This is a genomic window from Flavobacterium xanthum (assembly GCF_900142695.1).
Lineage (GTDB): Bacteria > Bacteroidota > Bacteroidia > Flavobacteriales > Flavobacteriaceae > Flavobacterium > Flavobacterium xanthum.
On sequence record NZ_FRBU01000002.1, the window covers coordinates 57672 to 115342 of the forward strand.

Here is a 57671-nt window from a genome sequence, read left to right on the forward strand (position 1 = left end):
AATGCTAATAATGTTACGCTAAGTTGGGAAAATTGGAATATTCCAATCAGTGTTAAATAATAGTGGATAATAAATATTAAAAGCATCACCAGTATGTGTTGCTTTTTTTATGAACGCAATTCTAGGACTTGCATGAGTTTCAATATTTTCTATTTTACATAATATAAATTATAGTGCATTTATAAGCAATTGGAAAGCAGGAGGAATTCATATCTTTGTTAAGTCCATCTAGAAATCTAGAAAACCTCCTTAGTAAATGTAAAATAATCAAACTTAATATAGATTTATAAATTCTTCAAATCAGATAGAATTAAGTGTGTTGTAGGTTCACCATAAAGCAAAAGTCTGTCAATAAACTGTTGCAAGTGCAATTGATCTACTAGTATCACTTTCATGAAAATATTATGAGTTCCTGTAATTCGGAAAACCTCGCCTATTTCAGGAAATTGTTCTAATTGTTCACAAAATATTTTTAGCTTCCCGCTGAACAATTTAAACATGATGAAAACTTCTAAACCAAATCCAAGTTTTCTATTATCAAGTTGAACATTATATCCTTTAATAACTTCAGTATCTTCTAATTTTTGAACGCGTTCTCTTACTGATGATGGTGAAAGTCCAACTTGTTTTCCTATTTCTACAAACGAAGTTCTAGAGTTCACCTTTAAACTTTCTATTATTTTTAAATCAACGGTATCAACCATAAATAAAGTTTTAATTTCGGCTAAAATACATTTAAAATATGAGAAAATGATGCTAATTCCATTGATTAAATTTTATGTTCTTACTGTTGTATTCTAATTTTGTAGTATGGATTTAATGTTACTTTTACTTATTATTGGAATTTTTTTAGGTTTTTTTATTCAAACGATTAGCGGTTTTGCTGGTGCTTTGGTTGCTTTACCCTTTTTGCTTCTTGTGATGCCGCTTACAGAAGCGGTTAGTTATATTTCTATATTCTATTCTTTATCTTCTCCAATTTATTTTTACAAAGAATGGAAAAATATGGATAAACCCTTGCTAAAAAAACTAGCGATTACTTCCTTTTTTGGAATCCTTATTGGTTCGATCGTTTTAATCTATGGTCAACCAATACTACTAAAAAAGGCGCTTGGTTTGTTTATTATCTTATTTGTTTTGAACAGTTTAAGAATTAAAAATAAGCAGCCATTTGGTTTTATGATCCAATCTATTTTAGGGCTTTTTGGTGGATTTTTTTCTGGCGTTTTCTCTACAGGTGGCCCCTTATATGCGATAATTATCAAAAATGAAACCGATGATGTCAAAGTTTTTCGCGCCACAATGTTTGGAATTCTGGGATTAGTCTCCATGATGCGCATAGCAGTTTTGGTATTTGAAGGCATTTTAACCACTACTGAATTACATAATTCGTTGTATGTTTTACCTTTTTTTATAGCAGCGTTGATTTTAGGAAAGATGGTTTACTTAAAATTAAATGAGGAATTTTTAAAAAAATTTATTTTAGGATTGCTTTTTTTATCGGGTACCGCATTATTGCTCAAAAGTTAAAGGAATTTTAGTAATTCAAATTTATTTAATCTTACGCTTTGATATAGATAATTAGCACCTTTAATTAATTTACCTTTGCAAAAATATTAAAAACCAATTTTGACTACAAATACCACAATTACAAAGAAAAAATACATCAAATTAATTCTAATATTGGGTTCATTAACTGCTTTAGGACCTTTTTCTATAGATATGTATTTACCTGGTTTTGCCGGGATTGCCAAGGACTTGAATACTTCAGTTGCCAATGTTTCAATGACTTTATCCAGTTATTTTATAGGAATTTCAGCAGGACAATTACTTTATGGACCGTTGTTAGACCGTTTTGGCCGAAAAAAACCACTCTTTATTGGTTTGTTAGTGTACATAGCAGCATCCTTAGGTTGTGTCTTTGTAACTGATATAGATACTTTTATTGGGTTGCGTTTCATTCAAGCAGTTGGCAGTTGTGCGGCAACTGTAGCTTCTGTATCTATGGTTCGTGATTTATTTCCTGTGAAAGATATTCCAAAAGTATTTTCCATGTTGATGTTGGTTGTTGGGCTTTCTCCAATGCTGGCGCCAACAATTGGCGGTTACGTAACCGAGGATTATGGCTGGCATACTGTATTTTTTATCTTGATGTGCATGGGAATCGTAATTCTTATTGCAGCGCAGATTATTTTACCAAATACCTATTTGCCAGACACTTCTATTTCACTTAAACCCAAACCAATTATTACTAATTTTATTAAGATTCTGAAAGAACCACAATTTTACACCTACTCTTTTGCAGGAGCCATTGCGTTCTCTGGTTTATTTACCTACGTGGCCGCCTCTCCTATTTTATTTATGGATATATTTAAGGTCGATGCCAAAACTTATGGCTGGATATTTGCGTTTATGTCATTGAGTTTCATAAGTGCCAGTCAATTGAATTCGTTGCTCTTAAGAAAGTTCAATAGTGAACAAATGATTTTAGGAGCCTTACTTTCACAAACTGCAATTAGCGTTTTATTTCTAATTTTAGCAGTGAATGATCTTTTAGGATTGTATGAAACTATCACAATGTTATTTTTATTTCTGGCTTGTTTAGGAATTTCAAATCCGAATACAGCAGGTCTTACCCTTGCTCCTTTTGCTAGAAATGCAGGAAGTGCCTCAGCGCTTATGGGTGCTATTCAGTTGGGATTAGGCGCTTTTGCATCCTTTGCAGTGGGAATTTTTGTAACTAATTCCATGTTGCCTATGGTGATGATTATGACGGTTTCAACCGTTCTGGCGTTGTTCATTTTAATTCTTGGAAAGCGAAATATTAAAAAAATAGTTACAAATTCAGCAGATGAATAAATGACACCTGTAGATTAATGGTTTTAAGTAAGAGCGTAATAATACTAATCAATTTTTTTTATTATTAGAAAAGAAGAATAATTGAAATTTCATTCTTTTCTAATTTACTCCTCAACACGCGGCTATTCTTAATTGAAGGAATTTTAAAACTGTAGTTGAAAACGTTTGTAAATTGTCGTCATAGGGTTTCTTTATTAATCCATTTAGTAACTACAGGAGCTTTATATTTTTTCATATTATCCAGTAAATCATTAATGTTATCGCTAACTAAAAGCATTTGTTGATTGACGGCTTTTAACAATCCTTTATCTACCATGGTCTGGATTAAAACGATTAAAGCGTCATAAAAACCGTTTGTATTTAAAAGGCCAATAGGTTTTTTATGCAGTCCAAGTTGTGCCCAAGTGAGCATTTCAAATAATTCTTCAAGTGTACCAAAACCACCTGGCATTGCAATAACGCCGTCGCACAGCGCATTCATTTTTGTCTTTCTTTCGTGCATCGTGTCTACTATAATTAACTCTGTCAAATTGGTATGTGCAATTTCTTTGGATTGCAAAAAGAACGGAATAACTCCAATGACTTTACCTCCTTCGCTCAACACGCCATCCGCAACTGCTCCCATAAGGCCAATATTTGCGCCACCATAAACTAATTCAATGTTTTGTTTAGCTAATGTTTGACCCAATAAGGTCGCTTGTGATTGGAAAACTTCGTCTGTTCCCATGCTGGAACCGCAAAAAACTGTAATTCTTTTCATTGTAATTGTTTTTGTATAGTAGGAAAAGGAAACTTTTAATTGATATTTTTATGGTGGTTTGTGATTCCGACAAAGGAGACCCGAGAGTAAAACTCGAATAGGCTTAGCCAATTTAATTACTTGCTCATGTTATGTGAAATCCAGTTCATTATTCCCCTTTCAAACGCCACGAATCTTTTGATCTTATACCTTGTTATTTTTCTATTAAAGATAAGGTCGTCTTAACTAATGTAAAAAACACCTTATTACCTGTATTTTAAACATCAAAGATTGTTGCTAAAGTCATTAAGATTATAGTTGTTAATAAAATTACTATTGAAAGAAAAGAGCTTGATTTTTTTAAAAAATTTTCCAAATACCATCCTTGGATATTAAAAGCAAGCATTACAATTGTTAAAATAATTAAAGGAATAGTTATTAATTCGAATATTCCACTAAAAAAGTTATTTAAAACGATATGTTTAAATGATATGTATATTAAACATGCAAAATAAATAAAACAACTGCTACTTAATATTAGATTTATGTTTCTTTTCATATTTATGTCTTAATATATAATCAGCGCTAATGTGGGAGCATCGGACATGTAATTTCGCGCTAACTTCGCGTTGTTATATCCTAGCGATCTGGATTCATTGTTTGTATGCTCACTATAGTTTAATTGATAATTCCAAATGGCCACCTAAACCAAGTTCAACAATTTTTTGTAAGGTAGAAAATCGGGCTTCTTTGACATTATTTTCAATTTTTGAAATGTAAGACTTTGTAGTTCCAACTTTATCGGCAAGCTCTTCCTGAGTTAACCCTTTTTGAAGTCTTGCATCATGAATCATTGTACCAATTTTAAAGTTGATAAAGCCTGCTTCAAGTTCGTCACGTTTCTCAGTTCCTACAGCTCCGTAATGTTTAGTTTTAAACTGATCGAGTGTTTGGATAGATTTATTTTTCGTTTTCATATTCCTTTTTTATTTTAATTGCTTTTTCAATTTCATTTTTGGGAGTCTTTTGTGTCTTTTTTTGAAATCCATTCGTAAGAATTACTAATTGGCCTTCATCAAAAAAACAAAAGATTCTAAAAATATCACTTCCTTGCTGAATTCGTATTTCAAAAAGTCCGTCTGTATTTTCAATATGTTTAAGATACGTTTCGGGAATTCTATCTAATTCTTCAATTAATTCCAACGTCCAAATAATTTTCGCCTTGACTTTTTCACGCTGCCTGATAAAGAATTCTTCAAAGTAATCTTTAAAAAAAATTATTGTTCGTTTCTTACTCATTTTACAAAGATATAAAAGTTGCACCAAAGTGAAACTTATATTTGATGATTTTATAGTATATTGTCATTTCGACGGTGGAGAAATCTTCATCAGTTGCTCATGGTATTTGATTTCTCCTTCATAGAAATGACAATATAAACGTAAATTTGATTAACGGTTTTTATACCTGCATACTATTGTACTATGGCTAGCAGGATTCTCATGTTGGGCAAGGAATGCAATTCCGCCTTTACTTTGTATTTGACAAAAAAACATTAAATTTATTCAAAGGAAAACAGAGGTGAACTATCAAATCCGCCAAATTTATGACTTATTTAGCGCATTAGTCCTCTGTCTTCTCCTTGAATCCCGTTGAATTGCTTCAAATAGAATGATAGACATCAAGGTCTAATAAAGGCTCTAAAGAAGTTCAACATTTTTGTTTATCCTAAATTCAAAGTTATGAAAAACTATTTATTTTACGTAGGTATTGACATTTCAAAATCAAAATTAGATGTAGTTATTTTAAAAAAAGAAGCACCCAATGTAACTAATCATTTCATTGTCGAAAACAACTTAAAAGGTATTAAAGAAATTTTAAAAAACTTAATAAAACAGAAAATAGATTTGACTACTGTTTTGTTTTGTTGCGAAAACACGGGTATTTATACATTTCCTTTGAGTAGCCATTTATCTGAAATCAACCTTGATTTCTGGGTAGTTCCAGCCATAGAAATCAAACGATCTAAAGGAATTTCCAGAGGTAAAAATGACAAGGCAGATGCAAAAGATATTGCTTTATATAGTATTCGAAATATCGACAAACTAAAGCTTTCGACTTTGCCTGAAACGGTAATTCAACAGCTGAAATTGCTTTATACTGAAAGAGAAAAAGTGATGAAATCTTTTAAGATTTTTGAGGCTACAAAAGAAAATGTTGATTTTATGCCCAAACAAGTTTACAAAACAATCGTAGGAATAAATAATAAAACGGTGAAATTTTTAAAAGCAACATTAAAAGCTATTGAGAAGGAAATGAAATCAATAATATCTAATCAATTGGAATTGAAAAATCAATTTGAATTGATTAAAAGTGTTCCTGGTATTGGGGATAAAACTGCTATTTATATGCTCACTGCAACAAGAGGATTCACGGCTTTTGATAACGCAAGAAAATTTGCTTGTTACGCCGGAACTGCACCTTTTGAATACAGTTCGGGTTCTAGTATTAAAGGACGAACCAAAGTGAATCATATGGCAGATAAAAAGATGAAATCAATATTACAAATGTGTGCTTTAGTTGCCGTAAAACATGATCCGCAACTCAAAGAATATTATGAAAGAAAAAAAGGTGAAGGTAAGAACGCAATGCTGGTTTTAAACAATGTAAAATGTAAAATTATTGGTCGTGTTTTTTCTGTAATTAACAGACAAACTCCCTATATAAATACATATAAATTTGCCTGTTAAATTTTAAATTTTTTTTTGTTTTTTATCATAGAATGCGCTAACTTCACTTTGCGATATCTGAGCGATCTGGATTCTAGCTGTTGGCAGATATTACCTTTATGTCCAATCAAAACCTATTTCATTCAACCTATCTATTCTCCATTTTCCCTCTTCAGACTTATCATCTTTATAATTGTATTTGATGCTAGCTTTAATTTCTAACATTTTACTAAATCTAATATCTCCCCGAACACCTTTTCCATCTGGATATTCTTTTTTAAATTCTAAATAAGTTGCAATAAATTTTTCAAGATTTGCTTTTCTGATGTTTAGTTGATAATCAAAATCAACTCCAAGGTCAATTAACCACTCTTCACGTTCTTTTGTTAATTTTATTATTTCTCCATTTGCTTTTTTTCTTCCAGTATTCCTTAAAGTTCTTTGGTCATTAACCCATTTACCTAATTTTTTTATTTCTAAATCTTTATCTATTTGCGATGGATTTGCATTTCCAGTTTTAGTTTTATACTCTTCTAGTTTAAAATAATTTTCAAACCATTTTCTATCTAGTGGAGTACCCGAAATTTTAGAACCGAATGTTTCCCATAGAAAATTGATTTCATTCATTTTTTGCTCCTCGTATTCTGTCCAAATTGGAGGACGTATTCCTTTTCTTCTTAATTTTTGTAATGCACACCACGTTCCTAATGAATAATTAGGACTGTTTTGATTTTTAGTTTGAGGAATATGTGCGAAATCCATTTTATGTTTCGTTTTGTATGCTACTAAATCCTCAAAACGTTCCTTCCATCTTATTCGACTTTTGACAAGTTTTCCATCTTCAAATGGAAAATCACTTTCTTCAAGTTGCTGCATTATAAAAAGTGGAATTTCTCTATTATTATTGATGAGATATTTTATATTTCTAAACCAAGTAAATAAAGTTCTATCATCTGTGTCTTTTTTGACAACTCCGCCACTTTTAGGATTATTTTTTTTATATTCTTTCCATCTTTCAAAAAGTATTGGAAATTTTTCTAAAGAGTTGGCTGTAAATTGTATATCATAATCTCTGTCATTTTCTAATTCTTCAGGTAAATCTAAATTACCTAATTCTAAATTTTTAAGATTCAGTTTTTCCATTTCTGGAAAAAGTTCTAAATTTTCTAAATTTTCAATTTCTTCATCGCTTTTAAAACGAGTGTTTATTTCTTTTATTACAAGACCTTGAGATATCAATATCTCTAAAAATTCAGTTGTCAGTTTTTCTATATTTTGATGAGTTTTATTTAATAAATCTTCAAAATAAAGTTTGAACTGATTTATGATTTTTATTCCCTGAGCGTCACTTGTCCTAAAATTTAATGAAATTGCACCTTCTACATTTATAAATAGTCCAGAACTGGTTAAATTAGTAGAGCCGATAATTAATCTATTCCAATTTTTTCCCTCGAATAGAAAAATTTTAGGATGAAAAATCATTGCGGATTGTGTGTGAAAAATATACGTTTCAATTTCATTTCGTATAAGTTCCTGTAATGCATCTTTTGATGTTCCATTATCGTCAACACCAATGAAGAAATTTAATTTTTTATATTTTTTTTTCGCAATATTTATGGATGGAACAAGTTTATTTACGCCTGCGTAAGATGCGAACGCTATTAATCCAGTGAAACTATCAAACTTATTTTCCCCAAACGAAGTTACTAAAATATTTCCAACTGTATTTTCGTTTTTAGGGTCTAATCCGTGTCCAATGAAATTACCTTGCATAATTTATTTAGGTGTTTTAGCTGTTTTTTTTCTGCGATTCGAGGGCATTTTTGCCGTCTTGCATATTAGACCCATAAAAGAGGCTATTATTTGTTTAGCTAAAATATAAAAATTTTATTACAAATCATCCAGTAAAATCCTTTTCTCTATAATTTTTATCTAAAACAAAACCATAAAAAAACCATTGCCCTGCTTTCTCAAGCTTTGCAATGGTTTTTCAATTATAAAACAAAATAGTTGTTATTTCATTTTTTGTCTTTTTACCGGTTTCTCTGTCGGTTCGTTTTTGTTTTGCAACAAATAATTAGCCAACAATTTTTCGATTAATTCATCTTTAGTCAAATGATGGAAAACGGTTTTTATTTTAGTTTTCAATTCCGCATCAACCTCATGGTTGGGTTTGGTTTTGAAGATTTGTTTTGCCCATAAAAGGGCGTTGTTTTCTTCGATGCTTAGCGAGCTTGGTTTTTTGAACTCGGTGAATTTGATTCCTAGTTCTTTTTCAAAATCAGCAATTTCTTTTACTTCTTCGGGTTGTAAAACGGTTAACGAAAGTCCCTTTGCTCCTGCTCTAGCCGTTCTTCCGCTGCGGTGCACGTAGGCTTCATACACATCAGGTAAATGGTAATTCACCACATACGAGATTTCCTTAACGTCAATTCCTCTAGCAGCTAAATCAGTAGCTACTAAAATATTGATATGTCCTTCACGGAATTGCTCCATGATTCGGTCACGGATTCCTTGTGATAAACTGCCGTGCAAAGCGCCTGATGAAAATCGATTGATGGCTAAGTTTTTGGCTAATTTATTAACCGCCGCTTTGGTTTTACAAAAGATAATACCGCGTTCTCCTTCTTTCGAATTCAAGAAATGCATTAAAACATCCAGTTTTTCAATAGGATCTACCACAATATATTCGTGGTCAATACCTTGATTTCCTACCGTTTCCATGTTGGCACGAACTTCTACTACATTTTTATGTAAGTAATTCTGAACCAATTGTTTGATTGTTCCGGGCATGGTTGCTGAGAACAAAATTGTTTTGTGTTCTTTTGGCAATTCGGCAACAATTTCGTCTAAGCTTTCTTTTAAGATGGTTACCATTTCATCGGCTTCATCGAGCACTAGGAATTTGGTTTCTTTCAAGTTGATTGCTTTGCGCTGAATCAAATCGATTAAACGACCTGGAGTTGCCACCACAATGTGCGTAGGCAATGCAAGTCTTTCGATTTGTGGTTTTATTGGAATTCCACCGCAAGTTGTTGCAATCGAAACTTGTGGTAAAAATTTAGCGAAATCTTCTAAGTTTCTAAAAATTTGGTGTCCTAGTTCGCGTGTTGGAACTAAAACAACCGCTTGTAGTATTGGTAAATCAGTGTCAATTAATTGTAAAATAGGTAATCCAAAAGCCGCCGTTTTTCCGGTACCGGTTTTAGCTAGTCCAACCAAATCTGTTTCATTAGCTAATAAAAGTGGAATTGTTTTTTGTTGAATTTCTGTTGGTACCACAATTTTCATTTCGGTAAGCGCTTGTACTAATGGTGCTGAAATTCCTAAATCAGAGAATTGTTTTGGCATTTTTTTGGATTTTATATTTTAAAAAAAAAGTTGTTGTATTATGGTAATTTTTAGCCCCGATAGCAGTGAAAATCCTTTTATTTTTTCTTTAAAAATAAAAGATTGCAACGAATAGCGGGATTAGCTCCTAAAAACGCTTCTCGATACATTTTTTGTTTTTCTTCGCTACACAAAAAACACTCGAACTGACGTTATTGATACTTAAACCTGAGCGTTAGTACTAATCTTCGTCGGGTTCGTTCATGATTTTTTCACGATATTTCTTCCCAGTTAACAATATCAGTTTCAATTTGTAATCGTCAACAAGCCACTCGCGGTAATTTTTACTACACTGACTTAAACATTTTGAGTAGCGTTTGATGCGGCAATCAATGTCATCCTCTAACAATTTTCCTAATATTTTGGCCTCTTGCAAAGTATCCGAATTATCTACACACATAGCAGCGTGTTGTTCTAAGGATTTTTCTAGCACTTCTTTGGAACGCAAATTTTGTTTAATGATGAGTTTGTGCTCTTCATCAACATCAAAGGCTACAACGGCCGTTTTACTAAATTTTTCACGTAATTCAGGAGGCATACTGTATTTAAAATACAATTCAATTTCCGTATCATCACGTAAATTTTCCAAGTAAAACTCGGGTGATTTAAAGATGTGTTGCCAGTTGACCGGCTCGCTCCACAGTCCAAATCTTGCGGCATTATTTCCTAAATCGATCACGTTAAAAACATCTTTATTAGGCAATTTTCTGGAACCACGACCAATCATTTGATAGTATAATGTCAAAGATTTTGTCGCTCTATTCAATATTATAGTTTCTACTGTAGGCTCATCAAAACCGGTGGTAAGAATCCCAACCGATGTTAAAATAGCATCCGGCGTGTGTTTGAACCAATGTAAAATATCTCTTCTCTCCTCGTTATTGCTGGTATTATCTAAATGGCGAATCGCATAACCGGCTTCTCTAAATGTTTCATACACATATAATGATGTATTGATTCCATTATTGAAAATTAGGGTTTTCTTACCTAACGATTTTTCCGTATAGGCATGCAATAATTTTTCCTGCATGGCCATATTGGTATATAAATCATCTGATGATTTTACCGTATAATCTCCGTTGATTCCTACTTTTAGTGACGTTAAACCCACATCATAACTATAGGTAACTGCTTTTGCCAAAAATCCATTAGCGATCAAAGAGCTAATGGTGTCTCCTACGATTAATTCATCGTAGCTTTCATGCATTGGCAACTTAATATTAGAACTTAATGGAGTTGCTGTAACCCCTAAAATAAAGGCGTTTTTGAAAGAGCTCAATAATTTTCTAAAGGAATTGTAATGCGCCTCATCGATGATTACCAATCCTACATTATCTAAATGTAGTTTTTCATCGTTGATACGGTTTTTCAACGTTTCAACCATGGCAACAAAACAAGAATAATCGTTTTGGTCCGGAAGTTCTTTTACTTTACTGTTGATGATTTTGTTTTTTACGTCAAAACCCTTCAACATTTTTGAAGTTTGCTTGCACAACTCAATTCGGTGTGTTAAAACAACTACTTTTTTATCATGTTGTGATAAATAACGGCGCACGATTTCTGAAAAAACTACTGTTTTTCCGCCACCAGTAGGCAACTGGTATAATAAATGGTGCTGAGGAGGTGCATTATCTATGCGTTCAAATATGGCATCAATATCGCCTTTTTGATAGGCGTAAAGTTCTTTTTTGTCTTCGATTTCTATTTCTGAAGTGTTTTGGGACATTGCTTATTGTTGGATTTTTGCAAAAATACGCCTAAAAAACAGTTTAACTGTCACTTTTAATTAAAAAAAAAGGGGATGGATTAAATAAAATTCAATTATAACACCATCTAATACTCAATACGTTCTAAAACGGCATTAAATTCAGGTTCGTTATACCATTTCTGGTTGATTGTTTGCTGATGAATGACTTTTAATCGGGATTTGAACTCCTGCAGTATTCCATTTCCAATCAAGAAAATAACGGCTTGTTCAAAGGAATTGAACATACTTTTAAAAAATAATTCGTGCTTGATTGCATTTTCCGAAGCAAATGTTTGAGCAATTTCAATATTGTAAAGCATAACATCGGCAATTACAAAGGGATCTACACCCAAAAGAATGAAATGTTTGATGTATTTTTGAGCAACGGAGCGTCTCATTTTTGGTTTGCTGCGTCTTCCCGATTTTTTTAAAGGATAGTATTCGTTTGAAATTTTGAGTTTACATTCCTGTAAAAGCGTTTCTTCCTTTGGATTAAAAACAAAATTATAGTACACTTTTACGGGACTAAATTTCTCATACAATTCGATAATTTGTTGTTCGAGTTGCTCTTTATTTAATTCAGACAAATATTTTTTTAAATCGCGTTTGCTCATTATCAAAGTTTAAGGATACAAAAGTAATTTACTTTAGGAATCAATGTGCCGTAAATCAAGGATATTACTTAATTTTGACACAAATAAAGGTAGATGTTCCTTTTTTCAAAACCTATTTTTTTACTTTTATACCCAAATTTAATCTTATGCTCAAAATTTTCAAAATTGTCGCTATACTCGAAGGCGTTTCTTATTTGGCTTTGTTTACAAATATGCTTGCTGTAAAACCAACTAATTTAATTCTTTATAAAACATTGCTTTTCCCAATAGGAATGGCTCACGGAATCCTATTTGTAAGTTATATCATATTAGCTATTATGCTGAAATTTGAACAAAACTGGGATTATAAAAAATTTGGAATTATCTGTTTGGGTTCTTTAATTCCTTTTGGAACTTTTTATGTAGATAAGAAATATTTACAAAATGTATAAATACATAGAAAAAATATTCACTTTTCTATATCCTGTTTTTCGTAAATGGGGATTGGGAAGCAGCACCGCTTCGTATCTTAGTTTAGTATTGAATATTCTTGTTTTATGCGTGATGGCGTATGTCATCTATGTTATTTTTCGTCTTGTTTTAGTTACTATAATGGCCGTTATTGCCCAAAAAACTAAAACTAAGTTTGATGATTTATTAGTTACAAATAAGACAGCCAAATATATTGCGCACTTAATTCCGCTTTTATTTATTTACAAGTCAGTTCCCATAATTTTGGACCGATTTGTTTATTGGGAAACTTTTTTTGGCAAGCTCGTTGGAATCTACATCATCATTTTAGTGCTATGGATTATACGCACTATTTTTAATGCATTGCGGGATTATTTAAAGTTAAAACCCCGCTACAGCGATAAGCCAATCGATAGTTTTATTCAGGTCATTATGATCATGCTATGGGTAATTGGAATAACCTTAATCATTTCAAAATTGTTTGAAATTGATCAAAAAGAGCTATTGACGATTTTAGGAGCTGTTTCGGCGGTAATTATCTTAATTTTCAGAGATACTATTTTGGGTTTTGTATCTAGTGTTCAGGTTTCTATCAATGATATGGTTCGAATTGGAGACTGGATTACGATGGATAAATTTGGAGCCGATGGCGATGTCATCGAAATTAATTTGGCAACGGTGAAAGTTCGAAATTTTGATAATACCACCACTACTATTCCTACCTATAGTTTGAGTTCGGATTCGTTTCAAAACTGGCGAGGCATGCTGAATTCTGACGGTCGACGTATTAAAAGACACATCCTTATTAAAACAAGTAGTATTCGGTTTTTAGAAGAAGCAGAATTGGATAATTTAAAAAAAATCCATCTAATATCGGATTATCTTGACAACCGAAAAGTAGAAATTGACGAATACAACTCAGCCAATAAAATAGATAAATCACTTGCAATTAACGGTCGAAATATGACTAATTTAGGCTTGTTTCGAAAATATATTACAGAATATTTACTAAATTATCCTGAATTAAATAAAGACATGTTGATGCTTTGTCGCCAGTTGCAATCTACTTCGCATGGTGTTCCTCTGGAAGTTTATGCATTTTCACATGACAAACGATTTGAGAATTACGAGTACATCATGTCTGATATATTTGATCATATTATTGCCTCAGTAGGTTATTTTGATTTGGAAATTTTTGAAACTATCTCTGAAAATGATTTCAAAATATAAAGAAAATCCTAAACACGTACTACTCTAATTTGCAAATCTATAGCCTATCTTTGATATATTCTATTGCTGATTTTCCGTGGGCTTTTGGTTTTCCATCCGCGTCTAAATTTACCATTGTAGTATGATCAATTGTGATAATCGTTTCGCGCGTCATCATGTTTCTTGCCTCACACTTTAAGGTCAGGGAAGTAATTCCAAATTTGATGACATCAATACCAATTTCGATAATATCACCTTGTCTCGCTGAACTTCTAAAATTGATTTCTGACATGTATTTTGTTACGATTCGGGTGTTTTCTAGTTGAATAATGGTGTACAAAGCTAATTCTTCATCGATCCAAGCTAATAATTTACCTCCAAATAAAGTCCCATTGGGGTTTAAATCTTCGGGTTTTACCCATTTTCTGGTATGAAATCTCATAAGTTTTTATTTATAAGTGCAAAATTAAGCTATTCCTATTTCATTTTTTTTTAATTTTAAAGAAAAAACAATGAACACACGAGATACATTTTTAAATGATTTTAGAGGACAAGCAATCGGATCAGTAACCAAACAATCTACAACAGAAGAATCATTTCAAAATGAGGTACTTCGACCTATTCTAAAGTTACAAAACGACTTATTTATTGCCTCTTTCCTCAATTATGCAAGCAAAAATAAAACTGATTTTCAAACCTACACCATCGAAAAAAAAATGGCTACTATGGAAAATGCAGTTCAAAAAGATACCAAGTTTAGAAATGTCTTAAAAGGAATGGTAATCGGTTTATTTACCACAGCGGAATACGATATTTATGCAAAAAACGCTTCCAACATTAACAAGCGAATGATGAGTATGTTGGTGGAACGATTAAAAAGTCAAGTACAACTCTTTGAAACAAAGTCAAAGTAGAGAAGCAATTTTTACCTTTTTTATTTTTATTAATTCAATTACATAAAAAGAAAATAATTGATTTAGTCAAGATGCTTAATTTTGACTTACAAAATAATTTTTTTAGCATAACAAGAGGTTAAACCAATTTGGGTTTATTGATTTTAATTTAAAAAACAGGGCCTTATTTATCTAAAAATTACCATTTATTTCCAATTTGGTAATCCTAATCTTTTTTATAATAAATATTAGTTAAGTATACTATTATGTGCTTTTTGTATGATTTTTTTCATTATAATTGTTAAAAGTAAATAGTATGAAAGAACAGTATTTCAAATGGTATTCTCCAAATTTAAATAGAGATATAGAAATGTTGGTTTTTGGACATGCTGGATATCCTGTAATCTTATTTCCAACTTCGATGGGAAGTTACCATGAAAATAAAGATATGGGATTGATAGAATCCGCAAAATGGTACCTTGAGCAAGGTTTAATCCAAATATTTTGTCCAGACAGTATTGACAAAGACAGTTTTTACAATAAAAATATTCATCCTGTTCATCGCATAGAAAATCATGTCCGATATGATAAAATGATTTGTCACGAAATCGTTGAAAAAATTAAAAATAACACTTCCTCTGGAAAAGTAGTTGTTGCAGGTTGCAGTTTTGGTGGGTATCATGCTGCAAATTTTGCCTTTCGTCATCCCGGTTATGTGAGCCATCTGTTTTCTATGAGCGGTGCCTTCAATATTAAGAGTTTTATGGATGGTTTTCATAATGACGATGTGTTTTATAATAGTCCTGAAGATTATTTGTATGGACTGGACGACCACGAATTATGGAATATGGACATCGTTCTTGGGACCTCTAATTGGGACATTTGTTTTGACGCTAACCTAAAAATGAGTAAAGTGCTAACGGATAGAAATATCCACCATTGGTTAGACATTCGTCAAGAACGAAAACACGATTGGCCTGTTTGGCAAGAAATGTTTCCCCATTATTTATCAAGAATCAAGTTTTTTTAAAAGTAGTAAGAATCGAGTATTAAGTATAAAGACCAACAACAAGATGAAAAAAATAGGAATATTATTCGGAATGGAAGATACGTTTCCGCAAGCATTTATAGATCGGGTGAATTCAAAAAATGAAAAAGGAATCATTGCAGAAGCTGTTGCTATTGATAAAGTAGTTCAAAATCAAGATGGTGAATATGCTGTAATTATTGACCGAATATCACAAGATGTCCCTTTTTATCGTGCGTATTTAAAAAACGCTGCTTTAACAGGAACCAATGTAATCAACAATCCGTTTTGGTGGAGTGCTGATGATAAGTTTTTCAACAATGCATTAGCGGATACCTTAGGCGTTCCGTTGCCTAACACCGTAATTCTTCCTTCGGCAGAACATCCAACAGACACCACTGGAAAATCATTTCGTAACCTAAAATACCCAATGGATTGGGAAGGAATATTTCAATATATTGGATTTCCTGCCTACATGAAACCCTACGCTGGCGGCGGTTGGAAAAACGTATACCGTTTAGAAAACGTAGAGGAATTTTGGGAAAAACACCAGGAAACAGGACAATTAGTAATGATGTTGCAAGAGGAAATTGTTTTTACAGAATATTTTAGAGTGTACTGTTTGGGTTGCAAAGCCGTTAGAATTATGCAATACGAACCAAGGAATTCGCATCATTTGCGTTATGTAATTGACTGTTCTCCAGTAGATAAAAAATTATTGGCCACCATAAAAGACTATACTTTAAAACTGTGCAAAGGCTTAGGATACGATTTTAATACCGTAGAATTTGCCGTTCGTGACGGGATTCCGTATGCGATAGATTTTGGAAATCCTGCTCCTGACGCCGAATTAACTTCAGTTGGTGCTGAAAATTTTGAATGGGTTGTTGAAGAGGCTGCAAAAATGGCTATTGCTGCCGCAAAAAAACAAAAAGCAGGAAAGATGAATTTAACTTGGGGAACTTTTATCAAAGAGGCGGCGGCGGGAAAATAAAAGGAATGAATTAACGAAATTCATTGACCCCACTCTACCAGCCGACAGATAGGTTACTATGGAAATTCTTTATTACTTGCTGGCGTTTTTGCTTGAAAAAGCAAAAACGACCAACAATATTTAACTTTGAAACGGAAAGCGGGACCCGAGGGAAGCGAACTGACGAAGTAAACAGCTCCTAAAAAATATTCTAATGAAAAAATTACCAGTTTTTACACTTGGTGTAGAAGAAGAATACCAAATTATAGATCCTGTTTCAAGAGATTTGCGGTCGCATTTATCTAAAATTGTGGATGGTGCTAAAATTATTTTGAATGAGCAGGTAAAGGCTGAAATGCATCAATCTGTCGTGGAAGTGGGAACTAATATTTGTAATAATGTCAACGATGCTAAAAATGAGATTCGGTTTTTGCGCTCTAAAATTGTAGAATTGGCCGACAAACAAGATCTAATTGTAGGCGGAGCTGGCACACATCCTTTTTCGAAATGGCAAGATCAACCTATCACTGACGATCCAAGATATCACGATATAGTAAATGAATTACAGGATGCAGCACGTTCTAATTTAATTTTTGGAATGCATTGTCATGTAGGCATTGAAAATCGAGAAATCGGTTTACAATTGATGAATCAAGCAACCTATTTTTTACCTCATATCTTTGCGCTGTCCACGAATTCTCCTTTCTGGGAAGGCAGGCAAACGGGATATAAATCCTTTAGAACTAAAGTTTTTGACAAGTTTCCAAGAACAGGATTGCCAGAATATTTTGATTCAGTGGCATCTTATGACAATTATTTGGAAACTCTGGTAAAAACCAACTGTATTGATAATCCAAAGAAAATTTGGTGGGATTTACGATTGCATCCGTTTTATAATACGATTGAATTTAGGATTTGTGATATGTCATTGACAGTCGATGAAACGATTTGCATTGTCGCCATAATTCAAGCAATTGTAGCCAAATTGTACAAATTGAACATGAACAATACTAGTTTTAATGTGTATCGATTGGCTTTAATTAAGGAAAATAAATTTCGAGCTGCACGCTACGGAATTGAGAACAACATGATTGATTTTGGTTTGCAAAAGGAGGTGGAAACAAAAATGCTAATTTTGGAATTACTAGATTTTATTGATGATGTGGTGGATGAATTAGGCAGTCGCGACGATATCAATTACGTTCATGAAATTCTGAAACACGGAACCGGAGCCGATAAACAATTGGCTATTTTTCAAGAAACAGGAAGTCTGTCAAGTGTGGTCGACTTTATAACAGGTGAATTTACCAAGGGATTATAAAATATAAAGTACCTTTGCTTATTATTTTTTAGAACTACGATTATGTTAAATAAAATTATAAAAATTGCGCTTTTAGATATGTACAACGGAGAACCCAATCAGGGAATGCGCTGTATTATTGATGTGGTGAATAGATTTAGTCCTGTAGTGAGTTTTGAAATATTTGATGTTCGAGGAAAATGTAAATTACCAGATATCAGTAAATTCGATATTTATATTTCTACTGGAGGCCCCGGAAATCCTTTGATTGGAGATGGGAATTGGGATACCCAATACTATGAATTCATTGATTCGTTGACAAAGTGGAATAATGAAAACGAAATAAAAAAGCATGTGCTGTTTATTTGTCATTCGTTCCAAATGGCTTGCTTGCATTTTGGATTAGCGACAGTAACAAAAAGAAACGATACCTCTTTTGGAGTAATGACTATCCATAAAACAAAAGAAGGTATCACCGATCCTTTATTCGAAGGTTTGGCTGATCCGTTTTATGCAATTGATTCTAGAGATTATCAAGTGGTACAGCCAAAACTCAGTATTTTCGCTAAAAAAGGAGCTAAAATTATCTCTTTGGAGAAAATTAGAGATCATGTGCAATACGAACGCGCAATTATGGCAGTTCGGTTTACTGATTATTTTGTAGGTACGCAATTTCATCCTGAAGCAGATCCTATAAGCTTTGTTTCGCACATGAGAAATAAAGATGCGAAGGAGAAAATCAAGAATATGAAAGGAAAAAAGAAGTTTCGCAACATGTTAGAGGATTTAATGGACGATGATAAAATTTACAGAACCAATGAAACCTTGATTCCAAATTTCCTTCGGATAGCGATAAATGACTTGATGAAAACAAAAAAAATGCTTTCTAATTAATACCATCTATTTCAAATGATTGCAAAATATCGGGAGTTGTTTACTACTCAATTTACAGACAAAAAATATCAAGACTTTAAAGATGATATTGCTTCCGATTTCAATTATCTACCTACATTCCGTTTGGGAGAAACCCCTTTTTTTATTTCGAAGGACCTAAAAAATCAATTGCTTGAGGGCTGTAATGAAGTTATAGCTTTTATTCAAAAGAACGAATTTAAATCACTTACAGAAAAGTCTTTAGAACTCAATCATAACGTACCTAATGAAGATGAGCACACTACTTTTTTAGCCATCGATTTTGGTATTTGCGAAGAAGACGGCGCGGTTATCCCAAAACTAATCGAAGTGCAAGGATTTCCATCTTTATACAATTATCAAGTCAATTTGTATGAGAAATTTAAAAATCAGTATCCCTTTCTCAAAGAGTTAACTCCTTTCATAACGGATGTTGATCCACAAGAGTATATGTCTATTTTAGAGGACGCAATTTGCAACAATCATCCCAAAGAAAATGTCATTCTGCTTGAAATAGAACCTGAAAAACAAAATACCAAAATTGACTTTTATTATTGTCAAAGGGATATCGGTATTCCAATCGTATGTGTTACAGAATTGATAAAAAAAGGCAAACAACTGTATTACAAAAATGAAAACGGTGATGAGATTTTGATAAAACGAATCTATAATCGGGTTATTTTTGATGAATTGGATTTGCGAACAGATTTAAAACTTGATTTCAATTTCTCCGATGATCTTGATGTCGAATGGGCCGGTCACCCCAATTGGTTTTTCAGAATCAGTAAATTTATATTGCCCTTTTTAAAAGGAAAATATTTTATTGAAACCACACTCTTAAGTGAGCTAAAGGAAATTCCTGAGGATTTAGAAAATTATGTTTTAAAGCCCTTATTCTCCTTTTCAGGAACAGGCGTTATTTTCCATGTTACTCAAGCGGATATCAAAGCAGTAATTGAAAAAGAACTTTATATATTGCAAAAAAAGGTACACTACCTTCCTATTGTGCAATCGCCTGACGGCAAAGTAAAAGCAGAAGTACGCGTCCTTTGCGTTTGGAAGAAAGAGGATAAATCCCCTACTCTACTTTGTAACCTTGTAAGATTGAGCCGTGGTGAAATGATAGGCGTAAAGTTCAATAAAGATAAAGATTGGGTTGGTGGTACTTTGGGTTTATTTGAAAGATAACTATTTTCCACATTAGGGTCTTACCTTTTTTACGAAACAAACTGAAATTTTATTTGTTTTTTTATCGCATTATCCCGTTTGTTGATCTTAATTCACAAAAAAATATTTGAACATCAATACACTACATTTTTTTTGGTGTAAATGTCATTTTAACGCATTGAAAGACTTTTTATCGAATTTTTTTCTATTTTTTATAAATAATAACTTGTTAATAAAGCATTAAATTAACTTTAATAGCGATTTTTCTTCCTTTTTTTATTTCCTAAATATATCTTTTTAGTCGATATCATCCATTTCATTGATACTTTAATGAATTTTTTTGTCTGATTTCCTTAATAATTTGAAAAATATGGAATTATTCAATATTTTAACATAAAAAAAATCAACCTGTTTTTTTTTTCTTTATTATTGTATAGTTATACTAAATTTTGAATAATCATTAATTTTAATAAGTAGCAAATGAATAGAAGAGAAGCACTTAAAAGCGTTGCCTTTTTAATGGGAAGCGCAATCTCCGCAACTACAATGGGAGTTTTATTTGAAAGTTTTACTTTGCCCGAAAAAGAGAAAAACCAAGTGTCTTTTTCTGCTACGGATGAAGAAATTTTGGATGAATTCGCCGATATCATTATACCGACTACAGCCTCTTCACCAGGAGCTAAAGCTGCAGGATTGGGTGCTTTTATTCCAATGATGATTAAAGATTGTTATCCTGCAAAATTACAAGAAATTTTTGCATCAGGATTAAAAGCAATGCAATATCAATGTTCAAAAGATTTTGGTAAGGATTTCTTGTCAATGTCTGTTGAAGAACGTCAAAAATTGATGACTTCCTTGCGTGATGAGGCAATTGCCAGCAACAGAGCTCCTTCTTTCTTTTTATTAGCTAGAGACTTAACGCTTTTAGGGTATTATTCATCAGAAATAGGATGTACACAAGCGCGTGAATATTTACCTGTTCCCGGACATTATGATGGAAATGCTACTTATGTACCAGGTCAAAAAGCATGGGCAACCAATTAATTGGCAGCGATTATCTTAAACTATTTTAATAAATAAAAAATACTACTCGTGAATATAAATACCAATTTAAAAGCGGAAAATACATACGATGCAATTGTTGTAGGATCAGGAATTAGTGGCGGTTGGGCTGCAAAAGAACTTACTGAAAAAGGATTAAAAGTTCTGATGCTAGAACGCGGAATGAACATTGAACACATTACAGATTATGAATCTGCCATGAAAGCCCCTTGGGAATTTGAGCATGCAGGTAAACTCACAGAAGAACAAAAAAGAACACATCCAGTACAAACGAGAGATTACCCTTATAATGAAGCTACCGAAAAATGGTGGGTAAATGATTTAGAATGTCCGTACACGGAAGACAAACGTTTTGACTGGTACAGAGGATTTCATGTAGGTGGAAAATCATTGATGTGGGGTCGTCAAAGTTACCGTTTTAGTGACCACAACTTTGAAGATAATGCTAAAGATGGTCACGGTAACGACTGGCCTATTCGTTATAAAGATCTTACTAAATGGTACGATTATGTAGAGAAATTTGCAGGAATCAGTGGGCAAGCCGAAAACTGGCCTCTTCTGCCAGATGGAAAATTTTTACCTCCAATGGATCTAAACTGTGTAGAAAAATCAGTTAAAGAAAGACTTGAAAAACATTACAATAAAACCCGAATTCTTACTATTGGACGTACCGCTAATTTAACGGTACCTCATAAAGGACGCGGTAGTTGTCAATATAGAAATTTGTGTAGCCGTGGTTGTCCGTTTGGAGCTTATTTTAGTACACAATCATCAACATTGCCTGCTGCTATGGCAACCAATAGATTGACCGTAAGACCCTACTCTATTGTAAATCATATCATTTATGACAAAGACACCAAAAAAGCAAAAGGCGTAATGGTTATTGATGCAGAAACAAATGAGACCATGGAGTTTTATGCCAAAATTGTTTTTGTGAATGCTTCTACTTTAGGTTCTACTTTCTTATTATTGAATTCAACTTCAGAGGCACATCCAAATGGAATGGGTAATGCCAGTGGACAATTAGGACATAATTTAATGGATCATCATTTCCGTTGTGGTGCTGAAGGAAGTGCTGAAGGTTTTGAAGATAAATATACCTACGGAAGAAGAGCCAACGGAATTTACATTCCACGATACCAGAATGTAGGAAATGATAAACGTGATTATTTAAGAGGTTTTGGCTATCAAGGTGGTGCCAGCAGAGGATCATGGCATAAAGAAGTTGCCGAATTAGCTTTTGGTGAAAACTTTAAAGCTACCATGTCATTGCCTGCTGATTCCTGGAGCATGGGATTGGGTGGTTTTGGAGAAATGTTACCTTATTACGAGAACAAAGTATATATCGACCATACTAAAAAAGACAAATGGGGACAACCTGTTTTAGCCATTGACTGCGAATACAAAGAGAATGAAGCTAAAATGCGAGAGGACATGATGAATGATGCAGCTGAGATGTTGGAAGCTTCTGGAATCAAAAATGTTAGAACGTATGATAACGACTGTTATCCAGGTATGGCTATTCACGAAATGGGTACAGCCAGAATGGGTAACGATCCTAAAGATTCTGTTTTAAATAAGTGGAATCAATTACATGAAGTGAGTAATGTATTTGTCACTGATGGTGCTTGTATGCCTTCTATCGCATGTCAAAATCCATCATTAACATTCATGGCTTTAACAGCACGTGCTTGTGATTACGCGGTAAAAGAATTAAAAAAAGGAAATATTTAGGTTCATCATGAAGAGAAAATTAAGAATGGGAATGGTTGGCGGTGGCCAAGATGCTTTTATAGGAGCAATTCATCGCTTAGCCGCGAATATGGATGGACTTATAGAATTAAGTTGTGGTGCATTAAGCATCAGACCCGAAACTGCAATAGCATCTGGAAAGGCTTTATTTCTTCCGGACTCAAGAATATATTTGACCTTTGAAGAAATGATCAAAGCGGAGGCGGCTTTACCTGCTGATGAAAGAATCGATTTTGTCACCATTGTTACACCAAATTTCGCACATTTTGCACCTGCAGTGATGGCTTTGGAGCATGGTTTTAATGTAGTAATTGAAAAACCAATGACTTTTTCATTGGAAGAAGCAAAACTATTGAAACAAAAAGTAGAAGAAACAGGACTAATACTTTGCTTAACACATACCTACTCTGGTTATCCAATGGTAAAACAAGCAAAAGCTATGGTGCGAGAGGGAAAACTGGGTAAGATTAGAAAAGTTTTAGTTGAATATCCTCAAGGATGGCTGAGTACACTTTCTGAAAAAGAAGGAAACACACAAGCGGCTTGGAGAACGGATCCAAAAAAATCCGGTAAAAGCTCTGTTATGGGCGATATTGGAACTCATGCCTCACATTTAGCTGAATATATTACCGGTGCAAAAATCACCAATGTTTGTGCAGAATTAAATACATTAGTCGAAGGACGCATAATGGATGATGATGGAGCAGTCTTGTTGAAATTTGATAATGGCGCCAAAGGTGTTTTAACAGCATCACAAGTTGCTGCCGGAGAAGAAAATGCTTTAAAAATAAGAGTTTATGGTGAAAAAGGTGGAATAGAATGGTTTCAGCATGACCCTAATACTTTAACCGTAAGATGGCTAGATGAACCAACACAAGTTTTAAGAGCCGGATCTAATTATAGCAATTTATCATCTTTTGCAACTCATAATTGCCGTACTCCGGGCGGACATCCTGAAGGATACTTAGAAGCATTTGCTAATATTTATCGCAACTTTGCTTTAACGCTGGGCTGCAAATTAGATGGTACCGAACCAACTCCTGAAATGCTAGACTTTCCTTCTGTCGAAGATGGATTAAGAGGAATGGCGTTTATAGATAATGTAGTAGCATCATCACAATCAGATAAAAAATGGATTCCTTACGTTTTATAATAAATAAGGAATTCCTAAAAGTTTTAGACAAATTATAATATGACAACAATACAAGGTCCTGCAGTATTTTTAGCACAATTTATCAGTGATGAAGCTCCTTTTAATTCTTTAGATGGAATTTGTAAGTGGGCAGCTGATTTGGGTTTTAAAGGGATCCAAATGCCAACATTAGATACTCGATTTATTGATCTGAAAATGGCAGCAGAAAGTAAAACCTATGCTGAAGAACTTAAAGGTACAATTGCTTCTTACGGATTAGAAATAACAGAATTATCCACTCATTTACAAGGTCAGTTAGTGGCTGTTCATCCTGCTTATGATGATTTTTTTGATGCTTTTGCACCAAAAAATGTTCATGGAGAACCAAAAGCAAGACAAGAATGGGCCGTTCAGCAATTGAAATATGCTGCAAAAGCATCTCAAAATTTAGGATTGAATGCACATGCAACATTTAGTGGTTCTTTGCTTTGGCAATATTTTCACCCTTGGCCACAAAGACCCCCAGGTCTAGTAGAAGATGGATTTGCGGAATTGGCTAAACGCTGGCTACCCATTTTAAATGAGTTTGATCAAAATGGGGTTGATCTTTGCTATGAAATTCATCCAGGAGAAGATTTATTTGATGGTGAAACGTATGAAATGTTTTTGAAAGCGGTCAATAACCATTCTAGAGCTTGTTTATTATATGATCCCTCACATTTTGTATTACAGCAACTGGATTACATTCAATATATCGATTTTTACCATGAAAAAATCAAAGCGTTTCACGTAAAAGATGCCGAGTTTAATCCTACCGGAAAGCAAGGAACTTTTGGAGGATATCAAAGTTGGGTAAACCGTGCTGGACGCTATCGTTCCCCGGGAGATGGTCAAATTGATTTTAAAACCATTTTTAGCAAATTGGCACAATATGATTTCAAAGGTTGGGCTGTTATGGAATGGGAATGTTGCATTAAAAACCAAGAAGATGGTGCGCGTGAAGGAGCCGAATTTATAAAAAATCATATTATAAAAGTTACTGACAAAGCATTTGATGATTTTGCAGCGGTGGAAACAAATAAGGCTTTTAATAGAAAAAACTTAGGACTATAAAACTTAAATTGTAATGAAAATGAAATTAAAATATTTGCTTTTTGGGGTTGCTTTAATTGGTTTAACCTCATTTTCTGATGATAATTTAGACATAAAATATACTACTACCAGTAAAATAACTAATACTGTTTTTCAAGCATCAGAAGGTGAAAAACTTATTGCTAAATCGGATTGTATTGGATGCCATAAATTGGACAAAAAACTGATAGGTCCCTCCTATTTAGAAATCGCTAAAAAATATCCTCAAACTGATAAAAATGTTGCCTATCTAACTGGTAAAATTATAAAAGGGGGTTCTGGAGTTTGGGGTGCTATACCCATGTCAGCGCATGCGTCATTAAAAAAGGATGATGCAAAATCAATGGCAACCTATATTTTATCCCTAAAAAAATAATTTCAATACTGTATTCAAACAAATAATACTTTTTAAGCTATTGAAGAACAGCTCTTTTATTACTATTAACTAACCGTATTAAAATAAATGAAAGAAAAAAAAGACGAAAATAAAATCATAAATAACCGACGTGATTTTATAAAGACCACTGCAATAGCAGCTGCAGCTTTTATGATTGTTCCTCGCCATGTTTTAGGTAGAGGATTTGTTGCACCAAGTGATCGTTTATCAATAGCAAGTATTGGCATTGGTGGAAAAGGAAAATCTGATATTGCGATGTTTGCTAAAAGTGGAAAAGCTGATATTTCCTTTTTATGTGATGTTGATACCAGAAGAGCTGCTGCAAGTGTAAATGCATTCCCAAAAGCTAAATTTTATACCGATTGGCGTGAGATGTTAGACAAAGAGCATAAAAATTTCGATGCCGTTTCTGTTTCAACACCTGATCATAATCATGCCATTCAAGCGCTTGCTGCAATGCAATTAGGCAAACATGTTTATGTTCAAAAGCCTATGGCACATGATATTTATGAAGCTCGTATTTTGACAGAAGCGGCAAAAAAATATAAAGTGGTAACCCAAATGGGAAATCAAGGTGCCTCAAATGATGGTACCAGAATTATGAAAGAATGGTATGAAGCGGGTTTAATTGGAGATGTTCACACGATTCATGCTTGGACAGATCGTCCTGTTTGGCCACAAGGTATTCCTTGGTCTGCTAATAAAGCTGATATTCCAAAAGAATTAGATTGGGATTTATGGTTAGGAACTGCTCCTTATAAAGACTATGTAAACAAATTAGTCCCTTTCAACTGGCGCGGTTGGTGGGATTATGGCACTGGCGCATTAGGAGATATGGGATGCCATTTATTGGAAGCTCCATTTAGTGTATTGAACTTAAAATATGCTAAAGACGTTCAATGTAGCGTAGGTTCTGTTTACGTAGACGAATTTCAAAGAGGCTATTTCCCTGAGAGTTGTCCGCCTTCAAGTCACGTCACCTTAACTTTTCCAAAAACAGAAAAAACAAACGGTGATATATCAGTACACTGGATGGATGGAGGAATTCAACCTGAAAGACCGTCTGAATTAGGTCCCAATGAAATTTTTGGAGATGGTGGAAATGGAACCTTGTTCACTGGAACTAAAGGAAAAATGATGTGTGACACCTATGGTTTAAATCCTCGTTTGCTTCCTCTTAGCAAAAATGAAAATTTAAATATAGCTCAAAAGTACGCGCGGGTTAGCGATGGCTCTGAAGGCCACTATAAACAATGGGTTGAAGCTGCAATCGCTGGTTACGGAAAAAAAGAGTTGAGTTCTCCTTTTGAAATTGCTGGACCTTTAACTGAAGCTTTGTTAATAGCAAATTTAGCAATTAGAGGATATGATTTAAAAATAGATGAGCTTGGGGAAGATGTTTACCCTGGACGTTCTGCAAAACTGTTATGGGATAATGACGCGATGAGAATTACAAACTTTGATGAAGTAAATCAATTTGTGAAACGTGACTATCGTCAAGGTTGGAAAGCTTTAACTTTATAAGCAAGATTAATTATTAATTCAAAAATAAAAAAATGATTAAAAATATTTGTACAACATTACTAGTTATGATATTGATTCAAACTGCAAATGCACAACAAGCACCCGTACCAAAAGGATTTAAATCAATATTTGATGGACAATCAACAACGGGTTGGCACACTTATGGAAAAAAAACAGCTGGTTCTGGTTGGAAAGTGGAAGATGGTGTCTTGCATTTTGATCCTACTACTGCCCAAAATGGACAAGGAGGCGATCTTGTAACTGACCTAGAATACGAGAATTTTCATTTGAAATTAGAATGGAAAGTTGCAGCAAATGCCAATAGTGGTATTATTTTTTATGTGAATGAGGATTTGACAAAATTCAAGAATACTTATGAAACCGGTCTTGAAATGCAAGTTTTAGACAATAATGGTCATCCAGATGCTAAAATTGAAAAACATAGAGCTGGTGATTTGTATGATTTAATAAAATCTTCCTCTGAACCGGTAAAACCAGTTGGAGAATGGAATTCTGTTGATATTGTATGTAAATTCGGGAAATTAACGATGTTAATGAATGGTGTAAAGGTAATTGAAACAACACTTTGGGATGCTAATTTTAAAACTATAGTTGCTGGAAGTAAATTCGCTACTTGGCCAGGTTTTGCAGCATTCAAAAAAGGTAAAATTGCACTACAAGATCATGGAGACAACGTATGGTTTAGAAATATTATGATAAAAGAATGGAATACAATGAAAATTACAACTGGATGTGAAGCCGGAATGTAATTGCTATTTGAAAATAAAAAACAACTAAAACCAAAAAATAACCAACCAACAAACCAATGAATAGTACTATCCGAATTAAATTATCCATAATGATGTTCCTTGAATTTTTTATCTGGGGCGCATGGTTTGTAACTCTTGGAACTTTTCTAGGGAATAATTTAAAAGCTTCCGGTTCAGAAACTGCTGCCGTTTTTTCGACACAGTCTTGGGGTGCAATCATTGCTCCTTTCATTATAGGATTAATAGCTGACCGATATTTTAATGCGGAGAAAATATTAGGAATTCTACATCTTATTGGTGCATTTTTAATGTATCAAATGTATCAGTCCGAAGAGGTTGGAATGTTCTATACCTACGTTTTAAGTTATATGGTTTTATATATGCCAACATTAGCATTAGTAAATTCAGTTTCTTTTAATCAAATGAAAGATCCGGAGAAAGAGTTTGCAAATATTAGAGTTTGGGGAACTATTGGATGGATTATTGCCGGTTTATCAATCAGTTATTTCTTTCATTGGGATTCTGCGGAAGGAATAAGTTCAGGTTTACTCAAAAATACTTTTTTACTAGCTGGTATTGCTGCCTTTGTATTAGGTCTTTTTAGTTTTTCTTTACCAAAAACACCACCAAAAGTGAGCGATGAGAAAATTAAAATTGGAGATATCATAGGACTAGATGCATTAAAATTGTTGAAAGACAAGAACTTCGCTATCTTTTTTGTTTCATCTATTCTAATTTGCATTCCACTTGCTTTTTATTATCAGAATGCTAATCTTTTTTTAACAGAAGCTGGAGTTGAAAATCCAACCGGAAAAATGGCTATTGGTCAAATATCGGAAGCCTTATTTTTGTTATTGATTCCTGTATTCTTTACCCGTTTTGGTTTCAAAAAAACAATTTTGATTGGGATGTTAGCATGGGCCATTCGCTACGTTTTATTTGCTTATGGAAATGGAACTGATTTAAGCTTCATGCTGATTTTAGGTATTGCATTACACGGTATTTGTTATGATTTCTTTTTTGTTTCGGGGCAAATTTATACTAATTCAAAAGCAGGAGAGAAATACAAAAGCGCGGCTCAGGGCTTAATCACTTTAGCCACTTATGGAGTTGGAATGCTGATAGGTTTTGCAGTAGCAGGTTGGATTACGGACAATTACAAAATGGCTGACGGTGCTGTGAATTGGCAAATGGTTTGGATCATTCCTGCCGGTATTGCTATCGTTGTGTTTGTACTTTTTGCACTTTTATTCCATGAAAAAAATAAAGTAAAAGAAATTTCTTCTACTGTATAAAAAATTAAAAAATGAGTACAAACGTAAATAGGAGATCCGCCATAAAAGGAATATTAGCCGGAACAGCGGTTATGGGAATTACACCTGGATTTTCTGCTTTGGCTATGCCAAAAAACGAAATAGAAACACAATTAGATACATTGAAAGGAAATATTAATCATTCTGTTTCTCGCTGGTGTTTTGATAGTCTTGATTTAGATACACTTTGCATCGAGGCTAAAAAAATTGGAATTACCGGTATTGATTTAGTTGGTCCTGCTTCTTGGCCCACATTGAAGAAATATGACTTAGTTTCAACAATGTGTAATGGCGCTGAGATTAATTTAGTAGATGGTTTTAATGACTTAAAATTTCACGAAACACTATTAAAAAACTATACTGAAATGATTCCGCTTGTGGCAAAAGCGGGTTATAAAAATCTAATTTGCTTTAGCGGAAGCCGAAGAGGAAAAACTGATGAGGAAGGTTGGAATAATTGCGTTGTTGGTTTACAAAAATTAATTCCATTGGCAGAAAAGCATAATGTAATTTTAGTAATGGAACTTTTAAACAGCAAAATAGATCATAAAGATTATCAATGTGACCGAACATCATGGGGAGTAGCATTAGCAAAACGTCTAAATTCCGAGAATTTTAAATTACTTTATGATATTTATCACATGCAAATTGATGAAGGGGATGTGATTAGAAATATAAGAGACAATCACCAATATATTGCGCATTATCATACGGCTGGTGTTCCTGGACGTAATGAAATTGACGATACACAAGAATTAAATTATACCGCCATTATGAAAGCAATTGCAAAAACCGGTTTTAAAGGTTTTGTAGGACAAGAATTTATTCCTAAGAATCCAGACAAACTAGCTTCATTGAAACAGGCTATTGCAATTTGTGATATTTAACTAATCTAAAAAATAACCCATGATAAAAAGAAGAGAATTTTTAATAAACACTGGTTTAGCATTAGGCGCATTAGCCATTGCACCTTCATTCGCTTTTGAATCAAAAAAGAAAGCTATCGGAATTCAGTTGTGGACACTTCGTGATACTTTGCCAAAAGATGTCAAAGGAGTTTTGGCTCAAGTAGGAAAAGCTGGGTTTTGTGAAGTAGAAACTTTTGGTTACTCAGCCGACAAAGGTTTTTTTGGAACCTCTATTCGTGATTTTAAAATGATATTGGATGATAATGATTTAAAAGCTACGAGTAATCATTTCGATTTTAATTCGATGATAAAAGATGGTTCTACGGATTTAGTTCAGAATTATATAGAAACAGCCAATTTATTGGGTAGCGATTACGTTACAGTGCCTTATATAGTTTCAGAATTGAGAGGAACTACCGGTTATTCTTATAAAAAATTAGCTTTACAAATTAATAAAGTGGGTGAACTTTGTAAAGCTGGAGGTTTAAAATTAGCGTATCACAATCATGATTTTGAATTTACTAAATTTGGTTCAACCAATGGCTATGAGATTTTGTTAAATGAAACGGATAAAAATTTAGTTGATTTTGAATTGGATTTGTACTGGGTAGTTCGTTCCGGAAATGATCCATTACAATTATTCAAAAAATATCCGGGCCGTTTTACAATGTGGCACGTAAAAGATATGGATAAAGTAAATCCAGATTGGAATGCAGAAATAGGAACTGGAACAATTGATTTTAAATCAATTTTTGCACAAGCAAAATTATCCGGAATGGAGCGATTCTTTTTGGAACATGAATCAAATTACAAACCCAATTCAATAGAATCTGCTGCAACAAGTTTTAATTACATTAAAAAGAATTTGATCTAAAATTTTTATCAAAATAGTATAAAAAAGGGATATTCTACGTGTCCCTTTTTTATACTATTTTTTACCTTACTCTGTAATATTAAAACTGGCTACATAAAAGTTTTTATCTATTTCCAGTATTGAATTTTCAGTATTTACTGGAACATTTTTCCATTCTGTCTCTGGTTGAAGTAATTCTTCTTTTCCATTCAACGTTATTTTAACAGGCATATTAAATCCAGCCACGCAATTCGTCCATCGATATCCCAGCTGATTGTCTTTGAAAAAATATTCTAATGTTGGAATTCTCGTATCTCTTAAATACTGATTAAAAACGCTAGATAAATTGATTCCGATTTGCTGACTTAAATAATCCTCAATCTGTTTTGTGGTTACCGTTTGATGATAAAAAGTACTGTTCAAACCTCTCAATATTCCTCTCCATTTTTCATCATTATTTACTAATTGGCGCAAAGTATGCAGCATATTTGCCCCTTTAGAATACATATCGCCTGAACCTTCATTATTTACATCGTATTTCCCAATGATAGGTTTGTCATTCTCAATGTTTTTTCTGGTTCCTCTCACGTACTCGAATCCAGCTTCTTTCCCATAGTAATATTCTACAAAAAGACTTTCAGAATAGTTGGTGAAACTCTCATGAATCCACATATCAGCAATATCTTTATACGTAATATTATTAGCAAACCATTCATGACCCGATTCATGAATAATGATAAAATCAAATTTTAATCCCCAACCCGTTCCACTCAAATCGCGTCCTAAATAGCCATTTTGAAATTTATTCCCGTAAGTCACTGAACTTTGATGTTCCATTCCTAAATACGGAGCTTCGACTAACTTAAAACTGTCTTCATAAAATGGATATGGTCCAAACCAGTGCTCAAAGGCTTTCAACATTTTTGGAACATCCTGAAATTGTTTTTTGGCTTTCGCCAAATTGTCTCGTAGAACGTAATATGTACAATCTAAATCGCCTTTTTCTCCTTTATACTTTTCCGAAAATGAAACGTAATCCCCAACATTTATATTTACTCCATAATTATTGATGGGATTGGAAACATACCAATTGTAGGTTTTGGTACCGTCCTTTAATTGCTTAACACTTAACAAACGTCCATTCGATACATTTGTCAAGTTTTTTGGAATATTTACACTAATCAACATATTTTCCACTTCGTCATACATGTGATCTTTGTTCGGCCACCAAACACTAGCACCCAATCCTTGGCAGGAAGATGCTATAAAAGGATTACCATTGCTATCTTTTTTCCAAGTGATCCCTCCGTCCCAAGGCGGATTAACAGCAACTTTTGGTTTTCCACCGTAAAAAACTATCAGATCTTTTACAGCATCTTTTACTTGAGGAGCAATTAATTCTACAAAAAAAGCATTTCCATCTCTTCTAAATTTTAAAGATTTACCATCTTGAATAACTTTATAAATTTGCATTGGACTTTGCAAATCAATTTGCATCGTCCTATATTCTTGAACAACTTGATATTTTATTGTATTGGAACCTGAAATAGTGCTATCTGCAGGATTTACCTTTATGTCAAGATGGTAGTTTTTCACGTCCCACCATGCTCTTTCTTTGGTGATACTGCCACGCAAAGTATCTTGTTTGGTAAATATTTCCCCTTTATTTTCCAAAAGTCCTTGCGCTTTTACTCCATTAAAAATAGCGAAAGAGATAAAAATGAGACAGAATTGTTTTTTCATAGTGAATGTACTTTGGACAAAAATAAACTTTAAAATTTTAGAAAGATAATTCCTGAAATTATTTTCCAGGATAGATTTGAACATATTCTTGCAACAGCTTATTCTGCTTTCCTCTAATTTCCATGATTACTTTGTTGTTTTCAAAATCAAACTTCAACAACCCAAAATTAATATCTTTGATTACTTCGCCTTTCACATAAGGATTTTCTTCACCTGAAAAAGAAGCGTAGGTGTGCGTCAATCCACTAGATGTAAAATCAACTAAAGGATAAGATAATCCAGTAACATTTTTAGAAGAAAAAGTTGCAATATGGCGATCTCCAGAGATTATAAAGGTTCCTTTTGCTTTGGTGGAAACAATTAGTCGTTCTAGTTTTTCAACCTCATGTGGAAAATTTCCCCAAGCTTCAAAACCATGTTTATCGGAAAGAAATTGAATACTGCTGACGAGTACATTAAATTGCGCATCGGAAGTTTGAAGTTCTTTTTCCAACCATTTCCATTGTGCATTTCCTAACACCGTTCCCTCACCATATTTATTGGGTTGGAAACGTTTTTTGGAATCGGTGGCTTTCGTTAGTTTTGTTCTGAAAAAACGAGAGTCTAAGACTATTATTTTAACTTTATGTCCATTTATAGCAATGGTTTTCGAGGTGTAAACGCCATCTCTTTTTCGTAAAGAATCAGTTTTTGAAGTGTCTAAAAAATCCAACAAAAGCTGTTGACTTTCTCTTTTAAAAGGATATTCTTCTCCGCCGTCATTTGCTCCAAAATCATGATCATCCCACGTTCCCATTACGATTTTATTTTTTATAAACTGAAGATAATCAGTATCCTGTTTCTGAATATCATAATTTTTTTTAAGAAACTCCATGTCCTCAGTGTCTGAATAGACATTATCACCTCCCCAAATCCAAACCGAAGGATGATTTTTATCTATCGCTGGCCATAGTTCATTTTTAATTTTTTGATTGTCACAAGAACCAAAAGCAATTGTAAAGTATTCATTCTGAATTGGTGTTTGAAGTTTAACTGGAGTATCAATTGATGATTTGCAGCTAATAAATCCTAAAAAACTAAAAAGAAGAACTATTTTTTTCATAAGGGATTGAGATAGAAACTTTTATTGAAGCACAAAAATTTTTAACGAAGGTATAAAATCGGACCTAATTATAGATTAATAAAACTTTAAAAAAAAGCGACTATCTATTAAAAAAGTCGCTTTTTTGATCGTTCATCAATGTCATTTAATGTAAGTTAGTTACCTTACTTTGTTCTACTACAGCAGTAAAATCATTGGCTAAACGGGTACCGTAATCCTCCAACAATTCTAAAACTCTTTCCTGTTTATCTGATTTTACGATAAGGCCCGCATGATAGTCTAAAGGTACTTTAAAGCAAACTTCTGGATCTGAAAATGACGATAAATTAGGATGTTGAAATTTAGATAAGGTAAGGACAATCCCTGCATATCCCTTTTTTACTTTGGGTAAAATGTATTTAGTTTCTTTGACCAATCCATTTTCAATTGCCGCCCATTCTTTCCATAAATTAATATTTGATGCCTCTGCAACCATTTCGGCTAAATGCGCTCCTCCTACTCTTGAGGATGTTTCCAAAAAGTAAATCTGACCATCATCAATGCTTTTTATAAACTCCGTATGAGCAGCGCCATGTTTCAAGCCAAAGCCTTTCATCACTTGCTCATTTAGTTTTTTTATCGCTTTGTCATCATCAGAATTGTATTTGATATTTGCGGAACGAAAAACACCACCACCTTGCGAAATTTCCATTGGTGTAGCTAAATATCTAGAAGTTAAACTAAAGATTATTTTACGATCTGAAATCAAACTATCACAATGATACACATCACCAGGCTTGAACTGCTCTAATAAATATTTAAATCTATTATTTCCCATTTCATTTATATGAATCCACAAACTCTCTTTATCATATACTTTTATAATCCCTGACGCCGAAGCTTCAGAGCGTGGTTTCAGAACCCATGGAGCTGGAATTGTATCTGCAAAAGTATTGATGTCATGGTCATTAAATAACGAACAAAAAGCCGGAATAGGAATTCCACAACTTTTGGCTCTCATTCGCATTGCCAGTTTATCTCTAAAATAACGCCCCGTAGTTTGTCCCATCCCGTCAATGCGAAGATTTTCTCTCAGATAGGTTGCTTTTTCAACATCATAATCGTCTAGAGCAACAATAGCATCAATTTTAGTGGACTTCAAGAAATTACCAACGCCTAATAACAAATGCTCTAAATTCCAATCTACATCTTGTCCTTCCATATAGAAAATCTCATCAATGTACTCATGTGGCCAGGGCTTATCCCTTAGTTTTTCGCTTGTTACTAAATAAACTTTGTTGCCCAATTTTTTTAAATGAATCAAAAAATCGGCACCTTTGAAATAATTTGAAATACAAAGAAACGTTTTAGAATTTTCCATACATTATAAATTTTCTATGAATTTAGTTAATAAATGAACACCAAAGGCTGTAGCATGTTTGCTTTTTGCAAACTCATCGTCGCCAAATGCTACACCTGCAACATCAAGATGTGCCCAAGCTTTGTGCTCTTGTGTAAAATATTCTAAGAATTTGGCAGCACTTATGGCTCCTGCTACGGCTTTTCCACTAAAATTCTTAACATCGGCAATATCACTTTCTATGTCTGATTTATAGACATCCCAAAGTGGCAAGGGCCACAAACGTTCTCCAATTGCGTCTCCATTCTCCTGTAGTTTTTTAGCCATTTTTTCGTTATTGGTAAACAAGGCTCCACATTCAAAGCCAAGTGTAGCGACGCTACTTCCTGTAAGTGTGGCAATATCTACAATATATTCTGGTTTGAAATTTTTAATTAAATACGACAATCCATCTGCTAAAACGAGTCGGCCTTCTGCATCTGTATCAATTATCTCTATTGAATGACCGCTGTAACTATGAATCACATCGCTAGGCAAAAATGACTTGGCATCTACTGCATTTTCTGCGCAGGGAACAATTGCTGTTACTTTCACTGGTAATTGTAAATCTGCAATCAATTGCATTGCTCCAAGAACAGCGCCACCTCCAGCCATATCGCACTTCATGTGAAGCATTCCCGCCGTTTTTATATTTAGTCCTCCTGTGTCAAAGGTTATACCTTTACCTACCAAACCAATGTGTTTTAAGGATTTTACTTTTTGTTTTGGAGTATAATTCATAATGATAAATTGAGGTTCGTTCTCGCTTCCTTTTCCAACTGCTAAAAAAGCCCCAAGACCAGCAATTTTTGAAGCATCATAACCCAAAACTTCAACATCAAATCCATATTTCTCCCCTGTTTCTTTTGCCCAGTTGGCTAAATATTTTGGGTTAACCGTATTTGGTGGTAAGTCTACTAAATGATAAGTAGCTAATTGTGCTTTTGCAATTTTAATTCCTTTTTTGGCTGCAGCCAAAAAATCCTTCTCAGAGAACAAGTTTAGATTAAAATCTGTTTCTAAAAAAGGATGAGTTGTCTTATCCGTTTTAAAATGGCCTAAATCGTAGGTTCCTAAAAGTAAACCTGAAACTATTGCTTCTACTTGATCTTCAGTAAATTGATCTAGTAAAACTAAAGCGATATCCGAACTAAAATGCTCTTTTTGTTTCGCTGAAATGCGTCGAAAAACAGTTTTTAAGGATTTATAATCAATCGTTTTTCCCAAACCTACAAATACGTAGGTATTGTTGTTTTTTTCGGCTACATAATGTGTATCCTTTTTTCCAAAAAAAACTGCAGAAGGAATTTCTAAGGAATTGAATGCGATAGGAACTATACTTTTTGCATAAGTCTCAAAAACGGGAATTATAATTGTTCCTGAAAAATTATCTAAGTTTTTAATGGTATTTATTTTCATGATTTCGATTTTTAGTTATTTAGAAAACTCAATATGTAGTTATTTATTTCTCTTTTTTGCTTTCTACTGCCGTTATCATTCATATCATTATGAATAGTATTGTTAAGTTTAATTATAGTCATCTCAAATTTTTGTTGTTCTTCAATGGTTGGTAAAACCCCTTCATCAGCAGGTTGATCCGTAGACCGTAGCGAATAAATTTTCGGATGCATTGTTCTCGGTATTTTCATTCTGCGATTGTCCAATGAAATTATTTTATCAACTAAATCTGGATATTTTTGTGCAAACAAAACGGTCATATCGCCACCATTAGAGTGTCCTATCAATACTAAATGCTTAAAATCTAGTTCCGGATTCTTTTCTTTTATTTCCTTAATAACGAACATAATATTTTCACTACCTCGTTCCCAAAATGGTCGTCGAACAAGTTGAGGATTACCTGTTTTAGGGATTAATTCATCTGTTGGCAATTCGTGCTGTATGCTCACTACAAAATATCCTTTAGATGCTAATTTTTCCGTTAAATAAGAATAGGCTTTATTTGCTCCAAGTCTGTTTTCTGCATAACCATGGCTAAAAATTACTACTTTTTGGTCAATAATTTTCTTCTTTGTTTTTGGCAAATAAAAAGCAACTGGAATTGATCGCTTTCTTAAAGTATCGTATAAATTTATGGAATCTACTCTGATTTCAAATTTTTGAGTTGCAATTTTAGAATTTGGAACCCTTTTATTGGAAATACAACTAATTAACAGCATGCAAAATAATAGATGTATGTATTTACCCATATTTTTAATTACTTTATTTGATTCTTTAGCTTTGGTTAGCCAATAAACAGACTAGATAAATAGTGTCTTAACATTATTTTGTTTGAAAAAACAACCATTCAATTGCTTTAGGAAATTCATCACTCCAATAAGTTTCACTGTGCTTTCCTTGCCTGTTAATACTCAAATTAATTTTCGATTTGTCTTTAATAAATTCACTTTCAATCAAATCATCCCTAAACTTTTTTGTATGCTCGATCATAGTTGCGCTTTCGTCGCCTCCAGCATACAAATAGATTTTAGTATCCTCAGCATTAGTTTTTTTAGGTTTTATTTTTAAATCTGGTTTTACCCACAGTGAAGGCGAAAAAATCATCAGTTTGCCATACACTTCAGGATTTCGTAAACCACTAAAAATACTTACTAATCCGCCCATCGAACTTCCTCCTATTCCTGTAAATTCGCGCTCTTTTTTTGTTCTAAAATTACTATCTACATAGGGCTTCAACGTATCAGTTACAAACCGAATGTATTTTTCACCTTGCCCTTTCCCCAAGACAGTTTTACCTACGTTATATTCCTTGATACGATCTTCTTCTGCGTGTTCTATGGCAATTACAATAATTTTTCCAATCTTATACTCGGACATAACGGCCAGTTTTTTGTCAATTTCCCAATTTCCAAACTCTGCCTTTTCATTGAATAAATTTTGAGCATCTTGCAAATACAGTACGGGATAATGCTCACTTGAATTGTCATAATCATGCGGCAATAAAGCCCAAATCTTTCTGGTTTTATTCAATTGCGGAATCTCAAATTCATCTGAGATCAACTGAACTTGTGGCAAAAAAGATTGCTTAAACGGCAACCAGTTTTTCCTCCATCTTGCAACATGTTCATTTTGAATACCAGTATGGTTGTGAGTGGAACGATTTTCTGTTCGGTTGCCGTGGCTATCGATTTCGACTTCACTCCAATCGCCTTTTGTAAATTTATATAAAAGCAGTTCTGGATAATCAAAATCATGCGAGAATTTAAAGTGATAAAGCCTGTTTCCAATTTTTTCCATCATAAAATCTTTGTCCTGAGTGCGCCAATCATTAAAATTCCCAGCGATATACACCGGTCGAGCATCATCTTCATCGGTAGTTAAGATAATATACAGCCCCGTATTTATGATTGGATCGTTGTGCTCTTGTATCAATGTGGTATTGTCTAAATTCATCACTTGCATTGTGGTATTCCTATTTTTAAATAATAGTAAATATAGTGGATTACGATTTGAAATAAAAGAAAACCCAATAGTTTATGCATTTACTATTGGGTTTTATTGCTAAAAATATTTAAAATAAATTTCTATTTCTGCCGACTTTTCAAAACTTCAACTACGTCATTCAATTTAAAACCTTTAGCTTGTAATAAAATAAGATAATGAAAAAGCAAATCGGCACTTTCGCTCAAAAACAGGTCGTCGTTATCATCTTTTGCTTCGATAACCACTTCTACTGCTTCCTCACCCACTTTTTGAGCGATTTTGTTGATTCCTAATTTAAATAATGAAGCCACGTAACTTTTTTCAGAATCCGCATTTTCTCTTCGAAGTTGAATGGTATCTTCCAAATCTGAAATAAAGCCATAATCAGCTTTGTTTTCACTTGCCCAACATGTATCCGTTCCTTTATGGCAAGTAGGTCCTTCCGGTCTTACCTGAATCAACAAGGTGTCGTTATCACAGTCATTTTTGATGTCAATCAGATTCAAAAAGTTACCACTTTCTTCCCCTTTTGTCCAAAGTCTTTGCTTGGTGCGGCTATAGAAAGTTACTTTTTTAGTATCAATTGTTTTTTGGTAGGCTTCGGCATTCATAAAACCTAGCATCAAAACCGTTTTAGTTTCGCTATCTTGAATTATGGTTGGAATTAATCCATCGGTATTTTTTGAGAAATCGATATTCATTTTTTTTAGTCTAAAGTTTTAAAGTCGAAAATTAGATTCTTACTTCAATATTATTATTTTTAAGCGCTGTTTTCAATATTTTTATTTCTATTTCTTTAAAATGAAATACGCTTGCTGCTAATGCTGCATCTGCTTTACCAATGGTAAAACTGTCCACAAAATGCTGTATATTCCCTGCACCACCTGAAGCAATTATTGGAATATTAACCAGTTCCGAGAGTTTAGCCAAAGCTTCATTTGCAAAGCCGTTTTTTGTACCGTCATTATCCATCGAGGTAAATAAAATTTCGCCTGCGCCGCGTTGGGCTACTTCTTTCGCCCAGTCAAATAAATTTAATTCGGTTGGTATTTTTCCTCCCACTAAATGCACCATCCATTGTCCGTCAATTTGTTTGGCATCTATAGCCACTACCACGCATTGGCTTCCGAATTTCTGTGCCAAATCATTTATCAACTGTGGATTCTTTACCGCCGAAGAATTGATAGATACCTTATCCGCACCATTCTGCAATAAAACTTCAACATCTTTTACAGATGAAATTCCTCCTCCTACAGTAAATGGAATATTAATCGTAGATGCCACTTTCCGAACCAAATCCACTAAGGTTTTGCGTCGTTCTTCGGTTGCTGAAATGTCTAAAAATACCAATTCGTCTGCTCCTTCATCCGAATAGATTTTAGCTAATTCTACGGGATCGCCAGCGTCACGCAAATCTACAAAATTTACACCTTTGACGGTACGTCCGTTTTTTATATCGAGACAGGGAATAATTCTTTTTGTAAGCATATTTTTTATTGTTACACAGAGATTCACGAAGATTTCACAGAGACACACAAAATTCTTTGAGAATCTTTGTGTTTTCTTTGTGTGCCTTTGTGAAATAATCTATTTTATTATATAATTCTCTAATTGCTTTAAACTAATTCGTCCTTCGTAAATTGCTTTTCCAATTATTGTTCCTTCACAACCTAATTCGGCTAATTTAGGCAATTCATCAAAAGTTGATATTCCTCCCGAAGCAATCAATTTAATCTCGCCTCTCGACTGCGCTCGAGGTGACAAACTCGATTTGTCATCACATTGTTCCAAAATTTTAGCATATAAATCAAAACTTGGTCCTTCCAGCATGCCGTCTTTGGCAATATCGGTACAAATGACGTATTGAATACCTTTATTTTGGTAGTTTTGAATAAACGGAATCAGATCCTCATTAGAATCTTCTAACCAGCCTGATACCACTACTTTTTCATTATTGGCATCAGCTCCCAAAATAATTTTATCAGAACCGTATTCAGCAATCCATTTTTCGAAAATCGCTCTGTTTTTTACTGCAATGCTACCACCTGTAATTTGGTTGGCACCACTTTCGAAAGCAATTTTCAAATCGGCATCCGACTTTAATCCACCGCCAAAATCTATTTTTAGTTTGGTTTGCGTCGCAATTTGTTCTAAAATTTTATAGTTCACAATTTGGCTTGACTTAGCACCATCCAAATCAACTAAATGTAAGTATTCAATGCCGTGCGCTTCAAAAGATTTAGCCACTTCAAGCGGATTTTCATTATAAATTATCTTCGTATTGTAATCGCCTTTCGACAAGCGAACACATTTTCCGTCGATGATATCTATTGCTGGTATTATTCTCATTTTAATCAGCCCCCTAACCCCCGAAGGGGGAATTCCTATTAGGGGTAAATAGGCTTTTTAGTTATTATTTTTTCGTATTTGTTGAGAGTGCCCCCTTCGGGGGTTAGGGGGCTAGAAAGTTCCCCAAAATTTTCTCTCCAACATCACCACTTTTTTCCGGGTGAAATTGTGTTCCATAGAAATTGTTCTTTTTCAGAGCCGATGCGTATTCCAATTCATAATTAGTCGTTGCAATGGCCTCATCACAAAGCGGAGCATAGAAACTGTGAACTAAATACATGTATTCATTTTCAGCAATTCCTTTGAATAAATCCGATTTCAAATTATAAATTTGGTTCCAGCCCATCTGAGGCACTTTTACTTTTGGTGTAAATTTAATGACATCAACATCAAAAATACCTAAACCTGTGGTATTTCCTTCTTCTGATTTGTTACACATCAATTGCATACCTAAACAAATTCCCAAAACAGGTTGTTTTAAAGTTGGAATTAATACATCAAGACCGCTATCCACGAGCATTCGCATGGCAGAACTTGCTTCGCCAACACCTGGAAAAATCACTTTATCAGCAGCTTTGATTTCCTTCCAATCATTGCTTAAAACAGCCTCAAAACCCAATCGTTCCATGGCAAACATAATGCTTTGAATATTTCCTGCTCCGTAATTTATGATAACTATTTTCATTTAACTTTTGTTTCAAGTTTAATGTTTAAAGTTTAAAGTTGCTCGAGTCACCCTGAAACGTTAAACTTTAAACAATTTTACAACATTCCTTTTGTTGATGGTAAAATCATCTTTTCTGTGTCGCGTTTTACCGCAACTTTTATTGCTTTGGCAAAAGCCTTGAAAATGGCTTCAATCTTATGATGCTCGTTTGTACCTTCCGCTTTAATGTTGATATTTGCTTTTGCACCATCTGAGAATGATTTAAAAAAGTGGAAAAACATCTCCGTTGGCATTTTACCCACCATTTCACGTTTGAATTCAGTTTCCCAAACCAACCAGTTTCTGCCTCCAAAATCGATTGCTACTTGCGCCAAACAATCGTCCATGGGTAAACAAAAACCGTAGCGTTCAATCCCCAATTTGTTGCCTAATGCTTTTACGAAAACTTCTCCTAAAGCAATAGCTGTATCTTCGATTGTATGGTGTTCATCGACTTCTAGATCTCCTTTTACAAGAATCTCCAAATCCATTTGTGCGTGGCGCGCGATTTGGTCCAACATATGGTCAAAAAAAGCAATTCCAGTTTCGATTTTACTTTTCCCTGTTCCGTCTAGATTTAAATTGATAAATATATCGGTCTCATTTGTTTTTCTTGAAATGGTAGCGGAACGCTCCTCTAATTTTAGAAATTCGTAAATTACTTTCCATTCTGTAGTTTGCAACGCAATAACCGAATCCAATTCGTGTCTTTTTGAAGCTATCTCATCACCACCTAACGCTTCATCTCTGTTAATGAAAATCGCTTTTGAACCTAAGTTTTTTGCTAATTCTACATCGGTTATTCTATCTCCAATTACGAATGAGTTTTCCAAATCATATTTAGGATTGTCAATATATTGTGTCAACATAGCTGTACCTGGCTTGCGAGTTGGTACATTTTGGTAAGGAAAAGTCTTGTCGATAAACACTTCTTTGAAAACTACTCCTTCATTTTCAAAAGCTTTCATAATTAAATTATGTACTGGCCAAAAGTTAATTTCAGGATGCGAATCCGTTCCTAAACCATCTTGATTGGTCACCATTACCAATTCAAAATCCAATTCTTTAGCTATTTTACCCAAAAACTGAAAAGCATTCGGATAAAATTCTAGTTTTTCAAAACTATCTAGTTGGTAATCGTTTGGTTCTAAAACCATTGTTCCATCACGATCTATAAAAAGTATTTTTTTCATTAAAATAGTTTAAAGTTTAAGGTTTAAAGTTGTTTTAAAACCTCAATTAATTTCATATTTTCTTGTTCTGTTCCCACAGTCAAACGCAACGTATTTTCGCAAAGTGGTTGTGTTGTACGGTTTCGAATTACAATACCTTTGGCAATTAACTCACCGTATCTTTTGTTGGCATCATCCACTTTTACCAAAATAAAATTGGCTTCTGTTGAATAAATTTTTTCGACAAAATTAATATTAAGTAATGCTTTAAGTAATTGCTCTCTTTGTTCTATAATAGAAACAATTTCGTTTTTTATTTTTTCAACATCACCCAATCGATCTAAGGCACGTTTTTGAGTCAATTCATTTACATTATACGGTGGTTTTATTTTATTTAAAACCGAAATTATTTCAGCGGAAGCATAACAAATCCCCAATCTAATTCCTGCCAAACCATACGCTTTTGATAAGGTTTGTGTAATTACTAAATTTGGATATTCATCTAATTCATTACTCCAACTTTCTTTTTTTGAAAAGTCAATGTAAGCTTCATCAATTACGACCAAACCTTTGAAATTTTGCAAAAGATAGGCAACTGCTTCATCTGAAAATGAATTTCCAGTTGGATTGTTTGGAGAACACAAAAAGATCATCTTTGTATTTTCATCTATGGCAGCGATGATTTTTTCGATTTCTGGTTGAAAATCTTTTGAAAGCAAAATTTCTCTGTTTTCAACTGCATTGATATTAGCCAAAACGCCATACATTCCGTAGGTTGGCGGTAGGGTAATTACGTTATCTATTTTTGGTTCACAAAAAGCTCTGAACAATAAATCCAATACTTCATCACTGCCATTTCCAAGTAAAATTTGGTTGGTCTTTACATTTTTTTGTTTCGCCAAAACTGCTTTCACACTCATTTGTTGTGGATCTGGATAACGATTTACACCATTTTCAAACGGATTTTCATTGGCATCCAAAAAAATCATGTCTGCAGTATCAAAACCCTCAAATTCATCGCGAGCAGAGGAATAAGGCTTCATTATTTTTACGTTCTCTCGAACCAAATTATTGATATCAAAACTATTTCCCATCTTCCAGCGCTTTTAATCGTAATGTAACTGCATTTTTGTGTGCTTGCAACCCTTCGGCATCAGCCATAATTTCGATTGCATTGCCAATGTTTTGTATTCCTTTTTCTGTTATTTTTTGGAAAGTCATTGTTTTTGTAAAACTATCTAGATTGACACCACTGTAATTTTTAGCATATCCATTAGTTGGTAAGGTATGATTGGTTCCTGAAGCATAATCACCCGCGCTTTCTGGAGTGAAATTTCCAATGAAAACAGATCCTGCATTGCAAACACCATTGCTATAAAAATCATCAAATTCAGAACAGATTATAAAGTGTTCTGGTCCGTATTGGTTGATTAAATCCAGTGCTATTTTATCGTTTTCAACAAAAATTAATTTAGAATTAGCAATTGCTTTTTCGGCGATGGCTTTTCTCGGTAAAGCCTCGATTTGGATTTGAACTTCCGCTTCTACCGCATCCATTAATTTCTTAGAAGTCGAAACCAAAATAACCTGACTGTCTGCTCCGTGTTCTGCCTGCGACAATAAATCAGAGGCTACAAATGCGGGAACTGCAGTGTCATCAGCCACAATTAATAATTCAGATGGTCCAGCAGGCATGTCAATAGCTACTCCAAATTGTGTGGCTAATTGTTTTGCAACTGTTACAAATTGATTTCCTGGACCAAAGATTTTGTACACTTTTGGAATCGTTTCTGTTCCAAAGGTCATCCCAGCAATAGCTTGAATACCACCTACTTTTAAAATTTTAGTTACTCCACATAAATTTGCAGCAAACAAGATTGCCGGATTTATATTTCCGTTTTTATCTGGTGGCGAGCACAATACAATTTCGTTACAACCTGCAATATCCGCCGGAACGGCAAGCATCAATACGGTTGAAAATAGAGGTGCTGTTCCTCCCGGAATATACAATCCTACTTTTTGAATCGGTCTTTTCTCTTGCCAGCAATTCACCCCTTCGATTGTTTCCACTTCTACTCGATCTGTTTTTTGAGCAGTGTGAAATTTAGTGATATTGGCTTTTGCAAGCGCAATCGCCTCTTTTAACTCATCTGAAACAGTAGCGATAGCAGCCTCAATCTCCGCTTTAGAAACTTCAATATTTGCAACGGAAGCGCCATCAAAAAGCGACGTATATTTGGCTACTGCGGCATCTCCTTTTTTCTGAACTTCCTTGAAGATCTCTTTTACCGTAGCTTCAATATCATCTACAGTCTTAGTTGGCCGTTCTAAAATAGCGGACCACGTTTCTGGTTTTGGATTGTATATTTTATTCATTGTATTGTTTTTAACCGCAAAGTTCACAAAGGTTTTCGCAAAGTTCGCAATGAATTCTTAAATAGAATATGTTATGATTTAAAACTTTTAAAGGACCATTTTCTCAATTGGACAAACTAAAATTCCTTCGGCTCCAGCTTCTTTTAATTGATCGATCACATCCCAAAAAGTATCTTTATCGATTACAGAGTGTACACTACTCCATCCTTCTTGTGCTAATGGCAATACCGTTAAACTGCGCAGTACTGGCAGAATTTTACCTACTGCTTCAATTTTGTTATTTGGAACATTCATCAAAATGTATTTTGATTTTCTTGCTCTTAAAACAGATTCGATTCTGAATTTTAATGTATCAATTATTTTTTGAGATTCTGGTGTTACTTTTGGCGAAACCGCTAAAACTGCTTCACTTTTAAAAATAACTTCCACTTCTTTAAGATTATTTTTGAATAAAGTACTTCCGCTAGACACAATATCAACTATCGCATCTGCTAAACCTATATTTGGGGCTATTTCTACCGAACCTGAGATTTGGTGAATATCGACTGTAACTCCTTTAGAATTAAAAAAATCAAGTACTGTTTTAGGATAAGAAGTGGCAATACGCATTCCGTTTAGATCCTGAACCGATTTGTAATCAAATGCTTTAGGCACGGCAACAGATACTTTACATTTTGAAAAACCTAGTTTTTGTATTACTTCAATATCATTTCCCTTTTCCACCAGCAAATTATCCCCAACTATGGCAATATCTACCACTCCGTCAATTAGGTATTGAGGAATGTCTGAATTTCTTAAATATAAAACCTCTAAAGGGAAATTTGATGCTTCGGCTTTTAACTGGTCTATACCATTGTCGATTGAAATACCCGCATCTTTAAGAATTTGAATGCTGTCTTCGTTTAAACGTCCTGATTTTTGAATTGCAATTTTTAATGTACTCATTTTGTTTTTTTTTTATTTAAAATATTTTGATTGAGTACAAACATTGGGAAATAAAAAACCCGTTTGATGTACTCAAACGGGTTTTTAGAATATGATGATTTACATCCATATCATTAACACATCGCTTGAGAGCAATAATGGAAATGATGATGATGCAATTGATTTGTAAACATTTTTGTATTTTGTTTTTATTCTTGTGCAAATATAGTCTATAAAATATTTACAAAGCAATTTTTATTTTAACTTAAGCTTATATTTTTGTTAAATTAATTTTAGTCCTTATCTGTTTCCTTTTCAACAGAAGCATCTGTATTCCCAATAGGAGAAACGGCGCTGTCATTTCTAATTTCTGTGTGACGAATTTCTCCTCCTGTCGTTCCTGTTTGCTGCGCAAAATAAACGGCAATCAAAGCAATACCTAAAGCGATATAGGAAACTAAGTTGGCTTTAGTTTTATTTTTTAAATTAGTATAAATCCCAAAAACAGAAGTAAGGGCTAGTGCGTACAAGACTAGCGCTAATTTCTCTGCTACTTCTTCATGTTCATGAATTATAGCTTTGCCGATTCCAGGAAAGTCTTCTACCATTTCTTCTGCACCTTCACCAGTTGTTATGCTTAAAAAGCCAAAAATAGCTGCAACTATAAATAAAACAAAGGCTGTATTTTTAACAGAATTATTTTTTAGAAGTAATCCAACTACCAAAATTCCAAGTCCAAAAAAGGTTCCGATAATCGGAAAATGGTTTACTACTAAGTGCCAATGCGCGTCGTTCATGATTTTATTTTTAAATTGTTACTTTAAACTCTTACACCGAAAATATACCCTACTAAAGCAGACAATCCCATGGCGATTGTCCCCCAAATTGTAATTCTAATAATCGCTTTTTTGATACTTGAACCGCCAGTCTTTGCTGACATTGCACCTAATAGCACAAGAAATAAAATAGTTGATCCGTACAACCAATATTCCATTCCTTCTATTGGTGCAAAAAGCACTACCAGCAAAGGTAAAACTCCACCAATTGTAAAAGAAGCTCCCGAGGCAAATGCTGCTTGTATTGGATTTGCTTGACTTATTTCATTAATACCTAATTCATCTCTTATGTGCGCAGCTAATGCATCTTTTTCAGTAAGCTCAATCGCCACTTGCATTGCCGTTTCCTTTTTAAGCCCTCTTTTTTCATAGATTTGCGCCAAAATATTCAATTCTTCTACTGGCATTTCTCTAAGTTCTATTTTTTCTCTTTCTATATCTGCCGTTTCAGTGTCTGTTTGAGAACTTACAGAAACATACTCACCAGCTGCCATAGATAAAGCACCCGCAACAAGACCTGCAACAGTGGCCAAAACTATTGGTTCCCTAGTTGCACTTGCGGCAGCAATACCAATGGCAAGACTAGAAATAGAAATTATGCCATCATTTGCACCAAGGACAGCTGCTCTCAGCCAATTACTGCGATGTATGTAGTGGCTATCTAAATAATTATCAATCGTTCTTACTGAATTACTGCTGTTGTTTGTCATAAGATTTACCTTAACGTGAAATGATGTCAAAAACCTTTATATTTTCAACTTACATTGAATTGAGAATAAATCTATGGTTTTTAAAATTAATAACTACTAACTACTCTTTTAAATCTTAAGCTCCTTTAAGCAAAATAGCACTTTTGGCGTTTATTTGACCACCTTAAATTAGTTTATCATATTGATCGTTGACTTCTCCAATTTCCTAAGTATCTTCTCCTGTTTTGCTCTCTTTTATTTAATTCTTCAGTAAATAGATCGGTTACGTTTTTTTGAATAAAAATTACAAAGATGGTAATTACTCTTCGACATTTTTCATTTTCATCAAAAGGGAATACGCACCTTTTATAACAATATTTGCATCCTTAAAATCATCGGAAGTAATTTCTATAAAACCATTTTCAGTAGTTCCTAGTGTAACTTCTTTCATTTCAAATTCCTTATTTTCTTTGGCAATAAAAATATAATTTTTATTTTCAAAGTTTACAATTGCATCAGCTGGCAAAACAGTTGATTTTTGACTTTTTAATTCAACTTCAGCATTCATATAGATTCCCGGTAATAAATCTTTATCATAACTGGTAAAATGACAGTGCATTTCGACACTTTTATTTTCCGAAAAATCTTTGCCGATTAAAATAATTTTACAAGGATATTTTTTATCAGGATTTGTGTTGGTGTAAGCAATAAGTGATTGTCCGATTGCCAGACGATTGATGTCTTTTTCGAAAACTGTTAGTGCTAAATGAATATCAGAAGGATCAACAATTTCAAACAAAATGTCACTTGGAGTTACATATTTACCAATATTTACGTTTACTTTAGAAACAAAACCGCTAATTGGCGAATATATATTAATACTCTTTGAAATGGATTTTGTAGAAACTTTACTCGGATTAATTCCTGCAAATTTCAATTTTTCGCCATACGATTGCACCATTACCGAAAGTGAATTGTATTCAGCTTGTGCTTGTTGATAGACTTTATCGCTACTTGCTTTACTCTGGTTAAGTTCCTTTTGTCGTGCAAATTCAGCTTTAGCATATACAATTTTTGCTTTTGCTAAAAGATAATCTTCTTGAAGTTGAATGTATTGTTGATCTTCTACAACGCACAAAACCTGCCCTTTGTTAACATGCATTCCTTCTAGTAAATCGGTATATTTTAAATATCCGCCCATTGGAACGCTTATAGAAACCAAATTTTGTGGTGGCACATCAATTTTTCCATTCAATTTTAAGGTGGATGAAATTTCTTTTTCTTCCACTTTTCCGATTTGAATTCCTGCATTTTTTATTTGTGCATCGGTAAGTGTTGTAACGTTTTCAACCGTTGTTGTCTCTGATGTTTCTTCTTCGGATTTTTTGTTTCCACAAGAAGTCAGAAATAAAAAGGCCGTAATTGTTATTATTATATTTCGCATTTTATTTTGATGTTATGTTCATTAAATTAATAATGGTTTGATTTCCTTTTCTAACGGCTTCAATATAATTACTTTGAATTTCGGTATTTTGATTAATAAGCATCACCCATTCTAGATAATTAATGTCGCCATTAATGAATTTTTTATTGGCAGCGTTGGTGACTAAATCTACATTTTTTAATGCTTTAGTCTCGTAATATTCAATAGTAATTTGTTGTTTTTTATACTCTTGAAGTAATTCTTGATAGTGTGTTTTCAGTTTTAGTTTTTCATTATTCACATCATTGTTGGCAATTTGAGAACTAATTTCTAATGCTTTTTTTCTGTTCCCAATAGAGGAATTGAATAACGGTAAAGCAACGCCAAACTGACCAAAAACTCCATTATAATTGTCTTGAAACGCAGTATTAGTTTTAAAAGTTTGCCAATAAACACCACCAATTAATTCGGGCATTTTTTTAGATTTTTCTAAAGCAATCTCCGCTTTATTATTGTTTACTTCTTGCTCTTTTAATTTTACACTTGGTTGCTTAGATATAAAACTTTCATCTAAATTCTGGTTGAAAGTCATTTTGTGTTTATCCCAAGCTGGAACAAAAATTGTATCATCATTCAATATATAGTTGAATTGTGTTTGAAGTACTTTATAATCGCTTTGTACTTCTTGCAATTGTATTCTAATTTGTCCTGATTGGTTTTCTGCAGTTGCTTTTTCTAAAATATTGCTTTCTCCTTTATCAAAACGAAGCGTTGCTTTTCTTAAAAATTCTGCATAAATACTATCACTTTTTTGTAATAATTTTTCTTTTTCTTTTAGATAAATCATTTCATAAAATGACATTGTTACTTGCTTTGTCAATTCCCTTTTTTGTAAAGCCTCGTTCCATTCTCCAGTTTTTGCTTGGGCTTCTAAAAGTTGTTTTTGTCTTTTGTAAACTGTTGGAAATTTGATTCTTTGTGTAACACCCACTTTTATATCATTCACATCACTATTAAACTGACCATATTCACCAACAAATTCTGTATTGGAAATATCATAACCTGTTTTGGCCATTTTTTGTAAATAGTCTGAATTTAGTTTTCCGTTTTTGATTTTTAGATTATTAGAAAGAGCTGTTTCGATGGCTTTGTCGAACGAAATTTTTTCTTGTGCAGTGCCATTTTGTGCGGCTAAAAACAATCCAATTATCATTAAAGTTGTAATGGATTTTGTCTTTGTGGATTTTAATTTAATTCCTTTTTCGAACATAATGTATAAAATTGGTAATACAAATAAAGTTAAGAATGTAGCAATTATCAGTCCGCCAATTACTACGGTTGCTAATGGTTTTTGCACTTCTGCACCCGAACCATTACTCAACGCCATTGGCAAAAATCCTAACGATGCAACTAATGCTGTCATCAAAACTGGACGCAAGCGTATTTTTGTTCCTTGCAAAACAATTGCTTTTAAATCGGTTTCGCCTGATAATTTGATGCGATTGAATTCGGCAATAAGTACTAAACCATTTAAAACTGCAACACCAAACAATGCAATAAATCCAACGCCTGCGCTAATGCTAAAAGGCATTCCACGTAGTGCCAAAAAGAATATTCCTCCAATCATGGATAACGGAATTGCTGAATAAATTAACAATCCTTGTTTTATAGATTTGAAGGCAAAATACAGCAGAATTAAAATTAACAAAAGTGAAATTGGAACAGCAATTAACAATCTATCTTTTGCAGCGTTTAAGTTCTCAAAAGCTCCGCCATAAGTTGTATAATAACCTGCTGGAAGTTTTAATTTTGCATCGACTTTATCTTGTAATTCTTTTACAATACTTTGTACATCGCGACCACGAACATTAAATCCAACTACAATTCTGCGTTTGGCATCTTCTCGTTGAATTTGATTTGGACCTTCGGTGATCTCCACTTTTGCCAATTGTGATAATGGAATTTGTGAACCATTTGGCGTTGGAATTAACAAATTTTGAACATCCGATAGATCTTGTCTTTTTTCACCTTCTAAACGAACCACCAAATCAAATCTTTTTTCGCCTTCATAAATTAAGCCGGTACTCTGTCCTGCAAAAGCCGTATTTACAATTCGGTTAATGTCTTCAATATTTAAATTATATTGTGCAATGGCAGATCGATTGTAATCAATTACAATTTGCGGCATTCCTGTAACTGATTCTATATAAAGGTCTGATGTGCCTTCAACTGTATTTACAATTTTGCCTAATTTGTTGGCGTATAATGCTAAAGTATCTAGGTTTTCTCCAAATATTTTACACACAACATCTTGTCTTGCGCCAGTCATTAATTCATTGAAACGCATTTGAACCGGATATTGAAAACCAAAAGAAACTCCCGGAACGGCTTCCAATTCTTTGCTCATTTTTTCGGATAATTCATCGAATGTTGAAGCTGATGTCCATTCGCTTTTATCTTTTAGAATAATCATCATGTCACTTGCATCAATAGGCATTGGATCAGTTGGAACTTCGGAACTTCCTGTTTTACCAACTACTTTTTGAACTTCTGGAAATTCATCTAATATTATTTTTGCTCCTTGAGAAATCGCAGTCATTGACGTTTGTAAATTACTTCCGGGTAAAACTCGCGTTTCTACCGCAAAATCTCCTTCTTCTAATGATGGCATAAATTCGCCACCCATAAAAGAAAGTGTGATAATCGCTAAAACAAATAAAGTTAAAGTAGTTCCTATTATTATTCGTGGAATTCCCAATGCTTTATTTAAAAGAGGTTGATAGAAATTTTCTAATTTTTCCATCATTCGATCCGAAAAATTCTTTTTATGACTTACTTTCTTATCTAAAAATAAAGCCGTCATCATCGGAATGTAAGTAAGTGATAATACAAAAGCACCGAACAAAGCAAAAGCAATAGTTTGCGCCATAGGTAAAAACATTTTACCTTCAATACCTCGTAAAGTGAAAATTGGAATGTAAACTATCAAGATAATTAACTCACCAAAAACAGCAACATTTCGCATTCTGGTAGACGTTTCTAAAACCACATTATCCATTTGATTTTGTGTTATTTCACCTTGTTTCCTGCTGTGTAAACTAAACAAACAGGCTTCAACAATAATAACTGCGCCATCTACAATTAGTCCAAAATCTAAAGCGCCCAAACTCATTAGATTTCCGCTTACGCCAAATAAATTCATTAAAATCACGGCAAATAACATCGCTAACGGAATAACTGACGCAACAATTAATCCTGCTCTAACATTTCCTAAAAAGAAAATTAAGACAAGAAGTACAATTATTGCGCCTTCTAATAAGTTTTTCCCAACGGTAGAAATGGAATTATTTACCATTTTAGTTCTGTCTAAAAAAGGTTCAATAACAACGCCTTCTGGTAATGTTTTTTGAATTTGAAGAACTCTTTCTTTGATGTTTTTAATAACAATATTACTGTTTGCGCCTTTCAACATCATCACAACAGCGCCAGAAACTTCCTCAGATGGAGTACCACGTTTGTGAAAAGTCATAGCGCCATATCGAATCGCATTTCCTATACGAACATCGGCAACATCACGAATAAATAATGGACTTCCGCTATTTGTATTTTTAATAGCAATTTCTTTTATATTATCAATTGTACTAATTAATCCTTCGCTTCGAATGTATAAAACGGTTGGTCCTTTTTCAATATAAGCACCACCAGTATTTTGATTGTTTTTTTCTAAAGCAGTAAAAACATCAGTAACTGTGATATTGTGCGATTGCAATTTATTTGGATCAATGGCAATTTCAAATTGTTTTAATTTTCCACCAAAACTGCTTACTTCGGCAACACCTTCAACACCTAACAATTGTCGGCGAACAATCCAATCCTGAATGGTTCTTAATTCCGTAGCATCGTATTTGTTTTCATAACCACTTTTTGCTCTTACGGCATATTGATATATTTCGCCCAAACCAGTACTTACTGGACCAAGAAATGGAGCGTCAATGCCTTTTGGAATTTGATCTTTAACTGCGCTTAATCGTTCGGTTACTTGTTGTCTTGCCCAATACACATCTGTTGCATCATCAAATACAATAGTTACAACGGATAATCCGAAACGTGAGAAACTGCGAATTTCTTTCAGTCCTGGAATGTTGCTGTTGGCTTGTTCGATAGGAAACGTTATTAATCGTTCAATATCGGTTGCGCCTAATGATGCTGCAGAAGTAATTACTTGAACTTGATTATCTGTAATATCTGGTACGGCATCAATGGGTAACTTGGTAAATTGATAACTGCCATATCCAATAAGAGCGACAATAAAAAGACCAACGATAAGTTTGTTTTTGATTGAAAACTCAATTATTTTATTCAACATAGTTTAAAATTATTAATTATTTTATAAAAAACAGGCTTCAAAAAAATCATCATCAATGTCTTAATAAAGATAATTTAAATAAAGCATTTAAATAATTAACAATTTTTAGGTGGTCTCCAAATGGATAATAGAACAGTCGAGGAAAAATAATTTTGTAAAAAAGCTATTTTTTGAGGCTCTTTAAAAAAATAAATAGGTGAAAATTTAAATAAATTTATTTCTAAATGTATTACTACATTTTGGTTGGAAGAAAAGTCAGAATGAGTATGGAAAGGTAAATCATTATGGTCGTCCTTTTTTTCGTCGTGATGGTTATTTAAATAATGATCTGTCAAAAAATGAAATAGGGTTATATTGCTTTGTTCGTGATTATGCTGTATAAAATGTGAAACTAATATAGGTAAGCGCATGCTATCCTCGACTACGTAAGGAATCGTAAGTTGCAAGCAAATAGCTAAAGTGATTATGTTTTTTAGAAATTTCACAAACAAATATAGGCACTTTTAAAATTAAATTTTAAATAATAAACTAATGTCAACTCAATACGTAAAAAGTATCAGTAATGGAAAATAAATAAGTTTTCCAGCTTCCTTTAGTAAAATGTAAATGTACTGCAAAATCGGGATCACTCTCTTAAGAACTACTTAAGGTCTGCTTCAAATAAACTTAAAATTACGGTAGTCCCTTTATTCTCTTGACTAGTAATTGCCACTGTGATATTAAGTAATGAACATAATCTTTTAACAATAGATAACCCCAAACCAGTTCCTTTAATTTCAGGATGATCACTCGATTTTGATCGGTAAAATTGATTGAAAATTCTTTCTAAATCTTCTGTAGGTATTCCAATACCCGAGTCAATGATGTGGCATTCAATCTTAGCACCATTATTTACTATTTTAATGGTTAGACTGTCATCTGAATTAGAATATTTCAACGCATTTGAAATCAGGTTATTAATGATAATTGAAAATAAATAGCTATCCGTTTCTATATAATAATCTTGGAAAAATTCAGCTGTGACATTGATTTTTTTGGATTGGATAGTGGAAGAAGATCGAGCAATAGTGTCTAAAAAGATAGCATTCAAGTATACTTTTTCAATTTTTAAGGTTTGCTTTTGGTTTTCAAATCGCGCCAATAGGAGAAGCTGATCTACTAAGTGATTCAACCGATTTACTTCTTTTACACAAAAATTAATCTTTTCTTCGTATTCAGCAGCATCTCTTGGTTTTCGTATTAAAACCTCCAAAGTGCCTTTTATTACGGTTAAAGGAGTTCTTAGTTCATGAGATGCATCTGAAGTAAATTGTTTCTCCCTTTCAACGGCAGTTTCAATTCGGTCTAATAAATTATTGATTGTTTGAGACAAAACAAAAAGTTCGTCTCTATTTTGAGGCATCGGAATTCTAGAAGTCAGATTGTCTTTGGTAATGACATTGGAAGTTTTAATAATAGCACTAATGGGTTTGATACTTCTTCCAGCAATAAATCGAGCAATGAAGAACAACAAAATTAAAATTAAAGGATAGACAATAATAAGCACTTCAGATAAATTGTTAAGCACTAACGAGGCATCTTCTAGTGACATCGCTATTAGTATATAGCCAATTACCTTGGTCTTTTGATAAATGGGGACCTGAATTTGACGAATAGTGTTTGTTTCTAATTTTGTGTCAAAAACCTCATTATCAATTTTTTTAGAAAAATAGGTCAAGGTTTGTTTTTTGAGATTGGGAGATTTTTCAATCACAACTCCTTTTTTATCAATAAATTGAATAAATACTGGATTTACATCAAGTGTATTGTGCTCCCGTTCCTTCCACTCCTCTTCATGAATCAAATGAAAACTACTATCTACAACTTCAATTTCAGTAAGATGTTTCTCCACTTCAAAACTAATATCAGTATTTACATGGCTGTAAACACTAAATTTAACAATAGAATAGATAATAAAAAAAACTACAAAAATTAATAATGCAGTAGTTATAATATAATGTGAAGCAATTCGATTTTTAAAGGAAAGTTGTGGCATTTTTTTAGTCATTAGCAATATAACCTATACCGCGAACGGTTTTTATATAATCTTCTTCTATTTTTAAGTTTAATTTCTTGCGTATGGCATTTATAAAAACATCGATAACACCAGTGTCATACTCAAAATGTATGTCCCAAACATCTTCAATAATTTGAGTTCTAGTGCATACTTTTCCTTTGTTTTTTACTAAATAACTTAGGAGTTCAAATTCACGTTGTGTTAGTGCTACTTCGATTTTATTGACCAAAACCTCATGTTTGACGGTATCTATTTCAATCGTGCCAAGAGTAAGCATTTCATTTTCCTTTTGGTTTCTAAAATGAATTTTAATCCGTTCCACTAATTCATCAAAACTAAACGGTTTCTTTATATAATCGTTAGCGCCTGCTTTGAGTCCTTCAATAGTTTCTTGAACCGTATCTTTGGCAGTCAAAAATATAATTGGAGTACTGTTGTTTTTCAACCGAATGGCTTTACACAATTCTAAACCAGTCATTTTGGGAAGCATCCAATCCAGCAAAATAAGATCAAAATTCTCTTTTTGAGTTAACTGAAAACCCAATAAGCCATCAGAAGCACTAGTAATCGTATATCCTTCTTCTTCTAACCCTTGCTGAATAAATTGAACAATGCCCGCTTCATCTTCTACAATTAATATGTGCATTTTATACTTTTTTTGTAAATTTAAGCATTATTGCATTACAAACTTGAAACCAATTGTAGCAATATTAGCCTTAAGATTATCACTTCGTTCATAGTGATTGAATCTAAAATCAATGTTTTTCAAACCAAATTTCCATACTTTCGATGCTGTAAAAATATCTGTATAGTTGATACCAAAACCGTATTGATTAGCATCAAATGTAGCTAAATCTGCATCTGAAGTATAAAATTTTTCTGTGGATAAATGTGTTTCGTACGGTGCGTAATATTTAGAAGCTATTTGTGTATAGTAGCGATACATTGGAAAAACAGTAAACTTATCTGATAATTTCACAGGAAGTTCAATAGTAGCGGTATGAGACTGAATGTTCCAGTTATCTGAGTAAAAACGATAATACGTTCTCAATAGGAAGCGTTCGTTAATGTAATAATTTAAACGGGCTCCAATAGGAAGTTTGAAACGAGAATCTGGTAATCTTTCAATATCGTCTGCTAATTTATAGACTCCAGCATTGCTTGTACTCTCATAATTATTAATGTATTGCGCTTGTCCAATGTAAAAATTAGCTTTGTCAGCAAAATAGATTCGGTGATATGGGGAAGACAATAATCCTTGTTGCTGCAATACATCAAAAAATACGGACACTTGTAATTTCTTAGATAAGACCTGAGAAAAACCTATGGATGCTGAGAAAGAGTTTCTATTCACTGCATTTATCGTTTGAAATGCTGATGGCAAATAATTGGCGGTAGATTGTCCATTTTGATCTAAAACCGTTACTCCATTAAAATAGCCTTGGTTTAAAAAGTTAGAACCATATTTAGAATATTCGTGCAATTCCGTTGGATAAATTGGTCTCCATTGATCCAAATATGCATTTACTTTCAAGCTTAATTCTGTATTTTTTTCATTAAAAAGACCGGCAATTCCGCCTCCAAACCCAACAGAAGTGTAATCATATTCATTGGAGAAAGAAACATCTGTATTCCATATAAAATTTCTGGAGTCACTACTATGGCTGTAATTAGCAACCACCGACACCAATTGATCACTTCTAGACGCACCAGATGAAGCTTGCCATGGCGTTCCAGAAGGACCTAAAGCCACTACTTTTCCACCCGCTACTCTATCATCATCGCCGCCACCTCCTCCAGCAGAAGCGCCAGTGGAATTAAATGGATTTATATTACTTGAAGAAGCTGATGAATAGGCTGATATTCCCAAATCAATAGTCAAAACATCATCATCATTTAATGGCATTGCCACCACAATATTTGAGGCTACATCTGTAAGTTTTTCAGATCCTATACCGCCTGAGACAGCTGATCTTGAACCATTTTGATCGTAGTAACTGGCTAAAAAGTCAACTTCCGTACTTTCTAGCACTCTTTTTTTAAATACTGGCTCTTTATCTTGTGCAAAAGCAGCAGTAGTCAGTAAGATAAAAAAAGATAAAATTTTTATTTTCATTTTTTCAAGGATTCAAATTTACCATCTAAATACATGCTTTTAATTAGTTGCACCCACAACCACCGCCAGATTTTCCTCCATTGGCTCCTGCAGCAGCTTCCCGATACACTTGAAAAGAAGTCTCATATCGTTCCGCGGTTCTCGC

At 33.5% G+C, this 57671-nt stretch carries 53 protein-coding genes (2 of these 53 cut by a window edge); 22 read left to right on the top strand and 31 right to left on the bottom strand.

The window, feature by feature from the left end:
* Positions 1-60, top strand: partial view of a DUF2911 domain-containing protein gene (locus BUC11_RS01395; RefSeq protein ID WP_073351159.1) — the 3' end only. The gene continues 447 nt to the left of window position 1, outside the view; only the last 60 of its 507 coding nucleotides appear in the window; the start codon falls outside the window, past its left edge; the stop codon is at positions 58-60.
* A 224-nt stretch (positions 61-284) separates the two neighbouring features.
* Here BUC11_RS01395 and BUC11_RS01400 read toward each other — a convergent pair whose 3' ends face one another.
* Positions 285-704 (bottom strand): Lrp/AsnC family transcriptional regulator, encoded by a 420-nt coding sequence (locus BUC11_RS01400; protein ID WP_073351161.1) that lies wholly within the window; start codon positions 702-704, stop codon positions 285-287.
* A gap of 106 nt (positions 705-810) precedes the next feature.
* Here BUC11_RS01400 and BUC11_RS01405 point away from each other — a divergent pair, with 106 nt between their 5' ends.
* A complete protein-coding gene (locus BUC11_RS01405) occupies positions 811-1530 on the top strand; it encodes a sulfite exporter TauE/SafE family protein (protein ID WP_073351163.1) in 720 nt (239 codons plus the stop codon).
* Positions 1531-1647: 117 nt separating this feature from the next.
* Positions 1648-2859 carry a multidrug effflux MFS transporter gene (locus tag BUC11_RS01410; RefSeq protein WP_073351327.1) on the top strand — a complete coding sequence of 404 codons (1212 nt, stop codon included), beginning with the start codon at positions 1648-1650 and terminating at the stop codon, positions 2857-2859.
* Positions 2860-3037: 178 nt separating this feature from the next.
* Here the strand turns inward: BUC11_RS01410 and BUC11_RS01415 are convergent, their stop codons facing one another.
* The 3 genes from BUC11_RS01415 to BUC11_RS01425 form a co-directional block, all read right to left on the bottom strand.
* Positions 3038-3619 carry an LOG family protein gene (locus BUC11_RS01415; RefSeq protein ID WP_073351165.1) on the bottom strand — a complete coding sequence of 194 codons (582 nt, stop codon included), beginning with the start codon at positions 3617-3619 and terminating at the stop codon, positions 3038-3040.
* 650 nt (positions 3620-4269) lie between these two features.
* Positions 4270-4575, bottom strand: a complete 306-nt coding sequence (locus BUC11_RS01420; protein ID WP_073351167.1) for a helix-turn-helix domain-containing protein — start codon at positions 4573-4575, stop codon at positions 4270-4272.
* Positions 4559-4897 (bottom strand): type II toxin-antitoxin system RelE/ParE family toxin, encoded by a 339-nt coding sequence (locus tag BUC11_RS01425; protein WP_073351169.1) that lies wholly within the window; start codon positions 4895-4897, stop codon positions 4559-4561. The genes BUC11_RS01420 and BUC11_RS01425 overlap by 17 nt, the downstream gene beginning before the upstream one ends.
* A gap of 441 nt (positions 4898-5338) precedes the next feature.
* Here BUC11_RS01425 and BUC11_RS01430 point away from each other — a divergent pair, with 441 nt between their 5' ends.
* Positions 5339-6346, top strand: a complete 1008-nt coding sequence (locus tag BUC11_RS01430) for an IS110 family RNA-guided transposase (protein ID WP_073351173.1) — start codon at positions 5339-5341, stop codon at positions 6344-6346.
* 96 nt (positions 6347-6442) lie between these two features.
* Here the strand turns inward: BUC11_RS01430 and BUC11_RS01435 are convergent, their stop codons facing one another.
* From BUC11_RS01435 to BUC11_RS01450, 4 genes are all read right to left on the bottom strand, one after another.
* The gene (locus tag BUC11_RS01435; RefSeq protein WP_073351175.1) at positions 6443-8098 is read right to left on the bottom strand and encodes a helicase associated domain-containing protein; all 1656 of its coding nucleotides are present in this window, start codon (positions 8096-8098) and stop codon (positions 6443-6445) included.
* Positions 8099-8338: 240 nt separating this feature from the next.
* Entirely contained in the window at positions 8339-9676 is a 1338-nt protein-coding gene (locus BUC11_RS01440; protein WP_073351178.1) for a DEAD/DEAH box helicase, read from the bottom strand.
* A 220-nt stretch (positions 9677-9896) separates the two neighbouring features.
* Positions 9897-11441, bottom strand: coding sequence for a DEAD/DEAH box helicase (locus BUC11_RS01445; RefSeq protein WP_073351180.1), 1545 nt, complete (start codon positions 11439-11441; stop codon positions 9897-9899).
* Positions 11442-11548: 107 nt separating this feature from the next.
* A complete protein-coding gene (locus BUC11_RS01450; protein WP_073351182.1) occupies positions 11549-12076 on the bottom strand; it encodes a DUF6155 family protein in 528 nt (175 codons plus the stop codon).
* A 146-nt stretch (positions 12077-12222) separates the two neighbouring features.
* Here BUC11_RS01450 and BUC11_RS01455 point away from each other — a divergent pair, with 146 nt between their 5' ends.
* Positions 12223-12507, top strand: a complete 285-nt coding sequence (locus BUC11_RS01455; RefSeq protein ID WP_073351184.1) for a DUF3817 domain-containing protein — start codon at positions 12223-12225, stop codon at positions 12505-12507.
* Positions 12500-13756 carry a mechanosensitive ion channel family protein gene (locus BUC11_RS01460; RefSeq protein ID WP_073351186.1) on the top strand — a complete coding sequence of 419 codons (1257 nt, stop codon included), beginning with the start codon at positions 12500-12502 and terminating at the stop codon, positions 13754-13756. Before BUC11_RS01455 ends, BUC11_RS01460 begins: the two co-directional genes overlap by 8 nt.
* A 37-nt stretch (positions 13757-13793) precedes the next feature.
* Here BUC11_RS01460 and BUC11_RS01465 read toward each other — a convergent pair whose 3' ends face one another.
* A complete protein-coding gene (locus tag BUC11_RS01465) occupies positions 13794-14177 on the bottom strand; it encodes an acyl-CoA thioesterase (RefSeq protein WP_066077555.1) in 384 nt (127 codons plus the stop codon).
* A 70-nt stretch (positions 14178-14247) separates the two neighbouring features.
* Here BUC11_RS01465 and BUC11_RS01470 point away from each other — a divergent pair, with 70 nt between their 5' ends.
* The 16 genes from BUC11_RS01470 to BUC11_RS01545 all read left to right on the top strand — a co-directional run bounded on the left by BUC11_RS01470 (position 14248) and on the right by BUC11_RS01545 (position 30870).
* Positions 14248-14649 carry a glyoxalase gene (locus tag BUC11_RS01470; RefSeq protein ID WP_073351188.1) on the top strand — a complete coding sequence of 134 codons (402 nt, stop codon included), beginning with the start codon at positions 14248-14250 and terminating at the stop codon, positions 14647-14649.
* A gap of 295 nt (positions 14650-14944) precedes the next feature.
* Positions 14945-15658, top strand: coding sequence for an esterase family protein (locus BUC11_RS01475; RefSeq protein ID WP_073351190.1), 714 nt, complete (start codon positions 14945-14947; stop codon positions 15656-15658).
* 43 nt (positions 15659-15701) lie between these two features.
* On the top strand, positions 15702-16649 hold the full coding sequence (locus BUC11_RS01480) for an ATP-grasp domain-containing protein (RefSeq protein ID WP_073351192.1): 948 nt from the start codon (positions 15702-15704) through the stop codon (positions 16647-16649).
* Between the two features lie 193 nt (positions 16650-16842).
* Positions 16843-17949 (top strand): carboxylate-amine ligase, encoded by a 1107-nt coding sequence (locus BUC11_RS01485; RefSeq protein ID WP_073351194.1) that lies wholly within the window; start codon positions 16843-16845, stop codon positions 17947-17949.
* Positions 17950-17991: 42 nt separating this feature from the next.
* Complete coding sequence (locus BUC11_RS01490) at positions 17992-18822, top strand: type 1 glutamine amidotransferase (protein ID WP_073351197.1); 831 nt, start codon at positions 17992-17994, stop codon at positions 18820-18822.
* A gap of 15 nt (positions 18823-18837) precedes the next feature.
* The gene (locus tag BUC11_RS01495) at positions 18838-20028 is read left to right on the top strand and encodes a hypothetical protein (protein WP_073351199.1); all 1191 of its coding nucleotides are present in this window, start codon (positions 18838-18840) and stop codon (positions 20026-20028) included.
* A gap of 459 nt (positions 20029-20487) precedes the next feature.
* On the top strand, positions 20488-21051 hold the full coding sequence (locus tag BUC11_RS01500) for a gluconate 2-dehydrogenase subunit 3 family protein (protein WP_073351201.1): 564 nt from the start codon (positions 20488-20490) through the stop codon (positions 21049-21051).
* Positions 21052-21099: 48 nt separating this feature from the next.
* On the top strand, positions 21100-22803 hold the full coding sequence (locus tag BUC11_RS01505; protein ID WP_175547719.1) for a GMC oxidoreductase: 1704 nt from the start codon (positions 21100-21102) through the stop codon (positions 22801-22803).
* A 7-nt stretch (positions 22804-22810) separates the two neighbouring features.
* On the top strand, positions 22811-23974 hold the full coding sequence (locus tag BUC11_RS01510) for a Gfo/Idh/MocA family protein (protein WP_073351206.1): 1164 nt from the start codon (positions 22811-22813) through the stop codon (positions 23972-23974).
* A gap of 39 nt (positions 23975-24013) precedes the next feature.
* Positions 24014-25066 carry a sugar phosphate isomerase/epimerase family protein gene (locus BUC11_RS01515; protein ID WP_073351208.1) on the top strand — a complete coding sequence of 351 codons (1053 nt, stop codon included), beginning with the start codon at positions 24014-24016 and terminating at the stop codon, positions 25064-25066.
* 19 nt (positions 25067-25085) lie between these two features.
* Positions 25086-25460, top strand: coding sequence for a c-type cytochrome (locus BUC11_RS01520; RefSeq protein ID WP_073351329.1), 375 nt, complete (start codon positions 25086-25088; stop codon positions 25458-25460).
* Positions 25461-25547: 87 nt separating this feature from the next.
* Positions 25548-27005, top strand: a complete 1458-nt coding sequence (locus tag BUC11_RS01525; RefSeq protein WP_073351210.1) for a Gfo/Idh/MocA family protein — start codon at positions 25548-25550, stop codon at positions 27003-27005.
* Between the two features lie 32 nt (positions 27006-27037).
* Entirely contained in the window at positions 27038-27775 is a 738-nt protein-coding gene (locus BUC11_RS01530) for a 3-keto-disaccharide hydrolase (RefSeq protein WP_073351212.1), read from the top strand.
* Positions 27776-27831: 56 nt separating this feature from the next.
* Entirely contained in the window at positions 27832-29070 is a 1239-nt protein-coding gene (locus BUC11_RS01535) for a nucleoside permease (RefSeq protein ID WP_073351214.1), read from the top strand.
* Positions 29071-29081: 11 nt separating this feature from the next.
* The gene (locus tag BUC11_RS01540; RefSeq protein ID WP_073351218.1) at positions 29082-29975 is read left to right on the top strand and encodes a hydroxypyruvate isomerase family protein; all 894 of its coding nucleotides are present in this window, start codon (positions 29082-29084) and stop codon (positions 29973-29975) included.
* A 19-nt stretch (positions 29976-29994) separates the two neighbouring features.
* A complete protein-coding gene (locus BUC11_RS01545; RefSeq protein ID WP_073351220.1) occupies positions 29995-30870 on the top strand; it encodes a sugar phosphate isomerase/epimerase family protein in 876 nt (291 codons plus the stop codon).
* Between the two features lie 66 nt (positions 30871-30936).
* Here the strand turns inward: BUC11_RS01545 and BUC11_RS01550 are convergent, their stop codons facing one another.
* The 22 genes from BUC11_RS01550 to BUC11_RS01660 form a co-directional block, all read right to left on the bottom strand.
* Complete coding sequence (locus BUC11_RS01550) at positions 30937-32592, bottom strand: M1 family metallopeptidase (RefSeq protein WP_073351331.1); 1656 nt, start codon at positions 32590-32592, stop codon at positions 30937-30939.
* 58 nt (positions 32593-32650) lie between these two features.
* The gene (locus BUC11_RS01555; RefSeq protein ID WP_073351222.1) at positions 32651-33694 is read right to left on the bottom strand and encodes an alkaline phosphatase D family protein; all 1044 of its coding nucleotides are present in this window, start codon (positions 33692-33694) and stop codon (positions 32651-32653) included.
* Between the two features lie 145 nt (positions 33695-33839).
* On the bottom strand, positions 33840-35054 hold the full coding sequence (locus tag BUC11_RS01560; RefSeq protein WP_073351224.1) for an ATP-grasp domain-containing protein: 1215 nt from the start codon (positions 35052-35054) through the stop codon (positions 33840-33842).
* A gap of 3 nt (positions 35055-35057) precedes the next feature.
* The gene (locus BUC11_RS01565; RefSeq protein WP_073351226.1) at positions 35058-36491 is read right to left on the bottom strand and encodes a leucyl aminopeptidase family protein; all 1434 of its coding nucleotides are present in this window, start codon (positions 36489-36491) and stop codon (positions 35058-35060) included.
* 11 nt (positions 36492-36502) lie between these two features.
* Entirely contained in the window at positions 36503-37279 is a 777-nt protein-coding gene (locus tag BUC11_RS01570; RefSeq protein ID WP_073351228.1) for an alpha/beta hydrolase, read from the bottom strand.
* Between the two features lie 73 nt (positions 37280-37352).
* Complete coding sequence (locus BUC11_RS01575; RefSeq protein ID WP_073351334.1) at positions 37353-38483, bottom strand: alpha/beta hydrolase; 1131 nt, start codon at positions 38481-38483, stop codon at positions 37353-37355.
* A 131-nt stretch (positions 38484-38614) separates the two neighbouring features.
* Positions 38615-39214, bottom strand: a complete 600-nt coding sequence (gene hisIE, locus BUC11_RS01580; protein ID WP_073351232.1) for a bifunctional phosphoribosyl-AMP cyclohydrolase/phosphoribosyl-ATP diphosphatase HisIE — start codon at positions 39212-39214, stop codon at positions 38615-38617.
* A 31-nt stretch (positions 39215-39245) separates the two neighbouring features.
* Entirely contained in the window at positions 39246-40001 is a 756-nt protein-coding gene (gene hisF / locus BUC11_RS01585) for an imidazole glycerol phosphate synthase subunit HisF (protein WP_073351234.1), read from the bottom strand.
* Between the two features lie 99 nt (positions 40002-40100).
* On the bottom strand, positions 40101-40862 hold the full coding sequence (gene hisA, locus BUC11_RS01590; RefSeq protein WP_073351236.1) for a 1-(5-phosphoribosyl)-5-[(5-phosphoribosylamino)methylideneamino]imidazole-4-carboxamide isomerase: 762 nt from the start codon (positions 40860-40862) through the stop codon (positions 40101-40103).
* A 103-nt stretch (positions 40863-40965) separates the two neighbouring features.
* Complete coding sequence (gene hisH, locus BUC11_RS01595) at positions 40966-41547, bottom strand: imidazole glycerol phosphate synthase subunit HisH (protein WP_073351237.1); 582 nt, start codon at positions 41545-41547, stop codon at positions 40966-40968.
* A gap of 77 nt (positions 41548-41624) precedes the next feature.
* Positions 41625-42761 (bottom strand): bifunctional histidinol-phosphatase/imidazoleglycerol-phosphate dehydratase HisB, encoded by a 1137-nt coding sequence (gene hisB, locus BUC11_RS01600; RefSeq protein WP_073351239.1) that lies wholly within the window; start codon positions 42759-42761, stop codon positions 41625-41627.
* Between the two features lie 23 nt (positions 42762-42784).
* On the bottom strand, positions 42785-43834 hold the full coding sequence (gene hisC / locus BUC11_RS01605) for a histidinol-phosphate transaminase (RefSeq protein ID WP_073351241.1): 1050 nt from the start codon (positions 43832-43834) through the stop codon (positions 42785-42787).
* Entirely contained in the window at positions 43824-45116 is a 1293-nt protein-coding gene (gene hisD / locus BUC11_RS01610; RefSeq protein WP_073351245.1) for a histidinol dehydrogenase, read from the bottom strand. Before hisD ends, hisC begins: the two co-directional genes overlap by 11 nt.
* Positions 45117-45203: 87 nt before the next feature.
* Complete coding sequence (hisG, locus tag BUC11_RS01615; RefSeq protein WP_073351247.1) at positions 45204-46061, bottom strand: ATP phosphoribosyltransferase; 858 nt, start codon at positions 46059-46061, stop codon at positions 45204-45206.
* Between the two features lie 272 nt (positions 46062-46333).
* Complete coding sequence (locus BUC11_RS01620) at positions 46334-46837, bottom strand: hypothetical protein (RefSeq protein WP_073351249.1); 504 nt, start codon at positions 46835-46837, stop codon at positions 46334-46336.
* Positions 46838-46860: 23 nt separating this feature from the next.
* A complete protein-coding gene (locus BUC11_RS01625; RefSeq protein ID WP_073351251.1) occupies positions 46861-47586 on the bottom strand; it encodes a VIT1/CCC1 transporter family protein in 726 nt (241 codons plus the stop codon).
* A 298-nt stretch (positions 47587-47884) separates the two neighbouring features.
* Positions 47885-49009, bottom strand: coding sequence for an efflux RND transporter periplasmic adaptor subunit (locus BUC11_RS01630; RefSeq protein ID WP_073351253.1), 1125 nt, complete (start codon positions 49007-49009; stop codon positions 47885-47887).
* A 1-nt stretch (position 49010) separates the two neighbouring features.
* Complete coding sequence (locus BUC11_RS01635; RefSeq protein WP_073351256.1) at positions 49011-53354, bottom strand: CusA/CzcA family heavy metal efflux RND transporter; 4344 nt, start codon at positions 53352-53354, stop codon at positions 49011-49013.
* A 640-nt stretch (positions 53355-53994) separates the two neighbouring features.
* Entirely contained in the window at positions 53995-55389 is a 1395-nt protein-coding gene (locus BUC11_RS01645; RefSeq protein ID WP_073351336.1) for a sensor histidine kinase, read from the bottom strand.
* A 4-nt stretch (positions 55390-55393) separates the two neighbouring features.
* Positions 55394-56056, bottom strand: coding sequence for a response regulator transcription factor (locus tag BUC11_RS01650; RefSeq protein ID WP_073351259.1), 663 nt, complete (start codon positions 56054-56056; stop codon positions 55394-55396).
* 27 nt (positions 56057-56083) lie between these two features.
* Complete coding sequence (locus tag BUC11_RS01655; RefSeq protein WP_073351261.1) at positions 56084-57526, bottom strand: DUF3570 domain-containing protein; 1443 nt, start codon at positions 57524-57526, stop codon at positions 56084-56086.
* Between the two features lie 43 nt (positions 57527-57569).
* Positions 57570-57671, bottom strand: the end of a protein-coding gene (locus BUC11_RS01660; RefSeq protein ID WP_066077493.1) for a DUF4266 domain-containing protein. 111 nt of this gene lie beyond the right edge of the window; the window shows 102 of its 213 coding nt (coding positions 112-213); its start codon lies beyond the right edge, outside the window — the gene reads right to left on this strand; its stop codon occupies positions 57570-57572.

Bases quoted from the DNA above. Each gene is read 5' to 3' on its own strand.
- BUC11_RS01400 (WP_073351161.1), bottom strand. From the start codon at position 704: ATGGTTGATACCGTTGATTTAAAAATAATAGAAAGTTTAAAGGTGAAC.
- BUC11_RS01405 (WP_073351163.1), top strand. From the start codon at position 811: ATGGATTTAATGTTACTTTTACTTATTATTGGAATTTTTTTAGGTTTT.
- BUC11_RS01415 (WP_073351165.1), bottom strand. From the start codon at position 3,619: ATGAAAAGAATTACAGTTTTTTGCGGTTCCAGCATGGGAACAGACGAA.
- BUC11_RS01420 (WP_073351167.1), bottom strand. From the start codon at position 4,575: ATGAAAACGAAAAATAAATCTATCCAAACACTCGATCAGTTTAAAACT.
- BUC11_RS01425 (WP_073351169.1), bottom strand. From the start codon at position 4,897: ATGAGTAAGAAACGAACAATAATTTTTTTTAAAGATTACTTTGAAGAA.
- BUC11_RS01430 (WP_073351173.1), top strand. From the start codon at position 5,339: ATGAAAAACTATTTATTTTACGTAGGTATTGACATTTCAAAATCAAAA.
- BUC11_RS01435 (WP_073351175.1), bottom strand. From the start codon at position 8,098: ATGCAAGGTAATTTCATTGGACACGGATTAGACCCTAAAAACGAAAAT.
- BUC11_RS01440 (WP_073351178.1), bottom strand. From the start codon at position 9,676: ATGCCAAAACAATTCTCTGATTTAGGAATTTCAGCACCATTAGTACAA.
- BUC11_RS01445 (WP_073351180.1), bottom strand. From the start codon at position 11,441: ATGTCCCAAAACACTTCAGAAATAGAAATCGAAGACAAAAAAGAACTT.
- BUC11_RS01450 (WP_073351182.1), bottom strand. From the start codon at position 12,076: ATGAGCAAACGCGATTTAAAAAAATATTTGTCTGAATTAAATAAAGAG.
- BUC11_RS01455 (WP_073351184.1), top strand. From the start codon at position 12,223: ATGCTCAAAATTTTCAAAATTGTCGCTATACTCGAAGGCGTTTCTTAT.
- BUC11_RS01460 (WP_073351186.1), top strand. From the start codon at position 12,500: ATGTATAAATACATAGAAAAAATATTCACTTTTCTATATCCTGTTTTT.
- BUC11_RS01465 (WP_066077555.1), bottom strand. From the start codon at position 14,177: ATGAGATTTCATACCAGAAAATGGGTAAAACCCGAAGATTTAAACCCC.
- BUC11_RS01470 (WP_073351188.1), top strand. From the start codon at position 14,248: ATGAACACACGAGATACATTTTTAAATGATTTTAGAGGACAAGCAATC.
- BUC11_RS01475 (WP_073351190.1), top strand. From the start codon at position 14,945: ATGAAAGAACAGTATTTCAAATGGTATTCTCCAAATTTAAATAGAGAT.
- BUC11_RS01480 (WP_073351192.1), top strand. From the start codon at position 15,702: ATGAAAAAAATAGGAATATTATTCGGAATGGAAGATACGTTTCCGCAA.
- BUC11_RS01485 (WP_073351194.1), top strand. From the start codon at position 16,843: ATGAAAAAATTACCAGTTTTTACACTTGGTGTAGAAGAAGAATACCAA.
- BUC11_RS01490 (WP_073351197.1), top strand. From the start codon at position 17,992: ATGTTAAATAAAATTATAAAAATTGCGCTTTTAGATATGTACAACGGA.
- BUC11_RS01495 (WP_073351199.1), top strand. From the start codon at position 18,838: ATGATTGCAAAATATCGGGAGTTGTTTACTACTCAATTTACAGACAAA.
- BUC11_RS01500 (WP_073351201.1), top strand. From the start codon at position 20,488: ATGAATAGAAGAGAAGCACTTAAAAGCGTTGCCTTTTTAATGGGAAGC.
- BUC11_RS01510 (WP_073351206.1), top strand. From the start codon at position 22,811: ATGAAGAGAAAATTAAGAATGGGAATGGTTGGCGGTGGCCAAGATGCT.
- BUC11_RS01515 (WP_073351208.1), top strand. From the start codon at position 24,014: ATGACAACAATACAAGGTCCTGCAGTATTTTTAGCACAATTTATCAGT.
- BUC11_RS01520 (WP_073351329.1), top strand. From the start codon at position 25,086: ATGAAATTAAAATATTTGCTTTTTGGGGTTGCTTTAATTGGTTTAACC.
- BUC11_RS01525 (WP_073351210.1), top strand. From the start codon at position 25,548: ATGAAAGAAAAAAAAGACGAAAATAAAATCATAAATAACCGACGTGAT.
- BUC11_RS01530 (WP_073351212.1), top strand. From the start codon at position 27,038: ATGATTAAAAATATTTGTACAACATTACTAGTTATGATATTGATTCAA.
- BUC11_RS01535 (WP_073351214.1), top strand. From the start codon at position 27,832: ATGAATAGTACTATCCGAATTAAATTATCCATAATGATGTTCCTTGAA.
- BUC11_RS01540 (WP_073351218.1), top strand. From the start codon at position 29,082: ATGAGTACAAACGTAAATAGGAGATCCGCCATAAAAGGAATATTAGCC.
- BUC11_RS01545 (WP_073351220.1), top strand. From the start codon at position 29,995: ATGATAAAAAGAAGAGAATTTTTAATAAACACTGGTTTAGCATTAGGC.
- BUC11_RS01550 (WP_073351331.1), bottom strand. From the start codon at position 32,592: ATGAAAAAACAATTCTGTCTCATTTTTATCTCTTTCGCTATTTTTAAT.
- BUC11_RS01555 (WP_073351222.1), bottom strand. From the start codon at position 33,694: ATGAAAAAAATAGTTCTTCTTTTTAGTTTTTTAGGATTTATTAGCTGC.
- BUC11_RS01560 (WP_073351224.1), bottom strand. From the start codon at position 35,054: ATGGAAAATTCTAAAACGTTTCTTTGTATTTCAAATTATTTCAAAGGT.
- BUC11_RS01565 (WP_073351226.1), bottom strand. From the start codon at position 36,491: ATGAAAATAAATACCATTAAAAACTTAGATAATTTTTCAGGAACAATT.
- BUC11_RS01570 (WP_073351228.1), bottom strand. From the start codon at position 37,279: ATGGGTAAATACATACATCTATTATTTTGCATGCTGTTAATTAGTTGT.
- BUC11_RS01575 (WP_073351334.1), bottom strand. From the start codon at position 38,483: ATGAATTTAGACAATACCACATTGATACAAGAGCACAACGATCCAATC.
- hisIE (WP_073351232.1), bottom strand. From the start codon at position 39,214: ATGAATATCGATTTCTCAAAAAATACCGATGGATTAATTCCAACCATA.
- hisF (WP_073351234.1), bottom strand. From the start codon at position 40,001: ATGCTTACAAAAAGAATTATTCCCTGTCTCGATATAAAAAACGGACGT.
- hisA (WP_073351236.1), bottom strand. From the start codon at position 40,862: ATGAGAATAATACCAGCAATAGATATCATCGACGGAAAATGTGTTCGC.
- hisH (WP_073351237.1), bottom strand. From the start codon at position 41,547: ATGAAAATAGTTATCATAAATTACGGAGCAGGAAATATTCAAAGCATT.
- hisB (WP_073351239.1), bottom strand. From the start codon at position 42,761: ATGAAAAAAATACTTTTTATAGATCGTGATGGAACAATGGTTTTAGAA.
- hisC (WP_073351241.1), bottom strand. From the start codon at position 43,834: ATGGGAAATAGTTTTGATATCAATAATTTGGTTCGAGAGAACGTAAAA.
- hisD (WP_073351245.1), bottom strand. From the start codon at position 45,116: ATGAATAAAATATACAATCCAAAACCAGAAACGTGGTCCGCTATTTTA.
- hisG (WP_073351247.1), bottom strand. From the start codon at position 46,061: ATGAGTACATTAAAAATTGCAATTCAAAAATCAGGACGTTTAAACGAA.
- BUC11_RS01620 (WP_073351249.1), bottom strand. From the start codon at position 46,837: ATGAACGACGCGCATTGGCACTTAGTAGTAAACCATTTTCCGATTATC.
- BUC11_RS01625 (WP_073351251.1), bottom strand. From the start codon at position 47,586: ATGACAAACAACAGCAGTAATTCAGTAAGAACGATTGATAATTATTTA.
- BUC11_RS01630 (WP_073351253.1), bottom strand. From the start codon at position 49,009: ATGCGAAATATAATAATAACAATTACGGCCTTTTTATTTCTGACTTCT.
- BUC11_RS01635 (WP_073351256.1), bottom strand. From the start codon at position 53,354: ATGTTGAATAAAATAATTGAGTTTTCAATCAAAAACAAACTTATCGTT.
- BUC11_RS01645 (WP_073351336.1), bottom strand. From the start codon at position 55,389: ATGCCACAACTTTCCTTTAAAAATCGAATTGCTTCACATTATATTATA.
- BUC11_RS01650 (WP_073351259.1), bottom strand. From the start codon at position 56,056: ATGCACATATTAATTGTAGAAGATGAAGCGGGCATTGTTCAATTTATT.
- BUC11_RS01655 (WP_073351261.1), bottom strand. From the start codon at position 57,526: ATGAAAATAAAAATTTTATCTTTTTTTATCTTACTGACTACTGCTGCT.